The following is a 57,671-nucleotide window of genomic DNA, read 5'->3' on the forward strand; positions in this document are numbered from 1 at the left end:
ATCGGTGGAAAAACAGAAGGGTTGAATTCATATTGATGAGGTAAGCATGCCAAAAATACTGCGTTTAATGTTTCGATTGCTCGCCTGGTTCGTAGGTGCCATACTTTTTATTATTATCGCCACACTTGGATTTTTTGCGTATATCAATTCTGCACCGGCCTGGTCCGCTTATAGGCCAGGTATTGAACGGGGAATTGAACAGCAGGAAGACGGCTCTCTCTTATTCGAAATATTCCAAGGCGAGTCGGCCTACAATGTAGGAAAACGGCTTGCCGCTGCAGGACTTATTCGTTCCCGTTTCGCATGGAACCTGGTGAGCCGCTTTTCCCGTGAGACGGTAAAAACCGGGTTTTATATTATCAACAAACCTGAAACAATGTTGGGGTACTATGATAAATTTACCCGCGGACAGCAATTGCAGATTCGAATTACCATACCCGAAGGGGTAACGCTCTCTAAAATCGCTCAACTATTAGAACGGAGCGGTATTTGCAAAAGCCAAGACTTTATGCTTGCTGCGGTAAACCGGGAATTACTTGCAAACTATCGTATCCCCGGTTCCTCATTCGAAGGATACCTTTTCCCCGACACATATCTCTTTCCTAAGGGCTTTAAACCGGAAAAGATAATAGCTCTTATGGTGGAAACTTTTTTTTCTAAACTTAAAGGAATTGAACCAAATGCAGCAGCTTTGGCCCCCAAGGATTTGCATGAGAAGGTTATCCTTGCTTCGATTATCGAACGGGAATACCGGCAGGATGATGAAGCTCCCCTTATGGCCAGCGTGTTTTATAACCGGCTTAAAATCGGTATGGCTCTGCAATCCTGCGCTACAGTTGAATACATCATTACCGAGATACAGGGGAAGCCCCACCCAGAAGTACTCTATTTTAAGGATATAGCCATACAAAACCCCTTTAACACCTATATCAGGCCCGGTCTTCCTCCAGGTCCAATTTCAAATCCCGGTATGGTAGCACTCCGAGCAACATTTTCCCCTGCACAGACAAATTTTCTCTATTTCCGCCTTATTGATCCCACCGAAGGCCGCCATCATTTTTCAAAAACTTTGGAGGAACACAAAAGCGCTGGTCTTATCTATGTAAAACGGAGTGCGGGTAGCAAATGAGCCGAATTGCTGAAGAAACCATTCAGGAAATACAAAACCATATTAATGCGGTTTCTATTATCGGCGAATATGTTCGTCTGGAAAAAAGAGGGGGCCGATACTGGGGCTTATGCCCATTCCATAATGAAAAGACTCCTTCCTTTACAGTGGATCCGGACAAAAACTTCTTTTATTGTTTTGGCTGTCACAAGGGCGGCGGAGTGATCTCTTTTGTTATGGAGCAGGAAAAGCTTTCCTATCCAGAAACACTGGAGCTATTGGCGAAAAAGCTCAATATATCGGTTAAATATGATTCTTCAGGCGAAGATCCTGCATTAGCACAGCGCAACAGGCAGCTTGAAGATATCGCAGAACTCTACCGCAGGGTCGCGATAAGCTTTCATCATATTCTTACCGCTACCGAGAAAGGTAAGCAGGCTTTGCAATATGTCCATAACCGGGGCATTTCGGATGAGATGATCAACCAGTTCCGGCTTGGCTATGCTCCCCCTGATAGGCAGTGGCTTTTCCAGTTTTTAATGAAAAAAGGATACTCAGAAGAATTTCTTAAAAAAAGCGGTCTTTTTTCCTCACGGTACAATGAGCAATCAGCCTTTTTTGCGGACCGTCTCATGTTTCCCATTTCCGACAAAAAAGGAAGAACCGTTGCATTTGGAGGGCGGCTTTTGCATGGTGAAGGGCCCAAGTACCTCAATTCCGCAGAATCAGAGCTTTATAAAAAGCGGGAAAATCTTTATGCCATCGATATAGCTCTGCCTAAGATCCGGCAATCGGAAGAAGTGCATATCTGTGAAGGCTATATGGATGTCATTGCCCTGCATCAGGCCGGCATTGGAACCGCAGTAGCCCCCTTGGGGACCGCCTTTACCGATGAACAGGCCCGTCTTTTGCGGCAGTGGGTTAAAACAGTGTATCTCGTATTTGACAACGATTCAGCGGGGCAATCTGCTACTATAAAAGGAATCCTTACCTGTCGTCGCAATGGCCTTGTATGTAAGGTTGTATCCATGGGAAAAACGGGAGAAAATGGCACTATTTTCAAGGATCCTGCAGATATTTTAAAAGAAGATGGCCCAGAGGCGTTGCAAAATTATGTAAAATGTTTTATAAATGATTTCGATTATCTTGTGGATCAAGCACGAGCCCTATTCGATACTACTCATACAGAAGGCCTTGCCCAAGCAGTGGCCTTCTTTTTTCCGTATCTAGAAACTTTGGATTCCGAAGTTGCTCGAGACGGATGTATTGGGTCTGTAGCGGATGTATTTGGAATCGACCGTTCGGCGATTCTACGGGACTTTGCCAAGTATTCAAAAGAATATCATGGAGCTCAATCTTATAATAGGGAAGACATAAAGCAAGGGAAATCTGAACAGGCTCGCAGCTATGCTCCGATCCGAATGAACGATGAATTGTTTTTGCTGCTGACGATAATATCAAACCGCAGCCTCTATCCACGGCTGCGTGCATCCTTGTCTATAGAGGAGGTTGAAGATTCACGGGCAAAAGAGCTTTTTATTGCCCTGGAAGAGTGTTATAGAAAGGATATACAAGATATTGATGGTCTCTTGTCCCATATACAGGATGAGGCCCTTCGGTCGTTTGTCCTTGAAAAGGCTTCATCTGAAGCGTTTTCTCAAAAAAGCGAACAGCTTGTTTCTGATGGCATTAAAAGAATTCGTATAAAACGCCTTGAGCGGCGCCGGGCGGAGATTATACTTAAGCTCAGGACCGCACGGACAGGGGGTCTCCATTCAGAACAAAAAATGGAAGAGCTTTTGTCCGAAAAAGTTCACATAGATGCCGAATTAGTTCGGCTTAAGGAAGAGCAGGAATGACGGAATTGCAGCTTGACCCCGCAGTTGCGAAGCTGATCGAATACGCTAAAGAAAAAAAAAGCCTCTCCTACGATGAACTTTCCGATTTTTTACCGGAACATATCGTCAATTCCGAAAAAATCGAAGAAGTTCTGGCATTGTTAGAAGAAAACAATGTACAGCTCATCGAAGAAGAAAATCTTTCAGAAGAAGAGGAAGTCGAAGAACACAAGGAACCGGAGACGGAGAAAAAGAGGCTCGTCTATAGCGATAAAGAGTCCTCTGTTGACGATCCTATTCGCTTGTATCTTCGGGAAATTGGAAAGGAAAGCCTCCTGACCGCAGAGCAGGAAGTGGAACTTTCAAAACAGATGGAAGAAGGGGAAAATATCATTAAACGGGTAGTCAAAAAATCCGGCATGATAATTCCCGAATATTACGCTATAGCCCAGCGGGCCTTTTCAAAAAAAGATCCGCGGGAAATGAATTTGTCTAAAAAAGAAATTACCGAATATATGGCCGAACGGCGCCGGCTCAACCAGTACTATCGGGAAACACTTAAACTTATCGGCCCTGATTTAAAACAGTACATGGACATTAAGCGTCATATTCTGGCCCGGGGCGGTGATATTTTTGAAAACCCTGAGCTCACCGAATTACGGAGCAAAATTATGCCCGTACTTGCGGAAGCGGAAATTCACCCTGAAGAAATCAGTGGTTTTTCAGAAAAATTCGTCCAGGCCGCAAAAAAAATTAAAAAATATAGAAAAGAGCAGGAACGAATAGAAAAACGGCTCAGGGTTGGTTCCGTAAAAGAATTGCGGTCCCTGGGACGGGGTCTTACTATTAAAGAAGAACGGGAGCGAATCGAAGAAGAACTGGGGCTTCCCTCCGATGAAATAAAAGAACTGATACGACACATACAGGTAACCGAGAAAAAGCTTCATCAATTAGAAGCCGAATTCGAAGAACCGATTGAAAACATTAATAAAATGGCCAAGGAAATAAACCGGGGCCGGGTTATGATGAAGAGCGCTAAGGATCGCCTCATAAAGGCCAACCTCAGGCTCGTAGTTTCTATTGCTAAAAAATATACCAACCGAGGGCTTCACTTCTTTGATCTCGTTCAAGAAGGAAATATCGGTCTTATTAAGGCGGTAGAAAAATTTGAATACCGAAAGGGATACAAATTCTCAACCTATGCAACCTGGTGGATCCGGCAGGCTATTACCCGATCCATTTCTGACCAGGCCCGAACTATCCGCGTTCCAGTCCATATGATCGAACAGATAAATAAGGTGGTGCGCGAATCCCGCCAGCTTATGCAGGTCCTGGGCCGTGAACCGACCGATGAAGAGATCGCAGAACGGCTTGGGTGGACAGCGCAACGGGTAAAATCGGTTAAAAATGTTGCTCGTGAACCTATATCTCTTGAAACCCCCATTGGTGAGGAAGAAGATTCACTTCTGGGAGATTTTATCGAAGACAAGGATGTGGAAAATCCAGCAAATCAAACCGCGTTTACCCTGTTGCAAGAACAGCTGCGCACCGTATTGCAAACTCTGCCTCCGCGGGAACAGGAAGTATTAAAGATGCGGTTTGGCCTCGACGATGGATATTCTCTCACTTTGGAAGAAGTGGGGTTATATTTTAATGTTACACGGGAACGAATCAGACAGATAGAAGCAAAAGCATTGCGGAGACTCCGACATCCAAAGAGAAGCCGCAGGCTAAAAGATTATCTGGACCACTGAGCCAATTTCAAAAGTCGGTCATTTTTGAAATTGGCTTTGCGATTGCTTGCGTTTGCGTTGCAACCGCGGCGCTTAATCGCAGATTTCAAGGTAGCTCTTTCAAAACTCCCTGAGTTTTGAAAGAGCTACCATTAATAGAGGGGAAAAGCATGGTAATGGATGAAGTATTTGATAAGCTGCGGACACTGCAGGATATTCTTTCGCAAAAAATCGAACTGGAACAGGCTATCCAGGAAATCCCTAAGATTTTGACCACTCAAGAAGATGTTCTGTCCCGGCTTAAGAAATCGTTTATTGAGAAGAACCAGGAATATGATCGGGTAAAAGCTAATGTTGCGCAATTTAAGACTCTTTTGGCCGAGGCAGAGGCAAGCAGGGAACGGGCAGAGCGCAACATGGATACCATAACAACCCAGAGGGAGTATGAAGCGCTTGATAAAGAAATAAAGGATGCGACTGAAAAGGAACAGCAGTACCGGAAGGATCTGCAGCGGGAAGAAAAAAATCTTTCAGTATTAGCTGAGGAACTTCAGTCCGATGCATCCATGATAGAAGCAGCAGAAAAAGAACTGGCGGAACGCAGAGCAGGGATCGAGTCTGAAATTGCTGAAAAGAAAGCCCAAATCGAAGCCCTTGTTCAGGAAGAGCAGAACCTTACCCCCGGCCTTGATCCTGAAGTGTTTTTCAAATTTGAACGAATTATCCGTAACAAAATGGGCCTCGGCATTGTTCCCATAAAGGGCGGGGTCTGCAACGGATGTCATATGATATTGCCAGCCCAGTTTGCAAACCAGGTTCGAATGGGAGAGGAAATTGTCTTCTGTCCTTATTGCTCGCGAATTCTCTTCTATGAAGAATCTGAACAGGAAGAACAGGACTTCTTTAATGACGAAGATTCTGGCAGCCTTTCAGATCTGGATGATCTGGATATGGACGAAGAAGAGGAAGACGAAGAAGAGGAAGATGAAGAAGATAAAGTAGATATGGATTACGACGAATGATAAGTATTTTAACGATGGATCCGGTTGCCGCTTATGGCTAGGCTATTGAGCTCAGCCATAAGAGGAAAGTCCGGGCTCCGTAGGGCATAATGCCGGGTAACTCCCGGGCTTAGGAAAAACGCCTGTGCATTTTTTCTAAGACAGACAGTGCAACAGAAAGCAAACCGCTAAGCTGAAAAATCGTAAGATTTTTTAGTAAAGTAAGGGTGAAAGGGTGGGGTAAGAGCCCACCGCGCAGCTGGTAACAGTTGTGGCACGGCAAACCTCATTAGGAGCAAAGTTGAGCAGCGGAATGAAGGGCCCCTTCGCAACTCCGCGGGTAGACTGCGTTGACAGTATTGGCGACAATACTGCAAGATAGATGGCAACCTGCGGCTCCGTATTTCGGAACCGTTTGACAGAACCCGGCTTATGGATCCATCGTTTTTTTACGTTGACTTTTTATATAAAAAAGGGTTATATCTTAGCAATCATGTTTTCTCGCTCCCGATCTTCCTATGCTGTTAATATACTCAGAAAGAGAGCCATAAAACTTGTTGTGTTTTTGGCAGCAATCGTATTTGCAGGTGTATCGATTTTTTTATTTGTCCGTCATAACAGAATAGAGAAAGCATCGAGCAGAAGTCATTTGCTCTCATTATGGAATAATGGTCAATATGAACAGGTTTTCCAGGAAGCCAAAAGCGGATTACAAAAAAAGCCCCTTGATACTTTTATGCTTATCATTTATGGCTTTTCAGCTTTCCAGCTTGCAGAAGCACAGCCTGTACCTCAGGATGCACAGGTCTTGTATGATGAGTCTATAGCAGCCTTACGAAAGGCCATGCTCTACGATGGGGCTAACAAAGATGGCCGAATTCCCTATGTTTTAGGCAAAGCATACTTCAGAAGTGGGCCCTCTTTCGCAGATTCTGCAATTATATATCTAGAAAAGGCAAAAAAACTTGGTTACTCTGCACCTGATTTGAATGAGTTTCTCGGCCTTGCATACGCATCTGTAAAAGATTATCGGAATAGTGTTGCAGCCTTTACCCAGGCTTTGCAGCCTGACCAAGAACCATCAGATCTCTTATTACTAGCAATAGCAAAATCTTATTTAGGTCTTGAGGAAAATGATACCGCAAGAGCTTATTTGTATCAGTGTATTGAAAAAACAAAAGATGTTGAACTGAGAGCCCAAGCTCGCATTTTTTTGGCTAAACTTTTTGTATCAGAAGGGAAAAATCAAGAAGCAATGGAACAATACCTTGCAATTGTTGCCGAAAATGATCAAAATGCAGAAGCCCATTATCAGTTAGGCGAGCTTTATGCAAATGCGGGAGACAGTATAAAAGCACGCTCAGAATGGCGTAAGACGCTCAAAATAGATCCAAACCACGGGCCGGCTCGGACTCGGCTCAGTATATAACCGGAGGATATTTATGGCTCGCGGAAGTTTTTTTGATAATCTTTCCTCTGATATTGGAATAGATTTAGGAACCTGCAATACGCTTATTTATGTTCGGGGCAAGGGAATAGTAATTAATGAACCTTCGGTAGTCGCTGTTGAACGGGGCACTAAAAAAGTAGTTGCCGTTGGTTCGGACGCGAAACGCATGCTCTGGAAGACCCCCGGAGACATTATTGCGATACGGCCCTTGCGGGATGGAGTTATTGCTGATCTTGAAACCACGGAAAAAATGATCCGTTATTTTATTTCAAAGGTGCTTCCCCGGCATTGGTTTGTAAAGCCCCGTATGGTTATTGGTGTCCCTTCTTGTATCACTGAGGTAGAACGAAGAGCAGTTGAAGAAAGCGCATATAAAGCAGGCGCACGGGATGTCAAGGTTATCGAAGAAAGCCTTGCGGCCGCAATCGGTGCAGATATCCCTATTTTTGAGCCCGCAGGGCACATGGTTTGTGATATTGGCGGGGGTACTACTGAAATTTCTGTTATATCCCTCGGCGGTATGGTAGTTACCAATGCTATTCGTCTGGGTGGTGATGAGTTTGATGAAGCCATCATTAAACATGTTCGGAGTGTACATAACCTTATTATTGGCGAACAGACAGCAGAACGGTTGAAAATTGAAATCGGTAATGCTTCTCCGGATAAAACAATTGAAAAAGTAGAAATTAAGGGAACCGATGCTATCACGGGCTTACCCCGGCGACTCGAAATAGATTCTGTAGAGGTACGAGAGGCCTTAAAAGATCCGATCACCCAGATAATTGAAGAAATTAAGCGCACCCTAGGACAGACACCTCCAGAGCTTGCTGCGGATATTGTTGAGCGCGGTATCGTCATGACCGGAGGTGGTTCGTTACTTAAAGGCCTGCCAAAGCTTATTTCTAAAGAAACTGGTGTACCAGTCATCCTCGCAGAACGGCCTCTTGACTGTGTTGCTCTCGGCGCAGGAAAATATTTCGAATACGCCAAAGGCTTTGATAACACCAGAAGTATTTATGACAATCTGAACGGATAAAAGGCATGGCCTTGCAAATGAACGGACCTACACCCAGAAGGTCTAACAATACGCTGTATGTCTTTATTGCACTCGTTATCGTTTCTTTTTCATGCCTCTTGTTTTCTACTCGCAGCTTTGTGGTAGATGTCCGGGATGTGGGTTTTTCACTTTTTTCTGGCGTACGTTCTGGAATACATGGGGTTGTATCCGCAGTACAGAAAACGATTATGTCTATAGAGGAATTGCGGCGGCTTAAACAGGAATATGAACAGCTTACCAAACAACTGGAACGGTACGAACAGCTTGAAAGAAATGTAGCTGATATACAACAGGAAAATATTGTATTAAAGCAGCAACTTAATTTCTCTCAGAACCTAAGTTATCGGCATATTCCGGCGCAAATCATCGGAAAAGATCCAGATAATCTCTTTTCTTCCTTTGTGATAGATAAGGGAATTAAAGAAGGCATTAAAAAAAATATGGCGGTTATTGCATTTCAAAATGGTACTCAGGGTTTAGTAGGCTTGGTTGTTCAAGTGGGACGACATGAAAGCATGGTCATGCCTATCTATGATCTCAATTCTTATATATCCGCTCGTCTCGCTCAATCTCAGTATGAAGGTATCGTTTCCGGCCAGGGAGATGTCAATAGCCCCTTAGTCATGAGATATATCAAAAAAAGAGCAAAAGATGAATTGCAATTTGGAGATCGGGTAATTACCAGTGGACTCGGAGGTGTTTTCCCAAAGGGAATAGATATAGGCCGGGTTTCCAAAATAATTTTCCAAGAATATGAAACATCAATAACTGTCGAATTGGAGCCTGCCATAGATTTCTCTCGTTTGGAATATGTATTTGTGATAGAAAAAAGCAATACGGGAGACAACGATGAGTAAAACAGTTGGTTGGGCTACTGTACTCATACTTATTGCCGGTATTATTCAATCTAGCCTGCTTTCTAAGATTACATCTTTTAATGTAATCCCAGATCTTGCCTTAGTTATACTCGTCTATATTTCATATGTAAACGGATCTATGGTTGGGCAAATTACCGGTTTTGCTTCAGGCTTTTTTCTTGACTTTCTTTCGTTCGCGCCATTAGGATTTAATGCATTAACGAGAACCGTTATTGGATATTTAGTAGGTATTATAAAAGGAACCTTTTTTCTTGATATAGTCATTTTCCCATTTTTACTATGTGCAAGTGCGACAATACTAAAAGCTGTCATTATTACGATCGTTCATTTTTTATTCAATGCAAACACACCGGTCTATAGCTTTACTAGTAATCTATTATGGCTAGAAGTGATTTTAAACGGTGTTTCAGCGCCCTTCGTTTTTGCTTTTTTAAAACTTTTTAAGAAAATACTTGAGCCAAAAAAGGAAAATTGATGTCCCTAAAGATTCCTACCGGCGAAGAACGGCCCGCAGAACGTATCAATGTATTGCAGATATTGTACATTATTCTATTTTTAGCCTATGCAATAAAACTATTCAGCATGCAGATTATTTCCGGAAATGTATATCGTTCAAAGGCTGAAAATATATCCCAACGAATCTCCATAATCCCTGCACAACGAGGTGAAATATACGACCGAAATATTAATCAACCTATAGTATTAAATATAGATTCCTTTGCGGTGCAGATTGCCCCTGCTGAAATTCCTAAAGAATCTATCTCTCTTGTGTTTCAAAGTGTAGCAGATATCGTCGGGATATCTAAAAAATCTATCGATGCTAAAATCCCTGCTCAGTATTACTCGATGTACCAGCCAATTGATATTGCAGTAAACGTTCCATTCGAAGTTATTGCAAAACTTGCTGAAAGAAAGAGTGAATTACCCGGTGTTAGCTGGCGGTCTAATCCCGTTCGCAATTATGTTGATACAGGAAGTCTTGCTCATATTATTGGGTATGTTGGTGAGATTACGCGGGATGAACTAAAACTGTTGTATAATAAAGGATATCAGACTGGAGATATTATTGGAAAGGCTGGTATCGAAAAGCAATATGATGAAATACTTCGTGGTAGGAATGGCAGAGAAATTAAAATTGTAGATGTTCGAGGTAAAAAAATAACAAATATCGAAAATACAATTAAAGAAAGCCCTGAAATGGGGAAAAACCTTATATTAACCATCGATAGATCTATGCAAACCCTGGCTGAAAAAGCTCTCGGTGAACGAATGGGATCTGTTGTAATTTTGAGGCCTAGTACCGGTGAAATCCTTGCGATGGTGTCTTATCCCTGGTATGATCCAAACATTTTTAATAAGAATGATGCAGCGCTTGCATATCAGCAACTACTTGAAAATCCTAAAAAACCGCTTCTTAATCGGGCAATACAATCAAGTTATCCTCCCGCATCTACATTTAAAGTAATAATGTCCACCGCAATATTAAATGAAAAAGCATATCCTCCAGAAAAAACAGTTGAATGTAAGGGAGAAATATCCTACGGGAACCGGGTCTGGAAATGTTGGATACATAAACCAGGACATGGTTTTTTAAATTTGCAGCAAGCTCTGGCTCAGTCGTGTGATATTTATTTCTGGTTAGTTGGACGTGATTACCTGGGAGCCGAACGAATTGTTTCCTATGCAAAAGATTTTGGTTTTGGTGATTTAACAGGAATTGATATTCCTGGAGAAGTCCCTGGGTTTATTCCGACACCACAATGGAAAGAACGAAGATTTCATGAAAAATGGCTAGCTGGTGATACAATGAATATGTCAATTGGTCAAGGATATACGCTAGTCACACCATTACAGATGGCCAATACGGTTGCCATGGTAGTTAATAACGGTACTATCTATCAGCCCCATCTGCTTAAAGAAATCCGCGATCCCGTATCCGGTGCAATTATAAAAACAATAAAACCTGCGGTATTACACAAAAGTGATATCGATACTGCGGTTTTTCAGACTGTTCGAGATAATATGCGGTCCGTTATTACAGAAGGAACTGCCAGATTTCCGATGAATATTAAAGCGGTGCAGGTGGCAGGGAAAACTGGTACAGGTGAAGTTGGTCTTACAGATCGCTGGCATTCATGGTTTGCGGCCTATGCCCCGTATAATTCAAACAATCCGGATGAACAAATTGTAGTGTCAATTATTGTAGAAGCGAGTAACTCATGGGAATGGTGGGCACCCTATGCATCAGCAATTATTTTTCAGGGTATTTTTGCTCAACAAACCTATGAAGAAGCGGTGAAAGCCTTGGGACTACAGTATCTTATGCCTCAAAGGGAGCGGCGAGAATGAACTTTAAGCGCCTCATAGAAATAGATTTTACCTTATTTTTTTCATCCCTTATACTTACCTTTTTTGGAATTTTAATGATCTATTCATCTGGCATTAATTCTGCCGGTGTATTGGTGAGTAATGAGTATATCAAGCAGGTAGTATTTGCAGTTATTGGCCTTGTATTCATTGGTCTTCTAGTTATATTTGACTATCGCCGTCTTTATGACTATGCAGAATATTTTTATGCATTTTTTCTCCTCCTGGTTTTATATACCGTGTTTTTTGGAAAACTTGTAAATGGGGCCCGTGCATGGATTGGCTTTGGAAATTTTGGAATTCAACCATCAGAATTTCTTAAAATAGCAACAATCATCTTACTGGCTAAATATCTTGAAAATTCCCAGCGGTCAGAAGAACCTCTGAGACGTTTTATTATTGCAAGCCTTATAGTATTACTGCCAATGCTTTTCATTTTACTGCAACCCGATCTTGGGACTGCCTTGGTGTTTATTCCTATATTGCTTGTGACCTGCTTTGTTGCGGGCATTACAAAACGATATATTGTATATACAATTTTGCTTATTGGTTTTACCGGATTCTTTACCATTTTACCCCTTTGGCAAGTACACATTCTTAAAGGAGCAATGCCTTTTTTAAAGATTTTTCAAAATATCAAAATTGTGATTGTCTTAGAATTATCTATGATATTAATTACCGGTATTGCATGGTATGGTTTTAAAAGATACAGAAAGAATTATTTTTATTGGATCGTATATGTTCTATCAATATTAATTTTATCGCTTTTTGCATCTATGGCAGCACACAAGGTGCTAAAAGACTATCAAATAATGCGACTTATCGTATTCCTCGATCCATATATTGATCCAAAAGGTTCTGGTTGGAATATTATCCAATCTGTCACAGCAATTGGCTCGGGAGGATTTTTAGGAAAAGGTTTCTTACAGGGTACGCAGAGCCACTATCGCTTTTTGCCTCAGCAAAGTACCGATTTTATATTTTCAATTTTTTCCGAAGAAATGGGATTTCTCGGTGGTTTACTTCTGTTTTCATTATTTTTATTAATCCTCTTGAGACTTTTAAACATTATGAAAACCACCTCCGATCCTTTTGGAGCATATATTGCTGCAGGCTTTTCAAGTATGCTTGCCTTTCATTTCATGATTAATGTTGGTATGACCATGGGAATAATGCCCATTACTGGTATTCCGCTCATATTTTTATCCTATGGCGGATCTTCTCTTCTTTCCACATTATTAGGAATTGGTATTTCTTTAAGCATTTACGTTAGAAGGTTTGAACATTGATAGATAATAATAGTTTTATAGACCCTATTTCAGTTTTTGGGAAAGATCTGCTCACCATTGAAAAGCCTGGAAGATATGTAGGCGGTGAATATGGTATATATGAGCATCATAACAAAGTATTGCATATGGCCATAGCATTCCCCGATCTCTATGAAATAGGAATGTCTAACCAGGCAATTAAAATATTGTACAATAATCTAAACAATATAAAAGATGTATCTTGTGATAGAGTCTTTGCACCTGCTCCCGATTTTGAAAAACTATTAACGGATAAAAATATTCCTTTGTACACCCTAGATGTAGGACGCCCTTTGTTTCAGTTAGATATTCTTGGCGTATCTTTGGGCTATGAACTTGGTATTACGGGAATGCTTAGTATTCTTAAAAGTGGATGGATTCCTATAGAAAAAAAAGACAGAATAGAAAAACACCCTATTATCATTATGGGAGGACCAGCAGCCAGTAATCCGTTACCATATCAACGATTTGTTGATGCGTTTTGGATAGGGGAGGCTGAAAATGATTTCTTTAAACTAATTGAAACTGTAAAAGATGCCAAACAAGCAGGAGCAAAACGATCTGAATTATTGGATTTAATTGTTGCTCATCAATCAGTTTGGGTGCCAGGCAAGACTACTAAACGTAATATAGATACTGAGTTTACCGCTTCTCACCGTATTATACCAGCTAATCCTGTGCCATCAATTAAGGTAGTTCAAGATCATGGTTCAGTAGAAATTATGCGCGGCTGTCCTAATGGATGTCGTTTTTGTCATGCTGGAGTGTGGTATAGACCAGCTCGAATGAAAACTATATCAAATATAATAAAGGAAGTAGATTCCTTTGTATTGCAAGCTGGATACAGAGAAATAACGCTTTCCTCTCTCTCTTCTGGAGATTTTGTTGGTATAGAATCATTAATTAATATTTTAAATAATCGATATAAGGGCCGCCATATTTCTTTTCAACTGCCTTCTTTAAAGGTATCAACATTTTCTCTACCTCTTATAGAACAAATTTCAGAAACAAGAAAAAGTGGCCTTACATTTGCTATAGAAACACCTGTTGATGCATGGCAGCTGTCAATTAATAAAGAAGTATCAAGAAACAATGTTATTGAAATTCTTAAAGAAGCAAAAAAACATGGTTGGAAAAGCGCAAAATTTTATTTTATGATTGGTTTACCAGTAGGAGATTTTACAAATGGTTTTGAAAATAACAATGAAGAAAAAGAAATAGTCGATTTCCTTGTTGATGTTTATAAAGCAATTAATATTCATATTAATGTTAATGTTGGAACCTTTGTGCCAAAACCGCACACCCCGTACCAATGGGTAACTCAAATATCTGAAGAATTAGCAAATAAAAAATTAAAATATATACGTGATGCACTAAAGCCGCTTGGTTTCAAGGTCAGTACCCATGATCCTTTTATTTCCGTCATTGAAGGTATTTTATCGAGGGGTGATGAACGGGTAGGGGAGATTATTAAGACCGCCTTCGAAGCCGGTTGTAGACTTGATGCCTGGGATGATTATTTTAAAAGAGATCTCTGGAAACAGATCATTGATGATAATACAGCTATAGTAAGCGATATATTATCTGGTTTTTCTTTAGACAGCTCTTTACCGTGGGATTCAATTTACAGTAAAACCTCAAAAAATTATCTTCGCCGAGAATTTGAAAAGTCGTTATCATCAGAAACAACATCATCATGTATAGATTTGTGCACACATAAATGCGGTGTGTGTACAGAAAAAGAAAAAGTTGTATTTAATAGTATTCAAGATGATGTAGATTATAAGAATGATGAAAATATTTTGCATGTTTCTTTTAAATCTTTAATAGAATCCAATAAAAATAATAAGAAAAGCATGAAAATTGTTTTTTCTTATAAGAAAATAAATAGTTCTATATTTATTCCCCATTTAAGCCTTATAGAAACTTTTTCCAAGGCATTTATTCGAGCTAATCTACCAATACAATTTACAGAGGGGTTTAATCCTTTACCGCGGCTTGATGTAGCAGCTCCCTTATCAATAGGTATTACCGCATTAAATGAAATAGCTACTGTAGAAATATATACTACAGTAGATGAACAAAATTTTATTGACAAAATGAATAAAGTTCTTCCAAAGGATCTTCAAATTAATGATGCAATGATTATTACTATTCTAGAGGGACAAAAAAAACATACAAGTCCATCATTATTATGGGGATATAGATACAAGAATCAAAATAGCTACATAGATATTCCTGCCCATGAAGATAAACAATTTAGAGAATATTTTTTAAAAGATAACACTAAATCTTTGCTTGATATTACAAGAATTTCTGTTCTTGCAAAGGATGATAAAGGCGGTTATACCGATTACTTTACGAGATATAAAGAATTGTACCCAGATACATAAACGCAAATAATAATTTTTTAAGCTTTTAAATATTAAGAATTTTATTTATAATACATAATGGTAGACAGAATATACATTATGTATAGTTAAGAATATTCTTTTTTAACTTCTATTTTTAAACTGACCCTTCGCTATATTTATTACTGCGGTAATTGAAGGACTCCTAAAAAAGCTGGCTTACTAAAAATGGAAGCCCCATACTCGTCGGTCCCATAGGCAAAAATATAAAAAACAACATAACCAGTACTATGATTATCTAAAGTTACTACATCATTCCCTGTTATTCCCAAATAGGCAAATACAGAGCTATTATCGCTAACACTGCGCTGAAGATTATATTCATTGGAACTAATAATTATACTCAAACTACTATTAGTCTTCTGTAATGTAAAAGAATTATTTAACGAAGTTGCGGCAAGTAGGCTTTGTAAATCGTTGTTTGCAACTTTAAGTTGGTAATAAGCGAGCGTATCTTTGAAAAAAGAATCCATATTAATAGAGACTACTGAATCAGTAGAAAGATAGGGAGAGATTTTTGAATAATCGCTATTTAAAATAGTATTCAAAGCCACAAAATCAGACGTAGCAATAACGCTGGTAAAAGTTTGTGTACTTAAATATATTTTATAATAAATCTTATAACCTAAAAAAAAATCCTCAGGCTGATCTGCATTTGGGAGGCTTACCGTAATAGTGTCGATAGATCTATTAATCGAACTAACCGGTGCAAGATAAATATAATTATCTATACCGCAGCTCATAAAGAGTGCAAGACTTGTTGCCGCTATAATAAAAGAACGGAAAAAGAAATGCTTCATGAAAAACAATTCATCCCCTGCCCCGCTTTTTCTTACCGGTTTCTAAAACCGGCGGATCGAGGGAATCTACAGCATCTATAAGCTCGTAAATGAGTACGGGCTTGTTTTTTCCTTTAACACGGATGTTATCAAGTTCCCGGACTATAAAGTGGTCCTTTACAAGACCGTAGGTAAACTCACTAATAATGATACCTGTCCCATATTGTTTGTTAGTCCCCTCAAGTCGTGCCCCGAGGTTAACATTGTCACCCATTAACGTGTAGTTCATGCGGCCCGGAGACCCCATATTTCCAACCGTCATGATACCAGAGTTAAGGCCAATTCCAATATTGATGCGCCTGTTTTCAGGCCACTGTTCATTCAGTTCGCGGAGTTTTTCCATCTGCCGTAAGGCGCATTTACAGGCAAGGATTGCATGGTCTTCCTGTGGGATCGGAGCTCCCCAGAAACACATGATTTCGTCTCCTACATATTTATCCAGGGTTCCCCCGTATTCGAGTATCAGATCAGTCATGGCGGTTAAATAAACGTTCAGATGATTTACCAGTTCCTGGGGGGTCATATTTTCAGATAGGGTGGTAAAACCGCGAATGTCTGAAAATAGTACGGTAAGCTCTTTGTCCACACCGCCTAGTTCAGGAGGATTTTCCAAAATCTGATCAACCACTTTAGGACTCACATATTTTCCAAAGGTGGTTCGAATCATTTTCTTGTCCCGTTCTTCCGTCATAGCTCTATAGGAAACAACGGCGACGAAAGAAAGAATCATGGCAATTGCGGGTTTCGGAAAATCTATAACCAGGTTATTTCGTTCAAAAACAATGGAAATTCCAAGGAACAATACAATGATACCTACTAACACCGAGACAAAACCCCAAAGTGTGGAATAGCGGGAGGTATAAAAACAAATAGCTACGATAAATAAAGCAAGAATTAGATATTCAATCCATTGAGGAATCGGAACAAGAAAGTTATTCATCAAGATGGTATTGAGCGCATTGGCATGGATCTCAATACCGTACATAAGCCCATAGGGTGTCGGCTTTTCATCCTGGGCAATGCCGTCGGCGAAGGGACCTACCATGAGTATTTTGTTATCCACCGCCTTTGTTTTAGGCCAGGTCGCCGGATCAGGGCCCGGGGCCCGTTCGGCATAACTTGCATAGGAACGAACCGGAAAGGTCCTGTAACCATCCAGGGCAGCAGAAGAACGATAGCCCATATAGTTAATAACCATTTCCCCGTTTTCGTTAATGGGTATCACTATTTCCGAAAGAACCTTACGGGGAGCGGCTTTTACAAGATTACCATCTTTATCATAGGTATCCTTTCCGACAGGGATACTATAAGGGAGTCTCCCCCCTGTTTTAGGATCCCGGACTGTAGGATTAGGAATAATAATGTGTTTGCCAATTTCAACCGTAAGTTGCGAAGGATCGACCCCAAAATAATTACAGGCTAAACTCAAGGTAATTGCAGGTACAAAATAATCTTTTACTTTTCTGACAATAAAGTATTGTTCATCCGGATTACCGTCTCCGTCTTTATCAATAATAACGGGAGGAGATGAACTTTCCAAAATTTTACTAAGCTGTTTGAGACTTTCTTGGCTTACTGGCGTTTTAATCGTATGAGCAACACTTTTTTTATCATACCAAACAAGTCGTTCATATTTTGATTCATCTACAGTATAACCTGGCTGCAGATGTGTAAAGGGTATTTGTTCAACCTCTGTAGTGAGCTTAGCAACCAGCGCTTGCCTTCTGTAAATTTGATCCACATCCTGAACATAATTGGCGTGTCCGTATCCTGCAACAACCTTGGCGTAGGGAATAAGCGGCGCCTGCACGCTGCTAAAATCCCTCATTTCCTGCCACGATCCGCTTACTTGTTTAAAACCGGGGAATCGTTCAAAAAGCACTCCCTGGCGTTTGAGCATCATTTCATGGGAGCTGTAATCAGCAATACCGACATCAAGAAGGGTTTCTAAATATACAGTCTGGGCCTGCGCAATGCTGTTTATAAGCCGGGCATCTTCAGATGCCTTTCGATCACTTTCTATAAAAAAAACGTCAATAAAAATAGAGGATTCTCTGGATTGCTGGTCCTTTATACGGGAGAAAGCGTCAATTAAATTCGCATGGGTAGATCGGGGAAACGGCCATTTCCCAAATTTAGCAAGGCTTCTCGAATCAATACCGACAATAACGATATCATCCGAAATCTTAGGATTTTTTTCGGTAACCGTCACCCCTTCCTGAACACTGGTGGCGGTCATTAAACCTTTCAAAAAAAATTGAAGATCCGTTGCCTTAGTATTGAGATTTGTAAAAATAGATGTACTGAGGTCAAGAAGCAATATGGCGAGAAAGACAAACAAACCGATGATGAAACCAAAATACCTGGTCTCAAATATTTTTGCCCGTTTTCTCGCCATAGGTACCTCACTTTTCGTTAGCGGTTATAAAAAGTATACGGCTCTGGGCGAGTTTTGTCCAATTATCATTGGGCCATTTTTCAACAAGTTTCTGATATGCTGAAATTGCAGCGGCGCTGTTCTTTTGGGTCTCTTGGAGCCGTCCTATGGCAAAATAGATCCGTGGAGCGAGGGGAAACTCATCACCATAAGTATCTGCGGCTTTTGTATATAGCTCGATAGCCCGAACAAAGTCGCCCCTTTCTTCCGCGGCAGTGGCAGCGTTATAGAGAGCTACAGGAGCAAGATAGCTTTTAGGAAGCTTATCTGCTATGGCAACCCATGCTTTTTCAGCCTCAGACCATTCTTTTTTATCAGCGTAAATGCCTGCAAGGATATTGAGTGCCCTTGCTCCAGCATAGGATGAATGGGAAGCAGCAAAAGATTTAAGCTCATCTACCAGTTGAGCAACTTCTTTATCCTTCTTTGCTTCATCGCTTTCAAAACGAACTTTGTCGTACCGTTCTGAAAAGGATTCTGCCTGTTCAATAGCCTGTACCTTCATAGAATCGACGACTGTAATTACAATCACCGTTGCGATGATCGCAACTACAATGGCTCCAAGAATACCGAAAAGCAAAACCCGGTTTCTTTGAATAAAATTAATTAGCAAGCCAGATACACCGACCGAATCTTGGTTTGTGGATGCCTTTTCCATGTTGTTGTCCTACTCCTTGGGATTTACAATATCAAGTTCTTTGAGCAGTCTTGATAAATAGGTTCGTTGAATATCAAGGGCACGGGCTGCCTCTGTTTGGTTCCAGTTATTCTCTTCCAGAACCTTTTTTATATAATGCTTTTTAAACACTGTCAGTGCATTTTTTAAATTTCGTTGTTCCGGCATAGGCGGTGTATGCTGCATATTCCGTAATAAAAGGTCTTCCGCCTTGATCCACCGATCCTTGCTGATTACACAGGCCCGTTCAATGCAATTTTCAAGTTCCCGTACATTTCCAGGCCAGCTGTAGGACAGCATGATCTCCATAGCTTCGTCGGAAAAACCGTCAAATTGCTTTTTTGTTTCCCTGCTGAATTTTTTAAGGAAAAAGTTTGCCAATTCGGGAATATCCTCGGGCCGTTGTCGCAGGGGTGGAATATAGATGGGAAGTACATTCAGCCGGTAATATAAATCGCTTCTGAATTCGCCCTTCTCTACCAAGGCCTCTATATCACGGTTGGTAGCAGCAAGAATACGCACATCTACCTTAATGGTTGTATCGGATCCTACCTTTTCAAAGGACTTTTGCTGGATAACCCGAAGGAGCTTTGCCTGCAGTTTCAGCGGAAGATCCCCGATTTCATCGAGAAAGATAGTTCCCCCGTCGGCCATTTCAAAGCGTCCCCGACGGTTTTGCACCGCGTCGGTAAAGGCTCCCTTCACATGGCCGAACAGTTCGCTTTCCAAGAGTCCCTCTGGCAAGGCTGCACAGTTAACCCGTACAAAGGGTCCCTGGTTACGGTTGCTTTTAAGGTGAATCTGTTCTGCGAAAAGCTCTTTCCCTACACCGCTCTCTCCGAGAATAAGCACTGAAGAATCGGTTTTTGCAACCCGGTCAATTATTTCGAGTTTTTCCAGGATAACTGGACTAGATGCAATGAGCGTATGATAGCCCTTGTCGGTCTGTATCTGATCCTGTAGAAAATGGATTTCTTCCTGGGCTTTTTCGAAACTCCGGGCATTAAGTATTGCGAGGGCTGCCTGGTTTGCAAATATTTCAAGCCATTCAAGATCATCCTGGGTAAAATATTTGCCATTTTTTTTGTTGATAAGCTCGATGACCCCAACGCATTCTTCTTTCATGCGCATGGGAACTGCAAGCATGGTACGGGAAGGATATCCAATATTTTTTGAAATTTCCGCCAGGTGACGGCTGTCATTTTCTACATCGTTTACAATGATCGATGTGTTATGCTGGGCCACCCAGCCTGCAATACCCTCCCCCATATTGAGGGAGTACTTTTTAACCGCCGCTCCCTTAGAACCGAGGGCAATTTCAAAATATAGTTTTTGTTCCTGTTTATTGACCAGGAGGAGGCTCGACGCCTCCCCCTCACAAAGCCTTGTGGCAGACTCAAGGATCTGCGTAAGCAAGGATCGAACGTCCCCATAGTTCGAGTTGATAAGAGTGTTAATCTCTATCAGAGTATTGAACTTTTGGACGTCGATCGATGCCAGCATGGCCTTTGGCTCATTACCTTATTTGGAATCCCTGGATTTTAACATATCTCCCAGGGTAAAGGTGGATTCATTGGTCTTCTCTTCGGCCATGTACTGGGAAATCGCTTCCCGCTGCACCTTTTTCTGGTAATCCCGAATGGAGAATGCTACCTTTTGTTTATCAGGCTGCAACTCAAGGACCACAGCCTTAATTTTATCACCAACCTTGTATTTCTTAAGAGCCTCTTCAGGATCCTCTTCCCGATTTTCCGTGAGGTTAGACTTGTGAATAAGTCCTTCGATACCTCCGGGAACCCGTACAAAGATTCCAAAATCGGTGACTGAAGCTATTTCACCTTCGATCGGAGAACCTACCTTATAAGCCTCCGCAAAGGTCTTCCAGGGGTCCTCAGAAAGCTGTTTAATACCCAGCCGGATGCTCCGGTTTTCAGGTTCACAGGCAATGACCATGACTTCTACTTCCTGGCCAACCTGAAGTTCGCTGCCCGGATGCTTGATTTTCTTTGTCCAAGACAGGTCATCCACATGGAGGAATCCGTCGATGCCTTCTTCAAGTTCAACGAAGGCGCCGGCGTTGGTCAATTTTACGACCTTACGGGTAAGACGGGTTCCAACAGGATATTTTTCAGTAATAGTTGTCCAGGGGTTGGCAGTAACCTGCTTGAGTCCCAGCGAGACCCGACCAGCCTGGAGATCGTAACCCAGAATCATACATTCGACTTCATCGCCGATCTTAAGGACCTCTTCTGGCTTCTGAATCTTCTTAACCCAGGAGAATTCAGAAATATGAGCCAAGCCTTCAATACCTTCTTCGAGCTCAATAAAGGCACCAAAATCGGTGAGCTTGGTTACCTTGCCTTTTACGATGTCATTAACATGGTACTTGTCTTCAAAATGCACCCAGGGATCGTCGGTGAAGTGCTTTAGGGACAGGTTAATACGCTTTTCAGCGGGATCAATCCTGATAACCTTGAGCTTAATTTCCTGACCTTTTTTAACAAAGTCCTTAGGCCGGGTAACATGACCCCAGCTCATATCGTTGATATGCAGTAGTCCATCGAAACCGCCCAGATCGATAAAGGCCCCAAAAGAAGTGAAGCTTTTTACCGTTCCGACGACTTCATCGCCAATTTGAGTATTGGCAAAGAAGGCCTGACGGCGGCTTTCTACTTCTTCTTCCATCCATTTGCGGCGGTTAACAACGATATTAACCTTGCCGTCCGAATAGAGCCGTTCCACATAGAACTTAGACTTTATGCCAAGCAGTTTTTCAGGCTTATCAACTTTGTTAGCATCGGACTGGCTGATGGGAAGGAATGCCTTAACACCGGCCCCTAGATTCACATCATAGCCGCCCTTGACTACTTTTTCGATAACCCCTTCCACAGGAACATGATCCTGGAAAGCTTGCCGAAGGTTCTTCCAGAAGACCTTTATATCTGCCTTCTGCTTAGACACAATGACTTCTCCGTGCTTATTTTCTTTCGTGATAAGCACGACCGAAACGGTATCACCAACCTTCGGAACTTCGGTGAACTCCGCTATTGGGATCTTTCCCTCCGACTTGTAGCCTACATCGACAAATACCTGGTCTGGGGTTACCTGAATCACGTACCCGTCGACTAGCTGGCCCTCTTCAAGTTGTTCGAGGGATTTAAGATACTCTTCCTGTAATTGTGTCTGGATGTTGTCCGCGGAGTTTTTAGACTCATCCATTTCCACTTCCATCTGACCCATAATTGATCCTTATAACTGAATTTTCTCTATCAATCTGTCATAAACTTGCTCAATGGTCAAGTCCGATGTATCTAAATAGCTAACTCCATCGGCAATTTTAAGGCTCCCTTCCGCTTTATTCCGGTCAATCTCGTCCCTTTTGCGAATACCTTCGGCAATATCTTCAAGGCTCAGCTTAGAAACCCCCTGGGTGTAGCGTCTCTTTGCCCGGGCTTCGGGGCTGGCGTCGAGGAAGAAACGGTATTCAGCGTCGGGAAATACCACGGTAGTAATGTCCCGGCCCTCAACTACCACATTTTTTCCCGCTGCGATAGTCCGGACCAGGGCATTAACGACATGGCGGATAGGCACGATTGCAGAAAGCTGGGCTACCCAGGCATCTATTTCATCGCTATGGAGCTTGTCATCCACCTGCTCTCCGTCCAGTATTACTTTCTGGCCTTGGTAATCAATACGGGCTTCCTGGGCGCAGGCAAGAGCCTTTTCCGGATTTATGGGGCTGATACCTTTGCGCAAACACCTCAAGGTAATAGCCCGATATAAGTTTCCTGAATTGATGTAGGTAAAACCGAGTCGTTCCGCCAGCAGTCGGGCGATGGTGCTTTTTCCGGATCCTGCGGGCCCATCAATCGCGATAACCATGAGCTTTTCTCCTGTTTTTATAGCCTTCGGTATACTTTTGAAACTGCTTCAATTCTTCAGCTGTCAGCGGTCGGCTCTGCCCTTCAGGAAGTGAACCTAATAAAAGGTGCCCGATACGAACCCGATGCAGCCTTTGGGGATGCAAATGGAAGTATGAAAAAACCCGCCTGATTTCACGGTTTTTTCCTTCTATCAAAACAACCCTGACGGATTTCCTTCCCAGCCGTTCTATGGAAGCGCAGGTATATCGCTCCCCTTCTATTTCTATACCCCTGGAAAAGGCTTCCAGCATGCTGTCCGGAATGGGTACCGTAGAATCCACAAGATATTCCTTTTCAAGTTCCGCCGAAGGGTGACCCAGGGCAGCTGCAAAATCGCCGTCGTTAGTAAAAATAATCAGACCCGAAGAGCGGAAATCAAGCCGGCCTATGGTATAGACCCGTTCGGTTATGTTCTTGGGAAGCAGGTCCTGAGCTAAGGGTCGGCCCTGGGGGTCCCTGGCGCTGCAGATATAACCCGCCGGTTTATGCAAAGCGATATACAGTTTCTGCTGTTCCAGCCGCACCGCTTTGCCATCTACCAATACAGTATCGGCTTCGCTCACCTTGGTCCCTAGTTCCGTAATGGTAGTTCCATTTACCGAGACCCGGCCTGCAAGAATGAGTGCCTCCGATGCACGGCGGCTCGCGATGCCGCAGCGGGCTAAAAAGGCTTGAAGTCGTATTGGTTTATCCATTGAGTTCAAACCTGTCCCGATCGCTTTCATCGAGTTTAGGCAGATCGGCGATACTTTCCAATCTGAAAAATTTGAGGAATTCCTTAGTGGTACCGTATTGAATAGGTTTCCCGGGCACGTTTTTTTTACCGACCTCTTTAATAAGGCCCCGATCAAGGAGCAGACGAATCATGGTATCCGCCGAAACACCCCGTATGGCTTCTATTTCCCCCCTGGTAATGGGCTGAGAATAGGCAATAATGGAAAGGGTTTCCAGAGCGGCCTTTGAAAGTTTTGCATCGTTCTTTTTGCCGTACCGGTCCCGCAGAACATCCCAATACTCTTTTTTGGGAGCGATGAGGATGCCTCCCCCGACTCGGGAAAGCTCTATGCCGCTGTCGCTGCGGGAAAAACGTTCCTGCAAATTCTCCAGGGCCTTTTCAACCACATCTTTAGAGAGCCCAGAAATGCGTATCAGAGCAGCTTCCTCTATTGGTTCATTTTCGAGATAGAGAATTGCCTCTATGAGGGCGGTTTCCTTATCCAACTGCAACTCCATCGCTATTTACCTTCTCGTATGGTTTTATAATGATGTCCCCAAACATTTTATTTTGATATATCGAAACCATTCTGAATTTTACCGCCTCAAGGATTGCGAGGAACGCACAGACAATATCCATGACGGATCCGCTGCGGACCACAAGATCGGTAAAATTGCACTGTCCCTTTGTTTCCAATAGTTCGGTCATAAGGGCCATTTTTTCATTGACCGTGACCTCCTCAAAAAGGTCAATAATCCGTTCGCTGGTCAGGTTTGTCATGAGACTGGAAAAGGTTTTTAATAGGTCCCAGACATCTACCTTTTCCCACAGTTCCACATCCGCAAAAGGAAGAGCCCGTTGCAGTTTTTTACGCTCAATGACCCATTCTGCTTCCCGTTCTTTTTCTTCCATGAGCTCGGTGAGTTTTTTGAGTTTTTGGTATTCAATGAGCTTATCAACCAGCTCCTGACGGGGATCTTCGATTTCATCATCCGCTTCTATTTCAATAGGCAGCAGCATTCTGGATTTGATATACAACAGGTTTGCGGCCATCATATGAAATTCAGTGAGGTTTTCAAGATCAAGTTCTGTAGCATAGGTAAGGTATTCCAGATATTGTTCAGTAATCTGGGCTACGGGTATATCGTAAATATTTACCTCATTCTTTTTAATTAAAAAAAGAAGGAGATCCAGGGGGCCTTCGAATTGTTGTAGTCTGAATCGATATGCAGCGTTTTGGTTAAGTTCTTCCATTAATGCTGATTATAGTCATCAAAATCAGCATAGTAAATACCCTGGCTTTCCAGGTTTTCATAGATTTTCCAATAATAGTCCCCGGTCCGGGGATCCTGCGCTTCTGGTTCAAGATTTAAGAGCGGAAGGAGGGCAAATTTCCGTTCATGGAGCAGGGGATGGGGAATAAGCAATAGAGGCGGTTCGGATACAACAAGACTCCCCATAAGAAGAATATCGATATCCAGAGTACGTTCTCCCTTGGATCGTTCCTTGCTCCTATCCCTTCCATATTGAGCTTCAATTGCCTGAACAGATGCAAGAAGCTGCATCGGGGTACCTGAAAAGTTGCCTGCTACAGCACAGTTAAAAAAATTGGGCTGATCCAGTACATAGCGGGGTTTGCTGATGTATATGGGGGAGCAGCGCAGGTCTTCTAAGAGGGTGCCTAAATCGGCGACAGCCTGTTTTAATATTGTTTTGCTGTCGCCCCTGTTCGATCCCAGCCCAAGAATTACCGGATTAGAAGAGTTCGTCATCTTCTGATGATGCAGGTTTGGTAGGCCCTGCCTTTATCTGGGATGCTCGGGGGGCTGCTGCGGATGCGGCAGAAGCCTTAGGAGCCGCTGCTGAGGGCCGTATTTCAGAACCTGCACCAGCAGTTCCAGCCGCCGCTGAAGCAGGTTTTGCGCCCTGCGTTATTGCGCCCTGCGCAATAGCACCGGGTATTGCAGCGGAGCTTGCCCCAGTCTGTTGAACCACCTCTGGTTCTTTCATCCCGGGAAACATAATAGCCCTGAGTTTTTTCTCGATTTCAGCCGTAAGCGCAGGATTATTTTCCAAAAATTCCCGGGCATTGTCCCTACCCTGGCCTATTTTTTCTTCCCCATAGGCGTACCAGGCACCTTTTTTGTCGATAATTTCATATTTAACCGCCGCATCCAGAATGCTGCTCACGGCGGAAACGCCCTTACCGAACATTATGTCCAGCTCAGCCTTGCGGAAGGGCGGCGCGACTTTATTCTTAACTACCTTAACCCGAACCTTGTTGCCCACCGCGTCGGCTTCGCCCTTTTCGATGGTTTCCATTTTTCGGACCTCCAGCCGCACCGAGGCATAGAATTTAAGGGCGTTTCCGCCGGTCGTAGTTTCGGGATTGCCAAACATAACGCCGATTTTCATGCGGATCTGGTTAATAAAAATAAGGATAGTTTTGGATTTTCCGATGGTTGCGGTCAGCTTGCGCAGGGCCTGGCTCATCAACCGGGCCTGGAGTCCCACATGGGCATCCCCCATTTCACCTTCTATTTCAGCCTGGGGTGTTAAGGCTGCAACCGAGTCTACGACAATTACGTCCACTGCGCCGGAACGTACGAGGCTTTCGGCAATTTCCAGGGCCTGCTCTCCCGTATCAGGCTGGGAGACCCACAGTTCATCAATATTAACACCCAGATTTTTAGCGTATACCGGATCCAGGGCGTGTTCAGCATCGATAAAGGCTGCAATGCCGCCCCGCTTTTGGGCTTCTGCGATAGCATGCAGGGCCAGGGTGGTCTTTCCTGAAGATTCAGGGCCGTAAATTTCTATAATTCTTCCCCGGGGATAACCGCCAATGCCAAGGGCTTCATCGAGCAAAATGGAACCACTGGGTATAATTTCTATGCCTGCTGCATTGACATGGGTGCCGAGCTTCATGAGGGAGCCGGCGCCGAATTGTTTTTCTATCTGCAGCCGGGCCACTTCCAGGGCCTTAAGTTTTTCTTCAGTGCTTGCCCGCTGTTCCTGATTTGAACCATTTGCATCAATAACCTTTGCCACCTTAGCCTCCCCTTTCTGTACGGACCTTTTTCATTATCTGCTTTAACAGTACACAAAATTTGCAATTCTATCAACCAAGGGCTCGACGGATTTTTAAAGTCATCGTAGGATTAGAATATGCAAAATGCCTTTGCCATAGTGGCTACCCGTTCAATGCAGGAATATGCAGATAAAGTGGTACAAAAACTGGTTCATTTTCCGAGTTTTTCTGACCAGGCCGAATGCATCAACAGGGTTGATACACTTAAGGTGTCCATGTTTGCCGATGGAGAACTTGAAGTATCGGTGGCCTCATCTCTGCGGGGGCAGGATGTCTACCTTTTTGCCAATGCGGCCCGAAATATAGCGGGTATTCCTGTAGAAGAAGCGAAAATAGAGCTTTACCATGCGGTGGACGCCCTGAAACGGGCTCAGGCGGAACGGATTATCGTGTTCGAACCCTATGTTTCCTGTTCCCGGTCAGACAGGACCACCCGGCGCAACTCGGTAGGGCTCTGGATACATTTTAAGATCCTGGCGAGCCTTGGCACCCAGCATATTATCACCTACCAGCTCCATTCAGATAAATCTAAAAGTATGGTGGATCCAACGATTTGTGCTATTGATGATGTCCCGGGGCTGACGCTTTTAAAAAGACATCTCTGCGATACCTATATACAGACCTTAGACCAGTTAGAGTCGGTTGTACGGCCCCATTGGGCGTTTTGCAGTGTCGATGCGGGGGGCGAAAAACTTGCTCGGAGCTTTGCCAATGCCTTTGGGGCACCCCTCGTGGTGGCCCACAAGCAGCGGGATTATTCCAAAGTCAATACCGTAGAGTCTATCAACATACTTTCTGCGGAGCCGATCAAGGGCAAGGTACTCTGGATCGTTGATGACATGGTAGATACCGCTGGGTCGGTGTACAGTCTTATAAAAACCCTTGCCAATTTGGAACCAGCGGAGATTAACCTGCTTGCGGTACACGCGGTTTTTTCGCCCCCCGCCATGGACCGGCTCTGCGAATTAAGCAGCCAGGGGCTTTTAAAACATATCATGGTTACCGATACGGTGTTTTGTCCCGAATGTTTTATAGAGGATTTGCCTAACCTTGAAATTGTTCCCTCTACGGAGCTATCCGCAAAAATAATCGCCACCATAGCGGAAGACAAATCCCTGGGGAAGCTGCTCCAGCCCTTTAATGCGGCAGAATACCTGAGTCGTCCCCGGCTTTTGTAACTCGAGAGATCAAAATAGTTTTGTCGAATCTAAAAGTATGGTAACAGGCCCTTCGTTGGTATAGCGAACCTGCATGGATGCCTGAAACATACCGGTGGCCACAGTAAATCCTCGGCTGCGGAGATTTTTAACAAAATATAGATACAGCTGATTTGCCTTTTCCGGTTCGGCCGCATCTGAATAAGAAGGTCGTCTGCCTTTCCGCGCGTCTGCAAGCAATGTAAACTGTGATACCACGAGGATTTCTCCGCCTACATCCTGAACAGATCGGTTCATTTTATCCTGTTCATCGGTAAAAATGCGCAGGTTAGCTACCTTTTCAGCTAAATAATCCGCATCCTGCTCGGTATCTTGGGCGGCAACCCCCAGATATACCAGGAGTCCCATCGATATGGCTCCTACAGTTTTTTCGTCTACCGATACAGATGCATCAGACACCCGCTGAACAACGGCCCTCATCGCGTAGCCTCCGGACTGGGTAACGCGACAGATTGATGAATAGCAATGCCCTTGAGCGCGATTTTCCCTCCCTCTTGAATGACCACAGAACCAAGCACTTCTATGGGGATTTCCTGGTTTATTGCCACCGCGAAGGGAAAAGCCACGGGCACTATCCCCTGCAAAACAGTCTTCATGTCGTAGCCAACCAGTAAATCAAAACTGGTAGCTTTGTTTCCCTGTTGAACATTTGCTGCCATCCCTTTCCAGCGCACTGTCACGTTATGGTACAGATAGGGGTCTTTTTGAACATCAAGGAATGAATAGAGATCCTTCAGGGTATGAAAATCGGGAGTGGTCGTATAAGAAAGCAAGAGCGAAGCCTTAGCTTTTATTGCTTCAGAAGCGTTAGATTCAAGTATTCGGTTAATTTCTATTTTTGCGGCATCGTCCCTAAATTCTGCAAAAAGCGCCTTTGCCTTATCGTAACTTTTTAATACCTGATCCCGAGTCAGCACATAGCGGAATGAACCTGAGGTCTGAACTACGGAGCGGAGGTCATTTTCATTTAAAGTGAGGCTATCCATTCCCTGCCGACCCTGTTTTTGTGAAACAGGAAATGGATTGGGAAGCATACCTGTTGCCATGCCTAAACCAGCTATTCCAACAATAATAACAACTGCCCCAGATGCAAAAAGAAGGCGGCTACGCAGGCTGCGCGGTACTGGCGGCGGAGGGGGGAAAGTTTTTTTAAGAGCACCGGTTTCAAGCCAGGCTGAAAGGGCTTCCTTATCTCCATATTTACGAATAATCTGCAAACCTCGATTGGCAAGTTTCAATGCGATTTTAGATCGATGAGGATTGGCCAATTCCAGATCCTGCACCTCTAAATACAGTTCTACCGCTCTATCGGTTTCTCCCCTCCGTATATGCAGAGATGCAAGTCCGAGCAATGTATAAGAATCCTGCATTTTTAGTTCCCGGCAGCGCCTTAAATAGGTATGGGCCCCGCCAAAATCACCGGAATAGAGGCATGAGATGGCCAGAATATAGTAAAACCGATGAGAGTCATGGTATCGCAGTACTTCAGGCTCAAGAAGACGTATGGCTTTACCATACTGGCCCTGACGTGCATACCGAGCGGCCTTGGTTAGTAAAGGATCAAGTTTCATCCTATGCGTTACCGTGTATTACCGAGACTCGTTTTTAGCCTTAAGCTTAGAAATGATTGACTCGAGAGCTGCCAGGTCATCCTCAGTTACCATACGCTGTTCAGTCAAAATACTGTCTATCCGGTTCATTACATCTCCAACCATAATGAGGTCTGTTCTGAGTGACAATTCATCAACAGATGAATCAGATGGAGTACTTCCGAGCAGCTGCGATATATCACCTTCTACACTTTTGCCAACATTATCAAAACCCTTTTCAGACGCAAGGGCGAACATGATGGAAACGGTACGGCTTGTTCCACGGGGAATTAACACCAGTTCATAATAATAGGCCACCGCTGAATCCCCAATTGAATAGGGAAGCAAATTAAAGTTTCTGCCATTACTTGGATTTACCTTCCAGCTGGCATCATTAAGTCGTTTCCAGTTGGCAAAATGAACCATATCGGGTCTTGTTATACCAGAATATATGATAGATCCCATAAGACCCAGGCTTTCATTTTTAGAAATCCAAAAAGCATCATTATCCTTTGCTGTAAGCAGGATTTCAGACGGGATGTTTTGCAAATCCGTATAAAAGTGATTGGTGCTATTTTCACCCAATGAAGTATCAAGAACGAACCGAATACCAACAGGGATAGTCTTCTCTGCCTTGTTGGTCACCTTGATATTCATTTTTATTCCGTTTGCCAAGGTAGATCCGCCAGTCCGAATAAACTCAAATTCTTGTATTACGTCAAGCATGGAGGATTCAAAAACCAATGCGGGCTTTGAGAGTTCATTCTGAACTCGCAGGCGGAACATGGTACTCTCTCCAAGCCGGTATGCTTTGTCATCTACAAGGATGCTCAAAAAGGAAGTTCTCGGATCCTTATCCACAAAAAGGGCTTGATACCGTTCCTTTTTTATATCCGTCAGATAGTAGAGTGAAAAACGACCGGTAGTTTCATTAAGAACGAGCTTAATCCGTCCTTCTGAAAAATCAGCGGCACCAATCTGGGCTACACAATTAAATAACAACACACTAAGCAGAAGGGACAATAAATACTTTTTCATTATTTTTTTTCTCCCTGATTAGCAGAAGCGGCAAGCCGATCTAACAGCAGCTTTTGCAATTCAAGCGCTTGAGCCTTAAGCGCAAGCAGTTTATTGATTTGTTCCTGGGATAGTTTTTCTGTGCTTGGTATTTCTGTCGCAGGCTGCTCGATCTCTTTTGTCTGCGGCTGGCTTGATCCGGTTTCTGTAGGCGGTACAGCAGCTACTGTTGATTGAACTGGCTGCGATGAAGCGGTAGCCAATGCGGCTTCTACTTCAGCTAATTTTTGTTTGAGCTCCTTATTTTCCTTTTCTAGATCCGCCAAATGTGTGTCTTTAAGCATTTCTGCGATCCGTTTTTGGTAAGCTAATATGGCCTGTTCATAGGATCGTTCACGCCGCTGGTATTCTTCTACGGTCCTCAGTGATTCTTCATGACTCCACTTAAGAAGGTTGAGTAATTCGCTTTCTATTTTTTTCTGGTCCACCAGGGCTATACGGTAACTGGCAGCTTCGAATTTAGAGCTCTGCGGGTATTTCTCCGTTATTATGGAAAAGGTATTTCTGGCATCATCAAGCCGGCCAAGGGCAAAAAGACATTCACCTATCCAGTAATATGCTGAAGCTTTCCGGTTTGCATCCTGCATCACATCAGCATAGGTCTTAAATATCGGTATGGCTCCATCAAACTGGTTAAGATAAAAAAGAATGCGAGCCTTGTTATACATGGCTTCGTAATACTTGCTATCCTTTTGAGCATTTTTTAAGTATGCTTCCACGTCCTGCAGGGCCGCTTCGTAGGAGCCGGCAAAAAGTTCTGAAAGAGAAATCCAATAGAGGGCTTCATTTTTAAGGGCCATATCATCCGCAGTGGTTTGGACACGGCGAAGGGTGAGTACCGCGTCCTGCCATTTTCCGTCACGGTAATATTCAAGCCCCTTTTCCAAAAGTTCCTTGGGAGTCTGGGCAGCAACAATACCGCAGAACACAACAGCGAGGAGCATGAAAAGGGCATTACGTTTTGAAACCATCGATGGCTCTCCTATTTATTGTATAAATTTCGGCGGATTAGCTCTGAAAATCAAGGCCTTCACCCTGCACTCATGATGGCTGTATTAAAAAACTTCTCCCTTTAACGCATGAACTAGGCCGTTTTTGTCCTGGGCTGAAAAAAAAGCAGAACCTGCAATAAGCACATCGCAGCCCGCATTCCGTACAAGGGTGGCTGTCTCTTGATTAATACCTCCATCGGCGGCAATCAGGAATGATAGATCCTTTGCCTTTCGGATAGATACCAACTGCTTGATTTTATTCAGGCAGGTAGTAATGAGGCTTTGTCCGCCAAACCCAGGATTTACGGTCATAATTAAAATTTGGTCCACATAGGGCAGCAATTCTTCTACATGGCTGACCGGAGTCGATGGTACAATACTGATTCCAGGTTTTTTCCCCAGGTTTCGGATCAACTGTACGCTGCGGTGGGCATGAATGACTGCCTCTAGATGAAAGGTAATATAATCGGCGCCTGCCTCTGCAAAGGCCGGTATGAGGCTGTCCGGATTTTGAATCATAAGGTGAACATCGAAGGGTAAACGGGTATAGGGTCTCAAATCGCTTACCATTTTGGGCCCGAAGGTTAAATTGGGCACAAAACTGCCGTCCATTACATCGATATGGACCCAATCGGCGCCAGATCTATCAATCTCTGATACAGCCTCACCCATGCGGGCAAAATTTGCGGATAAAATAGAAGGAGCAATAAGCGGACTATTCATATAGCCCCATGATAGACTGCAAAACGGAGCTTGTAAAGGCAACCATGATTGACTAAGGCGGTGGAAATGGTATAATAAGTGAATTGAGGGACGATGTTTTACCAGATATTACCCTCTTATTCAAGTCATGGATGCAGAAACGTCAATACAGGGGCTCCTTCAGAAAGCCTATGATAACCTGAAAGCCTCTGATGCATCATCGGCCCTGGCCGCTCTGGAACATGCACTCCAGATAGACTTTGAAGATCCGGAAGTTGTCTATGCCCTTAAATGCGTTAACTGGTGGGTTGAACGGACTAAACGGGGCGAAGAAATTCCAGATTTTTTTAACAGGGGCGAATTTTACCTAGCTCAGTGGAAAGCCTTTTACGGTTTCCTTGATCGTATAGGTCCAGCCTTTGATCGGTGCATTTATGCAATCCGGCGCTTTGTGTTCTCTTCTGCCTTGGCCTGCTTTAAGCAGCTGGCAATGGACGGAGGCGAGAAACAGGACCCAGAACTATTGCTCCGGATTGGCCGCTGTTACAAAGGGGTAGGCAACTACGAACAGGCTTTGCAATATTTGGAAGAAGCCGCAGGCGCAAAGAAGGACGATGCGGAAGCAATTTCCGAACTGGCCGATGTGTATGCCTTGGTGGACGAAGTCCGCCTTGCAAAGGCTCTCTTTAGAGAGGCTTTTTTTATCAATCCCCAACGGATTGACCTGCGGTCCATGGAATCGGATCTTATCCTTTTGCTTCAGCAAAAGGTACAAGAACTTGGATATAAAAGCCCCGAACTTGAGGAGTGGATACCGGTATACGGTGTATTGTTTGGAGTTTTCAATATTAAACGGGAACTCCGGGCTATTGAATTGGGAAAATTGAAACAGTCAATTTTTACCATGGAGAACGAATTGCGGGACAGACCTGAACAACAGAATATTCTGATCCCCCGCCTGATTAACCGGTACTTTTGGCTGATAGACCACTATACCCGCAGCGGAGAGGATGCTTCCCGTATCGACGAACTGCTGCTCAAAATCAGGGTGCTTAATAAATCGATCTATGAACGGTATGTCAATTAATTTTCGTCTGATATAGACAGGCGATTAAGATAGATTTCCCTCCGGGGATAGGAGTTAGAGAATGTCAGAAGCCCTCCTCAAGAATGTGCAGGAATTATTAAACGAAGAAAAGTGGACCCGTGCCACTTTAAGCAACTACTCAACGACTCAGTTCAAAGAACTGGACCAGATTCTCAAAGAAGCCAAGGAAAAACGGGCTTATGATGACTTAAAAAAGCTCTGCGATGAGCATCTGAGCCATACCAAAAACAGTATTATTGCCCTGTATCTCTCGGGGATGATTGCCCTATCCCGCCAGCTGATTGACGATGCAGCCCTGGTATCGCTCATCACCATCTTTGTAGATAACCACAAGTGGCCTATTGTAAAATACCTCTGCGAACGCATTTTGGATTACGGCGAGTCCAAATATGCATTAAGAATGCTGGCAGAATGCTACCAAAATGAAGACAACCAAGAAGCGGTATACGGTGTCTGGGAGCGGCTCGTTAAGGTCGATTATGAAGAAGCGGATATCGCAAAGGAACTGGCAGAGTATTTTGAAAAGCAGGGCAAGACGGAAGAAACCATCGACTACTATAAAAAAGCTCTGCATCGGTATGTAAATAAAAAACTCTTTATTAATGTTAGGGAAATTTGGGCTAAACTATTGGAGCTCTGCCCCGAGGATCTTGATTTCTTCCTTCATGTACAGAAAAAAGTAGCTAAAAATATCAGCGAAGATAAAGCAGCCCTCTTATTACAGGAATTGTATCAGTCCTATAGAAAACAGAAAAAAATCGATACGGCCATTGAAATTCTTAAAATCATACTTACCTATGATGAGCGGGATTCCCTGGCCCGTAAAGAACTTGTTGAATGTGTCCGTGAAAAGTATGCAAAACACAGCCAGCTCGAAGAATACATAAAGCTTTCTAACCTTGCCCAAAGCTGGAGAAATGTTCACGAAGCGATTGCGGATTTTGAAAAGCATATTGCATTTGATACGGGCAATTTTGTATTCCACCGGACCTGGGGTGTGGGCCGCATCGCAAAGGTCGTAGGCGACGAAATAACCATCGATTTTGCCAAAAAGCGGGGCCACACCATGTCATTAAAAATGGCGGTCAGCGCCCTGCAAACCTTGGCGAAGGATCACATCTGGGTTCTCAAGGCTACACAGAAAAAAGAAAAATTGCATGAAAAAATTAAGGATGATCCGGCCTGGGCCCTCAAAACAATCATTCGCAGCTTTGACAACTCCTGCGATATGAAGCGTATTAAGGCAGAACTGGTACCCGGAATACTCTCCACCGGCGAATGGACTACCTGGAGTACCAAGGCCCGGGATATTCTGAAATCGGATCCGAACTTTGGAGTAAATCCGGATAAAATTGATGAATTTGTCGTCCGTGAGCGGCCTATCAGCGTGGAAGAAAAGCTGTTCAACCAGTTTAAGGCTGAACGGAATTTCTTTGATCGTCTGCAGACACTCCGGGATTTCCTTAATATTGGGGATACTGAACCTGACTCGGAATATTTCTCCGAAATGTTCAATTATTTTGCCGGTTATCTTAAATCTTATACCCAGGTAAACGAACAAGTCATTGCATCCTATCTCTTTGTAAAAGACCTGGTTGGGAAGTTCCCCTATCTGAATACGGGCTTGCAGTTTAATTTCGTAGAACTCTTCGATGAAATCGAAGACCTGCCGGGATTATTCAATGCCCTTAAGGACACAAAACTCAAGGAAGAATTCCTCCACCATATCAAGCTGTTTGTCCCCAATTGGCCTGATATTTATATCCAGCTGTTCCCCTATGCACTTTCAGCGTCGATAATTAATACCTTAAAAAAAGAAGGCTATGAACAGAAGCTTATCGTAATGGTGCAGAATGTGTTCGAAAAATACCGGGACATCAACAATAGGGAAGCAGCAGTGTGGCTTTTCAAAAATGTGGGAAAAGAAGATTGGTTTGAAAAAACAGGCATTACCTTTGAAAAACAACTCATCACTCTTATCCACATTCTTGACATAACCTACCGGGAAATTGAAAACCATCGGGAAACAACCGAGAACAGAAAGGTAAACAAACAGGTCCATACCATGCTGTTCAAGGACGGGGTACTGGACGAGTTTATTGACCGGGTCGATACGGACACTATTACCCGTATCTATACTCTGATTGATGATGTAAAGGATTTAGATCCGGCCCTTAAAATGAAACTGCGTAACCGGATTCTCGATAAGCACCCGAACTTTAAATTCTTCGGCTCTGAAGAAAAAACAGTTATTACCCGTGGTCTCATTGTTACTTCCAGCAAATACCAGGAAAAACAGCGCCAGCTGCAGCATATTATGGAAGTGGAAGTACCGGCCAACTCAAAAGAAATTGGGTTTGCCCTTTCTCTTGGGGACCTTCGGGAAAACGCAGAATACAAGGCAGCCAAAGAAAAGCAAGAAATCCTTAATGCCACGGTGGCAAAGCTTAAGGATGAAATTGAACGGGCCCAAATTTTTGATCCTTCGACAGTAAATACCAATAGGGTTTCCTTCGGTACTGTGGTGGTTCTGCATAACAATGCAAAGGGAATTGATGAAACCTATACAATTCTGGGTCCATGGGAATCTGATCCGGATAACAATATTATTTCCTATTTATCTCCCTTCGGCGGCAGTATCCTTAATCGTAAGGTAGGGGAGCAATTTGATTTCTCTATTAACGACACAAAAATCACCTATACGGTTAAGTCTATAGAAGCTGCAGAAATAAAGTAGACCTTTTACCGTGCAGGTGTAATACCGAGCCGATTTAGGAAATTTGTAAGATTTCCTAAATCGGTAATAAAATAAAAAGTAGGAAGCGGGCTATGAGAAAACACGTTTTGATTTCCTTATTGTTGACCCTCCTGAGTGGCTTCTCTTTTTCATACGAACAGAAATCTATAGATCTTGTGGTTGTGCTGGATACATCTTCGAGTATGTATGCACATAGTCAGCAGGTTTCAGATTTTGTGATTGGACCCCTGCTCAAGGATTTTCTAAGATATGGGGACAGTTTTCATCTCATATCCTTTTCTTCTTCCGCAAAAATAGAAATATCCCGCAAAATAGAAAACATTGGCGACATAGAAACCATTATGGGCCGACTTCTATTGTTATATCCTTTGGATAAATATTCCGATATAATTGCGGCCCTGCAATATACCTCTCGATACCTTACAGAATTGCCGGAAAATAGAGCAAAAACGGTTATTTTTATTACCGATGGTGATCACAATCCCTCGCCAACAAGTCCGAATAAGCTCGGGACCGGTGAAACCCTCGATACGGCAATTCGGGAAGCGGTGGCAAAACTGAAAGGCAACGGTTGGACCTTTCATTATATACATGTTCCACAGGATTTAAGTTTTAGAGCCGCCACGGTCCGTGCAGCTCCGTCCGGGAAAACAGCAAGCGGCACCGCTCTCGCGGCTCAACCCGCTGCGGGTACTACCGCTCCGAGCAGCAGCAGTACGGCCAATACAAACGCCGCAGGTCAACAAGGCGCTACGCCAAGTGAAACAAAAGCAGGTGAATCGACGGGCTCTACAAAACAGGAAACGGGGGCTCAAGATGTATCTTCCGTGGTAGCTCAGGAATTAAATATTCCTGTAACGGAATTACATCCCGAACAGGGCTCTGAAATTATCAGCACAAGCATTGGTGCTATTTCTGTAGAGTTTCCTATTTCAGTCGGCAAGGTACACCGCAATTTTACATTGCCGCTTAAGGTGAAAAATCCATCACCAAATCCGGTATATTTAGAGACTCAGGCGGTTTTAGTCGAAGGGACTGACCGGATGAGAAAGAAATCTTTTAAGGAAATACCTCCCCGTTCTGACTCAGTTCTGGACTTGTACATTGGGCTTCCTGAAACATATCAAAACGGCGCAACAACGCTCAGAATCGAACCCCAGTTTTCCGGCTCTATCCGTATCAATCCTCCGAGTGCTCCAGTCAGAGCCGATGTGGTAAGCGATACCATGTCGAGCTTGCTATTGAGTCTTCTTCCGATTGTGCTTCTCATAGCAGGCATCCTGCTTGCCGCAGCCTTTGCCGTCCTTATTATTATTGTATTAAGAAGGCTGCAGAAAAATCCCAGCTATGCAATGGCTGAAGCAATACAAACAACAAGGGAAGAATCAAACAAGGTTACCAGGCCCGTTCCTTCCAAGGAAAAAGAGCAACAGGCCCAGCCATTTCTCCCAAAAGATACCAGTATGGTGGACCTTATGGCCGAGTTTGCCCGCAAAAAAGCAGAGGAGAAAAACAAGGGACCTGCCCTTCCCCTCCAGACTGGACCTGCGGCTCCCGCAGTCCAGCAAAATTTGGCATCTTCAGCTCAAGGCGGCTTAGAAGTCACGCAGCCTGAGAATAAAAAGAAAAACAAAACCCCAGTCAAAATACCTTCTTTCTCTGGAGCCTTGTCGGTTTTACAGGAAGATACGGGCTCAACGGCAATCACAAAACCGTCGCTTGCTATTGAGCCTTCCATTTCCGTACGGAGAGCCAATGGCCGAATTATGCTATCCCTTTTCGTTCAAGACCAAAATACGGCTATTGGTAAGCGCAACGTACATCTCATGAAGGCGGGGCATAGGCTTACCTTAGGGGGCCACAATTCAGACTTCTTGATTTTCTTGGTTCCCATACCGCATCGCATCGCGGATGTCCATTTCGACGGAGAAGAATTGACCTTAATTCCCAGAAAGAGCGAATTCTTCCCTGACACCGGGGCCGAACCGATTTACAATTGTGTCGGAAAGACCATTCATCTCAGGTCTGCTAAGGGGTATGACCTTTATATACGGTTTGAGAAGTACCAGAACCCCTTAGATACCCTTAACAATTTCTTGAGATCCATCGAAGTATCCGGAACCAGCCAGAATCAGTCTACTACTAACTAATCTCGAATACCAAAAGTCTCCAAGGTTTCCTTCGCTCGTCGAGCGAGGGAACCGTATTTTTTTTCATCCCGCAGCGGTTTTATCATGTCGGCGAGATCAGTAAAATTATTGTTTTTTGCCAACTGGAGACCATAAGATAGCTCCACAATATCGGTGGATGCAAGTAAATCTCGGGCTAGATTTTTTAGATTGTGAGCTTTAGCTTCTGATAAAACTTTAGCAAGACCAGCCTGGAGGACTTTTTGTTTCTGCTGTTTTGCGTCCTGATAGCTTTTTATTATTTCTTGACCGTATTTTTCTGCATCATGGGTAAGCAGCATTTCAGCAGTTACAATTTTTATTTGATCCTGAATGTTTTTTTGGCGAAACAGGTCTAGCAGAGCTGCAACCGCCTCGGTATTTCCAATCTGCCCGAGAGCTCTAACCGAAGCTTCTTTTACCGCAACAACCTCATCATTAGCGGCACGAAATCGTAAGTACGGCACCGCAGCAGCCAATTTTCGCTCTCCAGCGGCCTTAGCTGCCGCAAGCCGGGTTTTATAGAAAGAATCGCGGAAGGCGCTAATAATTGCCTCATCTACCTTTTCTCCCGTGAAGGGCCCCAAAGCGGCAATAGCGCTGGCTCTCACATTCGGGTCCGTATCTTGTATCCCCTTAAATATTGCATTGAGCCCCTTTTGGTCCTTAATTTGTCCTAGGGCTTCCATGGCTGTCATTTTACGGAAGGGCCGTTCGTCGGGATTTGTGGCAATATCAGCAATAAAATCGATAGTGTCGTCGAGACCGCTTTCTCCCAATGCAAAAATTATCGCATTTTTATCATCATCGACTGGTTCTTTAGTTTTATAAAAATTAATTAAATAATCGGCGATGTCTTTCTTTTCATCCGCAGGAAGGGAACCAATTATTTTACCTAAAGCTCTGATCGCTGAATTAAGAAAACTTTTATCATCCGTATTTAATATATCCTGCAAATATTTAATTGAATCCTTTGCTTTTACTGCACCGACATACTCTATGGCACTCCGTACTGCTTCTTTTTGTTCATCATACCTATTTTGAATTAATTCAATGGCTTTGGATTCTAGGCCGGTCCTGTTTTGTTCAGTAAAAAAAGCCAAGACTCCGGTTATAATTTTTACATTTTTTGTATCCTTCGCTATTTGAGCTAGTTCATCGTTGAGATATGTTGCTTTTTCGTTTTTAAGAGTTGCAATAAGATTTGCAATTTCCGTTTCTGTCCCATAACGTATGATATCCCGCTGTTTTTCTTCCAGCGTTTTTTCTCCCGTTTCTGAATAAAGAAAGAATGCGGTGAATAGCCATAATAATAAAAATACACCTATTTTCTGCATCATTTTGATCCGCCTTCTTTTCCCTGCAGGTAGGAGGATAAAAATTCTTTTTTAAATTGATCGTACCTATCCTCATTAATTGCCTGCCGGGCCTTTTTAACCAAATCATGGAGAAAATACAAATTATGATAAGAGGCCAAAATTGATGAAAGTATCTCACCTGTTCGATATAAATGCCTCATATAGGAACGACTATAGTTGCGGCACACTTTACAAGTACATTCCGGATCTATGGGGTTAAAATCATACTCATATTTTTCTTTTTTAATTGTAATAGGACCGTTTTTGGTAAACAGAAGACCATTGCGGGCTGTTCGTGTGGGAAATACACAATCAAACATATCAATCCCCTCGCCTATGGCCTCAAGGATAAACTCAGGGGTCCCGATTCCCATGACATAGCGGGGCTTATTCTGGGGCAGAAGCGCTGTCGTAAAAGCGAGGTATTCGGCAAATACATCAAAGGGCTCTCCTACAGAAAGTCCGCCGATGGCAATACCAGGCGTATTGGCGGCAATAACCGATTCAGCGCTACGCTCCCTTAGGTCTTTGTAAAAATTACCCTGTACAATAGCGAATAATTTCCCTTGGTACACACCTTCATTGATTATTGAAGTCCAGGTCATTTTTGCCCGCTTAAGCCAATTATCGGTAATTTTAAGGGCCTTTTCGGCTTCTTTATATTCGGTTCCCCAGCTGGTACAAACATCAAGCTGCATTTGTATATCACTGCCAAGGATGCTTTGAATTTCTACAACCCGTTCGGGACTTAAAAGATGATAGGAGCCATCAATATGGGAGCGGAATTTCGCGCCTGCCTCGGTGATTTTCCTAAACGGAGCAAGTGAAAAAACTTGGAATCCACCCGAATCGGTGAGTATGTTTTTATCCCAGTTCATAAAATGGTGTAGACCACCAGCAGCACCAATAACATCAGTTCCAGGTCTCAGATAAAGATGATAGGTATTGGATAAAATGATCTGAAAACCAATTTCATGGAGGTCATTAACAGTAATCGCTTTTACCGTCCCATTGGTTCCTACAGGCATAAATACAGGTGTTTCTACAGAACCATGGGGAAGCTGCATTATGCCAGTCCGAGCTTTGCTTGATGAATCTTGATGCAACAAGGTAAAAATCGAATTATCCATCTATAAATCCTTATTATTAGGTTCGTGCAAACCGTATCATGATTATTCCCGCTAACAAGAAAATAAAAACCGGGGCCCAGGCGCCAGCCATAGGAGGAATATAGGAAAGCTTTGCAAGCATGGTGGCTATCATTTGGGCAACATAATAAATGACCGCAGAGATAAGACTAGAAAGAAGACTCATTAAAAGTACATTTTTCTTAAAATATCCACCTAGAGATAGGGAGAGTAGAATAACTACTAAAGGAGTAACCGCAAAGGCGTACCGTTTATACAAATCGGTAAGGGCCGCAGAAAATGGCAGCCCTGCCCGCTCTAAATCCAAAATATACAGGCGAGCTTGAGAAGCAGGTAGTTCTTCTATGTCAAGAGAACTACGGCGGAACGTTTCTGGTTTTTCTATAAAATGCATCTCTTCTGGCAATACAGAGGCGGTAAAAATGTCTCCATCCCAATGGTACATAAGCGGATTTTCAAGGCCCCATTCACTACCATTCCACACAGCTTTTCTGGATCGGATAAGACGCAGGAGCTCACCTTCCGCATTTCGTTCAATAATAGTAAGTCCATTCAGGCTCTTTTCATCATCATTATAAAAGTCAACAATATACAAAAGGCGACCTTCGTCGGTTTTAAACACCACATCCGAATTGCTTGCACTGGCCTGCTGGTGAAGTAAGATTCGAGAAAGGGCTTTTTTTGCTTTTAGGGTAGGCAAAACAATGGAGTCCTCAAAAAAGAAAGATGCAATGGAGAGAAAGACTCCCAAGATTAAAACCGGAATAGCTGCATTCCAAAGGGGTATTCCGGAAGTAAAAATGATAACTAATTCGTTTTTTGAATATAGGTCTCCGAATGCGTAGGCTATAGAAAACAAAAGGGAAATCGGCAGCGCATAAGAAATACATTTTGGAATATATAAAAGCACAACCATTCCTATCGAGGCGATTGAGGTTTCATAAGACAGATACTTCCAGAGATTGGCAAAAAGGTCGATGAGAGACAGAAGCAGCACAAAGAAAAAAAGAGCCGCAAAAAAAAGTGGTATAACTTGCCGCATAATGTATCGATGGAGAATCATCGTCGTATACGCTCCAGGCCCAACAAGCCGCCAATAGTTATTGCCATAATGTTTGGGAGCCACATGGCCCAAAAGGGAGAATACCCCAAGCGGCTGCCTATCGTTTGGCCACCAATGAGAAGGGCCCAATACAATACCGCAATGAACAAACCAAAACCGAATCCGACGGTTTGACCGCTTTTCCGCGCAAAGAGCCCCAGGGGAATCGCAAGAAATACAAATGACAGAGCTCCAAAAGGAATTGAAAACTTTTTATAAAATTCCAGCTTATACATTTTGAGATTCCGGTCTTCCGCCATATCCCGTAAGCTTTTTACCTCATTACCAAGACCGGAAAGCTGCTGGGTAACCCTATTTTGATCAAACGGATAGCCAGAATACATTCGCAGCGTACTTTCCAACTTTAATGCCTGTTCAAACAGGGCTTGTCTTTTTGCATCAACCCTCATATCCACCGCATTTTGTTTTTTTCGTATTTCCTTCCAGACATCGGCTGAACTCATTTCCCGTGGGCCCAGGGTTCCAAACACCTGACTTATATTGGACTGGGAAATTGAATATTGCAGCACCTTTGAACGGGCATAGTCATAATCCAGACGGTTGCTATCCTTAAAGGTTTGCATAAAAGCGTCGTACAAATTGATAGACAGCACCGTTTGATCCTTATCAGACAAAAGCTCCGTATGTTTAGCGCTTATGATTCTTCGTTCTCCGTCCCCCGTTCTATCTACAATAATGACATTATCTATAGCCTTACCGGAAGCCTGGCCGGTTATTATCATAGTATCCTTATACCGCTTGACCGTGTTGGATTCAAGCTCAAGGGCAGGACTGGCAATCAGAATCTTTCGATATAATTTACCGAATTCAAGTGTTCCCATAGGGAGCAATATGTCATTGGCTACAAAAGACACCAATGAAATTAGTATTCCCAACACAATAATTGGCAAATATATCATTTTGTATGAAAAACCGGATGACAGTAGCACCAGTACCTCATTATCTGAAGAAAGGCGCCCCACGGCCATTAGAATTCCAACGAGAGATGCAAAGGGAGCAGCCATGGCAACGATAGCCGGCAATGAATACAGCAACAGTAACATGACCTGGTTAAAAGGGACCCGTTTAGAAAGTATTTCCTCTGCCATGAGGAGCAACTGATTGATAAAAAAAATAAAAAAGAAAAAGAGAAAGGCTACAAAAAAGGAAAAAGCAGCTTCTGAGAATATGTAGCAAAACAAGGTAAGAGAAAAACCGCGGTCGTTTCGGGTCATAGAATTATCTTAACGCGATTGTATGATCTGCTCAAGCTGGCGGGAAAACCGTTTTTCCGCTTTTTTAGGTCCCGCGCCAAAAAGAATCGGTTCATTCTGTATAAAAAGACCGATACTTTCTTGCACATCAGATACACTGATATCATGTATTTTTTTTATTGATTCTCTGCAGTCTATAATGGTGCTCTTATATAGGGCTTGTCTTGCCAAGCGTCTCATCCGGAATTCTACATCCTGGGCCGCAATGGTAATCATACCTGCCAGATGTGACTTGGCATTATGGATTTCTTCTTCTGAAAAACCCTTGGCGGCTAGTTTTTGCATTTCTTCATGAATTCCTACAAGCAGCTTTTCTGCATGGTTTACCGAACAGGTTCCAAAAATAGAAAAGAGTGAACAATCTCTAAAAAGATTCGGGCTGCTATAGATGGTATAACAGATGCCTAATTCTTCACGGAGCTTTTGGAATAAACGGGATCCCATGGCGTCCCCAATAGCTGCATTTGCTATTTCTAAGGCGTAGTAAGTTTTTTCATCAATATGCCGAGGCCCGGGGAAGGCATAGAAGACCTGAACATACTGGGAGGACAGGGTTTTGTATGTAAGACCATTTTTACTAGGTAATAGCGGTGCTTCGCAAGAAGCAGGGGTATGGGGGTGAATAGTGCTTTTACTCTTTTTCTTTGCATCTATTAAAGGCTCAAAAGCTTTAAGCACCTGGTCAGGATCTATACCGCCCGCAACGGTTATAAGATCAGGCTTACCCATGAACTGTTCAGTATAAAATGTATAAACCTGATCCCGTGTTTTTGTTTTTATATCCTCCAGGGTACCCCCAATAGGGCGAGCGAGTGGATGAGTTCCCCAATATCGGAGAGCAAATGCGTCAGCCGCAAGTTCTTCTACATCATCGAGTGTAGAAGCAATTTCATTCTCGATGACCACCAGTTCCCGGCTAAATTCATCGGGATCAAAACGTGCGGATGTTACAAGATCGGTAAGAATACGGGCCGTTTCTGCAAAACCACTGACTGGAATTGTCGCATGGAGACCCATGGTTTCCCGTTCGGTAAATGCATTGACAAGGCCGCCCATAGAATCAAAACGTCGGGCAATTTGGGAAGCCGTAAGCTCATCGGTTCCCTTAAAAAGCATGTGCTCAATAATATGGGTTGCACCGGACAGGTCTTCATCCTCATCTCGGGAACCGCGGTCGTACCAGACACCAACGGCCGCAACATCCGCTGCGGCCGTTGATTCGACGAGGATCCTAAGACCCCCGTCGAGGCTTGCATCAAAAATCAATTACCCTCTCCGCCCCTGCTTGTCGCTGTCGGAGGATTCAATCGCGTCGATATAGGAAAGGTTGAGCCGGCCCATTTTGTCAATTTCCAATAATTTAACAGGGATATGCTGTCCCTCTTTCACCACATCAGTGACGTTGGCTATTCGCTGACGAGAAAGTTTTGAAATATGACAGAGACCTTCTTTTCCGGGCAGTATTTCTACGAAAGCGCCAAATTCCATGATCCGTTTCACCACACCATCATAGATGCGGCCTACTTCGGGATCCTCTACAATACCAATCACTGCGGCACGGGCATCTTCTGCATTTTTAGCGTTCTTTCCGTAAATAGTAACCGTTCCATCATTTTCAGTATTGATGGTTACCCCGTACTGTTCGCAGAGGGCTTTAATAGTCTTACCGCCCGGACCAATCAGCGCACCGATTTTGTCTGTATCGATTTTCAATGAAACGATTTTTGGTGCAAATTCGCTGATCTGTTCCGTTGGCTTATTAAGGGTCTGGTTCATTATAGAAAGAATATGGAGACGACCCCGTTTAGCCTGGTCTAGAGCCTTTCGCATGATTTCGGGACTAACTCCCGCAATCTTAATATCCATCTGGAATCCGGTAATGCCGTCTTCTGTGCCGGCAACCTTAAAGTCCATGTCTCCCAGATGGTCCTCCTCGCCAAGAATATCGGAGAGAACCGCATAACGGCTTCCATCGGTGATGAGGCCCATGGCTATACCAGCCACTGGTTTTTTCATGGGAACCCCCGCATGAAGCATGGAAAGGGTTCCGCCGCACACGGTAGCCATAGAAGAGGATCCGTTGGATTCGAGTATTTCAGAAACAACTCGGATCGTATAAGGGAATTCCTCTTTTAAGGGGACCATAGCCTCAAGAGAGCGTCGTGCCAGATTGCCATGTCCGATTTCACGGCGTCCCGTACCGAGCCGGCCGACTTCACCTACAGAGAAGGGAGGGAAATTGTAATGGAGGATAAAGCGTTCCCGTTTATCCCCATCGATATCGTCAAATATTTGTTCGTCAAACACGGTTCCCAAGGTTGTAACCGCCAGGGCCTGTGTTTCGCCTCTGGTAAAGAGGGCAGAACCATGGGTGCGGGGCAGAACTCCGATTTCGCAAGTTATGGGCCGAATATCCTCGGTGCCCCGGCCGTCAACCCGAATACCCCGTTCAAGGATGGAACTGCGAAGAATTTCGTATTCCATTTCCTCAAAAAGGGCGTTGAATTGCTTCAACTGTTTTTCATCGGTAAGCTGTTCAGCATATTGGGAAGCAAGTTCTTCCTTTACAGCCTTGATAGCCGCAGAACGTTCATGCTTTCCCTTTACAAAACAGGCTTCCTGCATTTTGGGATATGCCGCTGCGCGGATCGTATCCTTATTCTGAAGAACAGTCTGGGATTCTAAAAGGGGCAGTTTTTCTTTGCCAGCCAACTCCCGCAGTTTTTCCTGCAGGTCGCAGAATTGAATAATTACCTGATGAGCCTTTTCGAGGGCGGCAATCATTAAATCTTCGGAGACTTCTCGTCCGCCGCCTTCTACCATGGTAATGCCATCGCGGGTTCCGGCTACAACAATTTCCAAGTCAGCTTTATCAATCTGGTCATAGGTAGGATTGACAATGAGCTCATCCCCAATCGCACAAACCCGTACACCCGCAATAGGGCCGTTAAAGGGAATGTCCGACACATGGACCGCCGCTGAGGAGGCTAGAATTGCCAAAATATCAGGGGGGTTCACCTGATCCGCTGAAACGGTGGTGGGTACAACCTGAATGTCCCGGCCGAACCGCTTGTCAAAAAGGGGCCGCATGGGCCGGTCAATAAGCCGGGAGACGAGAATCTCCTTATCCTTCGGTCGGCCTTCCCTCTTAATAAAACCGCCGGGGATTTTACCCGCCGCATAGTATTTTTCGTTGTAATCTACGGTAAGGGGAACATAATCGAGGTCTTCCTCGCCGCTGCTGGATGCGCAGACCGTGGCAATAACCGCAGCCCCCGCATATTGTGCAAAAACCGCGCCATTCGCCTGTTTTGCCATTCTTCCGGTTTCAAGGATTAACTCCTCTCCGCCAATCTGCATTGTAACTCTTTGTACCATACACATCCTGACTTACATATATAGGGTATAAAAATAAGCAGAAATACTTATTTTTATACCCTATGGGTTCGGGAACATTTGAAGTGCTGATGGCCCTTCAAAGTCCTATTAAAAAAGCCCGGCGTCGGGAGAGCACCACGCCATGCCGACAAAACCGGGCTTTTTGCAGCGTTATTTGCGGATTCCCAATTCCTTGATTAAGGAACGGTATCCTTCCAGGTTGGTGCGCTGCATATATTTGAGCATGCGTCGGCGCTGTCCTACCAGGACCAACAGGCCCCGCTGACCTGATTTATCTTTTTTGAATTTTTTACAGTGCTCAGTCAGCTGATTGATCCGTTCGGTCAAAAGAGCAATCTGAACTTCAGTGGCTCCCGTATCTTTTTCTGATTTACCAAACTTGTTGATAATCGATACGGTATCCTGTTTTGTCAATGCCATATACCATTCTCCTTATACAGGGATACTGTCTTTTCCTACACGGTTTACCGGTTTTAAGGCGACACTATCCAAGCATCCGAAGACCCATGTAATAATACAGGCAACCTTTCCGGGGTTAAAGAAAAAGTTCCTTGTGTTACTAAATGTTTCGCCCTTTCAGCGTTGCTGCCTCGACGAGGACACACAACCGTGAAACGGTGCAGTTTGTAAAAAAACTGCAGCGAAATAGCATCAGTATTGCCAGATAGTGCAGATTTCCGTAATTAACAGAAAACCGACAGATTCTTTCCCGTCTAGTTTACTGAATTTTCACGAAAAGTCAATGCGGATACACATGTTTGTTAAACAACCAGATACACATGTTTGTAAGACCAGCTGTATTTACCCTTTTCTACTAAGGCCCGCAGGGTATTGTTTTTATCAAACAAACCCAAAAGACGGGTTCCTTTTGGTAATTGATAACCCTTAAGCAGAGGATTGAGGGGCTTCCCATGCAAAATATACGCCACATCAAAATCATCCAATTGCAGGGCTGGGTACCCCATTGTATGAAATAAATCCATATTTACCGGCTTAAGAGCATCCTTTATGGCAGAAAAGCCAGCCGTTCCTCCTTCAGCCATGACGGCTGATTCGACGCTAAATGGCCCGACTCCAATACGACGAAGTTTTTCAAGGTAGGCACAGGATCCGGTCATTATTCCAATGTCCCTTGCAAGGGATCTTATATAGGTGCCCTTAGAACAATGAACCGCCACTGTTAACCTGTTGTCTTCAAATGACAGTGCTTCTATTGAATGAATAGTAATGGTCCGGGGTTCCATTTTAACATCTTCGCCCGCGCGAACCCGTTCGTATGCCCGTTTTCCATCTACATGAATAGCAGAATAAGCTGGCGGTAATTGAGATTGTATTCCAACAAAAGACTGCAAACTTTCCATAATTCGCTCTCTTGTCGGTACCGGCTCGGTTCTTATCACATTTCCTTCAGGATCAAGGGTGTCTGTTTCCACTCCGAAGTGAATTGTCCCAATATAGGTTTTATCAAGATCATCAAAAAGGGGGACCAGCGAAGTATATTTACCGGTCAGCAAGACCAAAAGCCCTTCGGCAAACTTGTCTAAGGTGCCGGTATGGCCTACTTTGCCAGTACCGAGGGCTTTTTTCACCTGATAGAGGGACTCAAACGAAGTAACACCACTTTTTTTATAAAACAGAAGGTAACCATCTAAATTATTGGTCACTTTCGGCATTCAGATCCTCAATCTTTTTTACAATCTCAAAACCTTCTTTAAGACTATGATCCGCGTGGAAACGCAGCTTAGGGGTCTGTCTGATATGCATGGATAGATTCAGCTGGGACTGTATAAAGCCAGCCGCACTTTGGAGCCCCTCAACACCTTTTTGTAATTTTTTCTCGCTTTCAAAGCTGGAAACATATACATCCGCATAGGCTAAATCTCTCGATACGGATACCCTCGTTATGGAAAGGAAAGGACCAACCCGTGGGTCTTTAATCTTTCCTTCCACGATAGAGGCACCAATTTTTTCTTGTATAAGATGATTAAGCCGCTCTAATCTAAATTCGGACATTATTTATCCTTTGAATCCTGCTGGTTGCTGCTTAGCTTACGGGCGACTTCAACCATTTCAAATACTTCAAACTGGTCTCCAACTTTGATGTCATCAAAACCGTCGAGGCCAATACCACATTCATAGCCAGCCGAAACCTCACGGGCATCATCTTTAAAGCGTTTAAGAGAGGCAATCTTGCCAGTATGAACTACAATGCCTTCCCGGATTACGTTGACGCTGGCACTCCGCTTTACAACACCGGTAAGCACATAACAGCCGGCAATAGTTCCAACCTTTGGAACCTTAAAGGTATCTCTTACCTCGACGGTACCGATAACCTCTTCCTTCATGTCAGGTTTGAGCATACCTTCCATGGCCTGCTGTATTTCTTCCACCGCCTTGTAAATGATGTTGTATTTTCGGATTTCAACCTTTTCCTGGTCTGCCAGGGCCTTAGCCTGCGGTGTGGGCCGCACGTTAAAGCCGATGATAATAGCATTAGAAGCCGCAGCTAAGTCCACGTCCCCTTCGTTAATCGCACCAGGCAGGGCCTGAATAACGTTAAGGCGCACCTCTTTGGTAGAAAGTTTTTCGAGGCTGGATCTCAGGGCTTCGACAGATCCCTGAACATCGCCCTTAATAATAACCTTGAGTTCCTGTATTTCACCGTCGCTGATGGTATCATAGAGGTTATCCAGGGTAATTTTCTTAAGGTTTTTAGCATCCTCAAAACGCTTTAATTCCTGCCGTTTTGTAGATATTGCCCGGGCAACCTTTTCATCTTCTACAACCTGGAGGGGATCTCCCGCATTCGGAATACCTTCGAATCCAAGAACTTCAACGGGCATGGAAGGTGTCGCCTCTTCGATACGGTTTCCCTTGTCATTAAAGAGGGCCCGAACCTTTCCCGGCCAAATACCGGCTACAAAGGAATCGCCGATGCGTAACGTACCCCGCTGAACAATGACGGTAGAAACTACACCTCGGCCATGATCAATCCGGGATTCAAGGATCTTGCCTTCTGCCCGGCAAGCATAATTAGCCTTGAGTTCAAGAATTTCTGCCTGTAAAAGAATAGCATCGATAAGTTTATCGATACCAAGTTTTTTAAGAGCAGAAATTTCCACATACATGGTCTGCCCGCCCCAATCTTCGGGCATTAAACCAAGTTCAGAAAGCTGGGTCTTAACCCGATCGGGATTGGCTTCCGGTTTATCAATCTTGTTGATGGCAACAATAATCGGAACCTTAGCCTCTTTTGCATGGTTTAAGGCTTCTATAGTCTGGGGCATGACGCCATCGTCGGCGGCAACCACAAGAACTACAATATCCGTAACCTGGGCTCCCCGGGCCCGCATCCGGGTAAAGGCCTCATGACCGGGCGTATCCAGGAATGTAATAGCCCCATGGGGTGTTTCGACCATATAGGCCCCAATGTGCTGGGTTATACCGCCGAACTCACCGGATGCCACATCGGCACTGCGGATTGCATCGAGTAATTTTGTCTTACCATGGTCTACGTGACCCATGACAGTAACGACCGGCGGACGAGGATTAAGTTCTTCGTTTTCATCCTTTTGGCTTTCAATGACAGTCTCATCATAGAGACTGACAATATTAACATCACAGCCAAACTCTGCGGCGAGTATAGTCGCTGTTTCTGCGTCTATCTGCTGATTTATCGTTACCATCATACCCATGGACATGAGTTTTTGAATCAGGTCCGAGGCTTTAAGATTCATCTTTTTAGCCAGCTCAGAGACAGAAATAACTTCCATGATGTCGATCGACTTGGGTACTGGATTCGTCATCCGAGTAGTCTTTTTCTTCATCTGGAGGAGCTTTTCTTCCATCTCCTCTTCTTTTCGCTGATATACTGGCTTTTTAGCCTTGAAGGCTTTCTTGGCAAGACCCTTGCCCTCCGGCAGTGGTGGAGGCGGCGCCATGCTTGGACGGCCTGCTCCGCCGGGACGGGGACCAAAACCGGGCCGGCCTGGTGCACCCTGGGGTCGTGGCTGTCCAGCAAAACCCTGAGGCCGCGGACCGCGATTAGCAGGAGGCCTTTGACCTGCACCTGCTGAACCAGCAGTCCCTTCCCTGTTTTGCGGTCCCATAGGTCGGGGAACCTGGGGCCGATTACCCTGATAGCCCTGGGATGCAGAACCGCCTTGGGATGCACCTGCGGGGCCTCGGTTAGTATTCCCGACAGGCCGTCCGCCGACACGGCCGGCAGCAGACGCAGGCCGCTGGGGGAATGGTGAAGCCCCCTGGCGATTGGCACTTACATTAGCATCCCGGTTTCCCTGGGTCTGTGGTCCAACGGGCTTTCCGCCGACACGGCCTGCGGCTACTGCCGGCCGCTGGGTATTCGGCATGGAAGCAGCGGGCTTTTCAGCTGCCTTTTTAGAAGCCTCTCCAGCTTCTGGCCCTTTTTCAGAGCTAGCCCCAGGGCTCGCCCCAGAACTAGCCGCATGGCTTGCCGTAGGACTTGCTATATGGCTTGCCATAGGGCTTTGATCCGCCTGAGGTTTCTGTTCTGCTGGTATCTTTTCGGCTTCCTGTTTGGAAGCGTGATCAGCATGGGGAACAGCAGATGGAACTACTACAACTTTGGGCTGAGGTTTTTTGGGAGCATTCGCAGCGCTATCGTTCGCCCCACCTTGACCTGCTCCCGTTTGTCCAGCCGGAGCGATTTGGGGCTTCTTCTTTACGACAACCACTTTTTTCTTTTCACCATGATCCCCAGCCGCACCTGGCTGTACCGCTCCAGTAGCAGCAGCTTGAGGCTTTTCCTGATCCTGGTCAGATTGGGATTTGGGATTTTTCTGGTGTTTAATTAATTCTACCTTTGGTTTCTGCGTTCCGTCCAATTCCTCAGCCATATTCCACCTTTACTCTTGATCCTCGTATTCGAAGCTCAGCCCAATACCACAGTTAGGACAACTGGTCATATCCAGGGTGATTTTAGCTCCGCATTCGGGACATTGATACTCTTCTTCTATTTCCTCAGAAACAGCCTCTTGGGCTTCTTCCTGAACCATTTCTTCGCCGTATTCTTCATCATCTTCTTCGATGATTTCTACGTTTTCTTCAATAATTTTTCGCAGATCCGCTAAATCTTGTTCGCTGATTCCCTTAATTCTGGACAAATCTTCTTCAGTCAAGGCAAGGAAATCTTCGATATATTCAATATCATTTTCAAGGAGGGCCTCAACAATTTCAGGCTTTACATTGGGCAGATCAGTGATTCGGCTGAATTCCTCTTCGTAGGAGCCTTCTTCTCCAAAGAGCTGAGATACAGCCCTGCGGGATTCGGAAGAAATATCCATCTCTTCATACTGGGACTCGGTCTTTACATCGATATTCCAGTCCACAAGCCGATTTGCAAGTCGGACATTCTGGCCAGTCTTTCCAATGGCGAGAGAGAACTGGGAGTCAGCAACGATAGCCAAGGCCTGACGTTTCGCTTCATCCAGAATGATAACATCCTTAACCTCCGCAGGAGACAGGGCATTCTTGATAAAGCGCCGCGGATCCGGATCGTATTTAAGAATATCGATTTTTTCGCCCTCAAGCTCCTTAATAATTGCTTGAATGCGCACACCTTTGAGACCCACACAGGCACCAACAGGATCCACATCATCTCGATTCGAATAAACCGCAATTTTAGTCCTATAGCCCGGTTCGCGGACGATTTTGTGAATCTCTACGGTTTTATCATAAATCTCTGGAACTTCGAGTTCAAAAATGGCTTTGACAAAATCGGTATGGGTCCGGGACAACACGACTTGCAAACCAGTGGGCCCCTTGGTCACTTCGACAATGAGCGCTTTGATACGATCATTAACCCGGTAAACTTCCCGGGGGGACTGGTATTTCCGGGGTAGAATACCTTCTACTTTGCCAAGATCCACATAAATGGTGCCATTTCGTTCCCGCTGATAGTAGCCGATAATAATCTCGCCTACTTTGTCTTTAAACTCAGAATAGAGGCTATCCTTTTGAATTTCCCGTATGGATTGATGGGCGGTTTGTTTTGCACTTTGCACTGCAATACGGTCAAATTCCTTGGGATCAATTTCTATAAGCAGTTCATCCCCAATTTCAGCTTCCGGATCGAGTTCCCGAGCTTCTTCCAAATCGATTTCAGAAACCGGATCGTAGACGCCGTCCACTATCTTTTTCTTTGCAAAAATCGAAACCTTTGTATTATCGTCATCAAACCGAACAACCGCATTGTCAGCAGTGCCAAACCGTCGTTTGTAAGCTGCCAGGAGAGTGTTCTCGATGGTTTTAAGGACCAACTCCTCTGAAATACCACGATCCTGAACCAGTTGGTGGATCGCTTCGGACATATCCGATGCCATCAGTCTTCAACCTCCTGAGAATAATCTAATTTTGCCTTTGCAATACTTTCGTAGGATAATTCCACAGTACCCTTCGCTCCTCGTAATACCAGGTGATGATCGTCCGCCTTTTCAATTATACCCGCGGTCCAATCCGATATATCTGTACGATAACACCGTACGCCCCGACCAATATACAATTGGAATTCGGAGGCATCCTTTATAGTCCGATCAATTCCGGGAGATGCCACTTCGATATAAAGCTCTTCCCCGGGAAAGGCGAGTTCCAGCCTGGGTACAATTGCGTGATGAACCCGAGAGCAATCGCCTACACCAACCGTGCCTTTTTTGGTAACCGTGAGACGAACCTGGGTTGATCCCCGTTGTTTCGAGACTGAAAGCTCCACGATAGACATACCAAGCCCGGAAACAATAGGATTCAAGGCATCATATAATGGATCTTCTTTCCTCGGGTTATAATTCACAGCTCCACCTACAAAAAAGGAGTCGTTCGAACGACTCCTTTTTTTCTATTCAATTGGTCGACTTACATTAGTACTCTACCGTTTCCAATATTCTTTGTCAACCATAAGACTTATGAGCAAGATTTATAAGTTTTGCACTAGTCATAGAACAAGGCAACTGCACCGATGAACTCTGCTCCGCCGGACCTCAAGGCCTGCGAACAGGAACGGAGGGTAGCTCCGGTGGTCATAACATCATCAAAAAGAAGCACCCTTTTTGGGACCTTGCGGATACAGAGGAATTTTCCCTTAAGGTTTTCTTCCCGTTCAATTCTATGAAGCTTTTTCTGGGTCAGTGAGGGAAGCCGCTTAAGGCAGCTTTGCACCGGCATTGAGATCCTTTTATGACCTCTCAAAAAACTCGAAAGCGTTGCAAGTTGGTCCCAGCCTTTTTCTTTAAGCTTTCCAGGCCGCGGTGGAACGGGCACCCAGACATCAAAATGAAAGCCAAGACTGGCAAGATATTCCGCGGATTGCAGTAATTTTTGTGCCAGGAATCGGCCGGCCGCTCGATTTTTTTGAAATTTGTACGCCTCAAGGAGCTGGGCGTGAACGCCCCGATAGGGATAGAGGTCAAGGGCAATATCATAGGGCGGCACATCCTGCTGCCGGCAGGCCATACAGAGCCCTTGTTCTGAGATGAGCGGCCGGCCGCAGCGGGGGCAGCGAGGTTCTGCGGCAAAATCCAGGTCAAATTGTTTTTGGCAATCCCCGCAGAGTCCGATTGTATACTCGCCAATATCGGTGAGCAGGGTGCCGCAGAGGGCGCAGGCACTCCCAAAGCACCAGGCCCTGAGGAGCCCTCCCAATCTTGCAGCAGCTATTTCAGTATTCATAGCCACAGTACATCGTAAAAAAGGGATGCCGCTTTGTTTTAATCTTCAAATAAGGAAGGGCCAGAGGCTGTAGGTTTCTTTGGTTTATGGCGGATTTCCTGGGTCATTTCTTTCCATGCGTAGAGCCTCGTCAGGGCTTCCAGGGGTGTAAGGCGATCCAAGTCCAGGTTTGCAAGTTCTTTTACTATTCGCTGCATGACCCCCTGCGGGAAAGTATCCAGCGCTTCAGGGGCTGCCGTCTCAGCGTTTTTTTCTTGCAAGCCCGTAATCCTATCCTTGAGTTCGTTTTCTGTTCGCCGCAGATTTTCAAGGATTTGGGCTGCCCGGGCTAAAACAGACGATGGGAGCCCCGCGAGTTGGGCTACAAACAGGCCGTATGATTCTTCGGTAGCCCCTTCACGGAGTTTCCTGAGAAATACAATTTTTCCATCCTGTTCGAGCACTTCCATGGATCGGTTTGCCAGCCGGGGATGTTCAATCCGGGAAAGTTCGTGGTAATGGGTGGCAAAAAGGGTCCTGCAGCGTATGTGGTCCAGCAGTTCCTCACAAACCGCCCAGGCTATCGAAAGGCCATCATTGGTACCGGTACCGCGGCCAACTTCATCCATAATAACAAGACTCTGACCTGTGGCGGCGTGAAGTATGTTGGCGGTTTCGTTCATCTCTACAAGGAACGTGGATTCCCCCCGGGCTACATTGTCCGAGGCCCCTACCCGGCAAAAAATGCGGTCAACAATACCGATTTCGGCTTCCCGGGCAGGCACAAAGCTTCCCATTTGGGCCATCAGGGTGATGAGGGCAGTCTGCCTGAGATAGGTTGATTTACCGGCCATATTGGGGCCTGTTATCAGTGCAAAGGCAATATCTTGAGTATCAAGTATTATATCATTGGGAATGAACTCGCCCCGGGGAAGATGGGCCTCTACTACCGGATGGCGGCCTTCGATAATCTTGAGTTTCTGTTCAGGAGACACGACCGGGCGGGTCCAGCCGTTAACCGTAGCAGCCCGGGCCAGGGCCTGGCATACATCAATCTCTGCCATTCTTCGGCCTGCGGCCCCCAACTCTCCGATCAGTAGTTTTGCCCTTTGGCGCAATTCTAAAAAGAGCTTTTTTTCTAATTCAATAATTTTATCTGAAGCGCCGTTTATATCCGACTCAAGGGCAGCAAGCCTGTCGGTGGTAAACCGCTCACCCCCCACCACCCCCTGGCGGCGGATAAAATGGGGAGGCACTAGGGACAGGTTTGATTTAGTTACCTCAAAGTAGTAACCAATAAGCCGGTTGTATTTTATTTTGAGGCTGCTGATGCCGGTTAATTTTCGTTCCTCTTCCAGATAGGTTTCCAGGAGCTGGCGGCCATTGTTTTTCAGGGCCTGCAGTTCATCAAGCTCCTTACTGTACCCAGGCCGGATCAGATTTCCTTCGGTAAGTAAAATAGAGGGCTCATCGAGCAGGGCCCGGTCGAGCTCGGCCTTGAGCTCCATGAGTTTTTCACGACTCTGGCTGTCCGGTGTGTCTTCGTACTCGCTGGGGATCTGACAGTCCTCGATAATGCGGGATAGGCTATCAAAAACACCGAGGCTGTTGCGGAGAGCTACCATGTCTTTACCATGGGCTTTGTCCATGGCAAGCCGGGAAGAAAGCCGCTCCAGGTCTGATGCACGACCGAGAATGTCTCTTATTTTTGCAAGACTTTCCTGCCGGTGGTACAGAATCTCCACCATGGAAAGCCGCTTGTTAATGACATCAATATCCCGCACCGGATGCAAAATACGCCAATAAAGAAGCCGCCTCCCCATGGCGGTTTTTGTGTGGTCCATAACTTCCAGGAGGGAAAAATGGACATCCCCGTCCCGAAGGTTCCGTACAAGCTCAAGATTTTTTTGAGACGCCTCATCAATGCCGACAAATTCTTCATCTCCATAGCGATGCAGGGTTTTAAGATGAGGCAGTACGCTGCGGGCCGTATCATCCACATATTCAAGAAGGACACCGGCAGCGAGGATCTCCGGCGAAGTATCATCAAGGCCAAAGGGCTTAAGATTTGCAGTTCCGAACTGGGCGGTAAGCCTGGAACGGCTTTGGTCCATATCGAAAAGCCAGTCGGCCCAGCGGTTAACCACAAGACCTGAACGATCCAGAATTGAATCCTGAAGGTATGAATAGCTTTCCAGAAGGGATTCCTGGATTATGATTTCCTTAGGCTGGAGCCGTTCAATTTCCCTGCGAAGCCGCTCTTCGCCGTCTTCGCGAAGAAAAGCGGTAGTCCAGAAGTCACCGGTAGATATGTCAATATACGCAAATGAAAAATGCTGCCTGTAAGATCCAAGGGCTGCTAGATAATTGGCGCTCCCCTTTTCCAAAAAGTCGTCATCCACCGTGGTGCCGGGAGTAATGACCTCCATAACCTGACGCTCGATAATGCCCCTGCCCCGGCCTGGTTCGGTAAGCTGTTCGCAAATAGCAACCTTTTTTCCCAGTTTAAGAAGCCGGCTGATATAACTCCGGGATGCATGATAGGGAACACCGCACATGGGGAGTCCATTGCGGCTTGTAAGGGTTAAATTGAGGAGGGAGGAAACCTCCAGGGCATCCTCCGCAAACATTTCATAAAAATCGCCTAGTCTGAAAAAAAGAACGGTCTCCCGATAGTCATTTTTAATACGGCGATACTGTTCAATCATGGGGCTCGAATCTGCCATGGGAGTTGCATTATAGAGCACTATGCTTTAAAGTACAACATAGAGATACATGAAGGAGCATACTGTGCCTGAAGCTTTGTATTACAAAGAAGAAAACAACTGCCTTTACCTTAAAGGAGAAGGACATATAACAGCCATACTTTGTGCTGACCTCCGAGAACTTGTGTTTAAGCGGTTCGAAGAGGAAAATCCAATAGAAGCTTTTTATGTAGACCTTTCGTCCTGCGACTATATGGATTCTACGTTTATGGGGCTCTTGGTAGGATTTAATAAGCGGATGCAAAAATTGATGAAGAAACGTATCACCATTGTCCGCCCCTCTCCTACTGCGAAGGACCTTTTGGATGGTTTAGGTCTTACATCCCTGGTTGCTATATCCGATGAAATGGTTCCTTTCCCTGCAAATATGGAGAATATTAACCAAACGATGAATGCCAGCGTGGATTTGCTGCTCCATAGCCATGAAAACCTCATGGAACTATCGGAAGAAAACAAAAAGAAATTTTCCGCCCTCCATTCGGTTCTAAAGAGCCAAAAAGATC

45 protein-coding genes, 1 other RNA gene and 1 pseudogene (2 of these 47 cut by a window edge) are annotated in these 57,671 nt (G+C 44.4%); 18 read left to right on the top strand and 29 right to left on the bottom strand.

What is annotated here, in order from left to right; all coding sequences use genetic code 11:
* From Q7P68_RS03145 to Q7P68_RS03205, 13 genes are all read left to right on the top strand, one after another.
* Positions 1–44, top strand: partial view of a FlgD immunoglobulin-like domain containing protein gene (locus tag Q7P68_RS03145; protein WP_304222681.1) — the final stretch only. 3,847 nt of this gene lie to the left of the window's left edge; the window shows 44 of its 3,891 coding nt (coding positions 3,848–3,891); its start codon lies beyond the left edge, outside the window; its stop codon occupies positions 42–44.
* Positions 45–46: 2 nt separating this feature from the next.
* The gene (gene mltG / locus Q7P68_RS03150) at positions 47–1,129 is read left to right on the top strand and encodes an endolytic transglycosylase MltG (RefSeq protein WP_304222682.1); all 1,083 of its coding nucleotides are present in this window, start codon (positions 47–49) and stop codon (positions 1,127–1,129) included.
* Positions 1,126–2,967, top strand: coding sequence for a DNA primase (gene dnaG / locus Q7P68_RS03155; protein ID WP_304222683.1), 1,842 nt, complete (start codon positions 1,126–1,128; stop codon positions 2,965–2,967). Before mltG ends, dnaG begins: the two co-directional genes overlap by 4 nt.
* Entirely contained in the window at positions 2,964–4,700 is a 1,737-nt protein-coding gene (gene rpoD / locus Q7P68_RS03160; protein ID WP_304222685.1) for an RNA polymerase sigma factor RpoD, read from the top strand. Before dnaG ends, rpoD begins: the two co-directional genes overlap by 4 nt.
* 149 nt (positions 4,701–4,849) lie before the next feature.
* Complete coding sequence (locus Q7P68_RS03165; protein WP_304222688.1) at positions 4,850–5,701, top strand: zinc ribbon domain-containing protein; 852 nt, start codon at positions 4,850–4,852, stop codon at positions 5,699–5,701.
* A gap of 11 nt (positions 5,702–5,712) precedes the next feature.
* Positions 5,713–6,129, top strand: an RNA gene (rnpB, locus tag Q7P68_RS03170) — RNase P RNA component class A.
* Between the two features lie 359 nt (positions 6,130–6,488).
* Positions 6,489–7,109, top strand: coding sequence for a tetratricopeptide repeat protein (locus tag Q7P68_RS03175; protein ID WP_304222690.1), 621 nt, complete (start codon positions 6,489–6,491; stop codon positions 7,107–7,109).
* Between the two features lie 13 nt (positions 7,110–7,122).
* Complete coding sequence (locus tag Q7P68_RS03180) at positions 7,123–8,166, top strand: rod shape-determining protein (protein ID WP_304222692.1); 1,044 nt, start codon at positions 7,123–7,125, stop codon at positions 8,164–8,166.
* 5 nt (positions 8,167–8,171) lie between these two features.
* Positions 8,172–9,044 (top strand): rod shape-determining protein MreC, encoded by an 873-nt coding sequence (gene mreC / locus Q7P68_RS03185; protein ID WP_304222694.1) that lies wholly within the window; start codon positions 8,172–8,174, stop codon positions 9,042–9,044.
* Positions 9,037–9,540 (top strand): rod shape-determining protein MreD, encoded by a 504-nt coding sequence (mreD, locus tag Q7P68_RS03190; protein ID WP_304222697.1) that lies wholly within the window; start codon positions 9,037–9,039, stop codon positions 9,538–9,540. The genes mreC and mreD overlap by 8 nt, the downstream gene beginning before the upstream one ends.
* Positions 9,540–11,414, top strand: a complete 1,875-nt coding sequence (gene mrdA / locus Q7P68_RS03195; RefSeq protein WP_304222699.1) for a penicillin-binding protein 2 — start codon at positions 9,540–9,542, stop codon at positions 11,412–11,414. The genes mreD and mrdA overlap by 1 nt, the downstream gene beginning before the upstream one ends.
* On the top strand, positions 11,411–12,721 hold the full coding sequence (rodA, locus tag Q7P68_RS03200) for a rod shape-determining protein RodA (protein ID WP_304222701.1): 1,311 nt from the start codon (positions 11,411–11,413) through the stop codon (positions 12,719–12,721). The genes mrdA and rodA overlap by 4 nt, the downstream gene beginning before the upstream one ends.
* On the top strand, positions 12,718–15,132 hold the full coding sequence (locus Q7P68_RS03205) for a TIGR03936 family radical SAM-associated protein (protein WP_304222705.1): 2,415 nt from the start codon (positions 12,718–12,720) through the stop codon (positions 15,130–15,132). The genes rodA and Q7P68_RS03205 overlap by 4 nt, the downstream gene beginning before the upstream one ends.
* A gap of 140 nt (positions 15,133–15,272) precedes the next feature.
* On the opposite strand, the gene Q7P68_RS03210 is transcribed toward Q7P68_RS03205, so the two are convergent.
* The 10 genes and pseudogenes from Q7P68_RS03210 to recA form a co-directional block, all read right to left on the bottom strand.
* Positions 15,273–15,950, bottom strand: a complete 678-nt coding sequence (locus Q7P68_RS03210; protein ID WP_304222708.1) for a hypothetical protein — start codon at positions 15,948–15,950, stop codon at positions 15,273–15,275.
* Positions 15,951–15,960: 10 nt separating this feature from the next.
* Entirely contained in the window at positions 15,961–18,387 is a 2,427-nt protein-coding gene (locus Q7P68_RS03215; RefSeq protein ID WP_304222711.1) for an adenylate/guanylate cyclase domain-containing protein, read from the bottom strand.
* A gap of 7 nt (positions 18,388–18,394) precedes the next feature.
* Positions 18,395–19,084: a tetratricopeptide repeat protein gene (locus Q7P68_RS03220; RefSeq protein ID WP_304222714.1), complete on the bottom strand. Its 690-nt coding sequence runs from the start codon at positions 19,082–19,084 to the stop codon at positions 18,395–18,397.
* 9 nt (positions 19,085–19,093) lie between these two features.
* On the bottom strand, positions 19,094–20,605 hold the full coding sequence (locus Q7P68_RS03225) for a sigma-54-dependent Fis family transcriptional regulator (RefSeq protein ID WP_304222717.1): 1,512 nt from the start codon (positions 20,603–20,605) through the stop codon (positions 19,094–19,096).
* Positions 20,606–20,623: 18 nt separating this feature from the next.
* A pseudogene (gene rpsA, locus Q7P68_RS03230) lies at positions 20,624–22,984 on the bottom strand (30S ribosomal protein S1).
* A complete protein-coding gene (locus tag Q7P68_RS03240; RefSeq protein ID WP_304222726.1) occupies positions 22,968–23,720 on the bottom strand; it encodes a pseudouridine synthase in 753 nt (250 codons plus the stop codon). Before Q7P68_RS03240 ends, rpsA begins: the two are co-directional and overlap by 17 nt.
* The gene (gene scpB, locus Q7P68_RS03245; RefSeq protein WP_304222729.1) at positions 23,713–24,258 is read right to left on the bottom strand and encodes an SMC-Scp complex subunit ScpB; all 546 of its coding nucleotides are present in this window, start codon (positions 24,256–24,258) and stop codon (positions 23,713–23,715) included. Before scpB ends, Q7P68_RS03240 begins: the two co-directional genes overlap by 8 nt.
* Positions 24,239–24,994 (bottom strand): segregation and condensation protein A, encoded by a 756-nt coding sequence (locus Q7P68_RS03250; RefSeq protein WP_304222732.1) that lies wholly within the window; start codon positions 24,992–24,994, stop codon positions 24,239–24,241. Before Q7P68_RS03250 ends, scpB begins: the two co-directional genes overlap by 20 nt.
* A complete protein-coding gene (gene folK / locus Q7P68_RS03255) occupies positions 24,994–25,512 on the bottom strand; it encodes a 2-amino-4-hydroxy-6-hydroxymethyldihydropteridine diphosphokinase (RefSeq protein ID WP_304222734.1) in 519 nt (172 codons plus the stop codon). Before folK ends, Q7P68_RS03250 begins: the two co-directional genes overlap by 1 nt.
* Positions 25,496–26,791: a recombinase RecA gene (gene recA, locus Q7P68_RS03260; RefSeq protein ID WP_304222737.1), complete on the bottom strand. Its 1,296-nt coding sequence runs from the start codon at positions 26,789–26,791 to the stop codon at positions 25,496–25,498. The genes folK and recA overlap by 17 nt, the downstream gene beginning before the upstream one ends.
* A 117-nt stretch (positions 26,792–26,908) precedes the next feature.
* Here recA and prs point away from each other — a divergent pair, with 117 nt between their 5' ends.
* Positions 26,909–28,009 (top strand): ribose-phosphate diphosphokinase, encoded by a 1,101-nt coding sequence (gene prs / locus Q7P68_RS03265; RefSeq protein ID WP_304222739.1) that lies wholly within the window; start codon positions 26,909–26,911, stop codon positions 28,007–28,009.
* A gap of 9 nt (positions 28,010–28,018) precedes the next feature.
* Here the strand turns inward: prs and dtd are convergent, their stop codons facing one another.
* The 5 genes from dtd to rpe form a co-directional block, all read right to left on the bottom strand.
* The gene (gene dtd, locus Q7P68_RS03270) at positions 28,019–28,468 is read right to left on the bottom strand and encodes a D-aminoacyl-tRNA deacylase (RefSeq protein WP_304222741.1); all 450 of its coding nucleotides are present in this window, start codon (positions 28,466–28,468) and stop codon (positions 28,019–28,021) included.
* The gene (locus Q7P68_RS03275) at positions 28,465–29,619 is read right to left on the bottom strand and encodes a tetratricopeptide repeat protein (protein ID WP_304222744.1); all 1,155 of its coding nucleotides are present in this window, start codon (positions 29,617–29,619) and stop codon (positions 28,465–28,467) included. The genes dtd and Q7P68_RS03275 overlap by 4 nt, the downstream gene beginning before the upstream one ends.
* A gap of 18 nt (positions 29,620–29,637) precedes the next feature.
* Positions 29,638–30,675: a hypothetical protein gene (locus Q7P68_RS03280; RefSeq protein WP_304222747.1), complete on the bottom strand. Its 1,038-nt coding sequence runs from the start codon at positions 30,673–30,675 to the stop codon at positions 29,638–29,640.
* Positions 30,675–31,685 (bottom strand): tetratricopeptide repeat protein, encoded by a 1,011-nt coding sequence (locus tag Q7P68_RS03285; RefSeq protein ID WP_304222750.1) that lies wholly within the window; start codon positions 31,683–31,685, stop codon positions 30,675–30,677. Before Q7P68_RS03285 ends, Q7P68_RS03280 begins: the two co-directional genes overlap by 1 nt.
* An 84-nt stretch (positions 31,686–31,769) precedes the next feature.
* Positions 31,770–32,429 (bottom strand): ribulose-phosphate 3-epimerase, encoded by a 660-nt coding sequence (rpe, locus tag Q7P68_RS03290; RefSeq protein ID WP_304222752.1) that lies wholly within the window; start codon positions 32,427–32,429, stop codon positions 31,770–31,772.
* Between the two features lie 127 nt (positions 32,430–32,556).
* On the opposite strand from rpe, the gene Q7P68_RS03295 reads away from it, so the two are divergent.
* The 3 genes from Q7P68_RS03295 to Q7P68_RS03305 all read left to right on the top strand — a co-directional run bounded on the left by Q7P68_RS03295 (position 32,557) and on the right by Q7P68_RS03305 (position 38,424).
* Complete coding sequence (locus tag Q7P68_RS03295; RefSeq protein WP_304222755.1) at positions 32,557–33,495, top strand: tetratricopeptide repeat protein; 939 nt, start codon at positions 32,557–32,559, stop codon at positions 33,493–33,495.
* Between the two features lie 61 nt (positions 33,496–33,556).
* Entirely contained in the window at positions 33,557–36,253 is a 2,697-nt protein-coding gene (gene greA, locus Q7P68_RS03300) for a transcription elongation factor GreA (RefSeq protein ID WP_304222758.1), read from the top strand.
* A 92-nt stretch (positions 36,254–36,345) separates the two neighbouring features.
* The gene (locus tag Q7P68_RS03305; protein ID WP_304222759.1) at positions 36,346–38,424 is read left to right on the top strand and encodes a VWA domain-containing protein; all 2,079 of its coding nucleotides are present in this window, start codon (positions 36,346–36,348) and stop codon (positions 38,422–38,424) included.
* Here the strand turns inward: Q7P68_RS03305 and Q7P68_RS03310 are convergent.
* From Q7P68_RS03310 to mutS, 14 genes are all read right to left on the bottom strand, one after another.
* On the bottom strand, positions 38,421–39,782 hold the full coding sequence (locus Q7P68_RS03310) for a HEAT repeat domain-containing protein (protein WP_304222762.1): 1,362 nt from the start codon (positions 39,780–39,782) through the stop codon (positions 38,421–38,423). The two genes, Q7P68_RS03305 and Q7P68_RS03310, sit on opposite strands and share 4 nt — an antisense overlap.
* Positions 39,779–40,930 (bottom strand): tRNA guanosine(34) transglycosylase Tgt, encoded by a 1,152-nt coding sequence (tgt, locus tag Q7P68_RS03315; protein WP_304222764.1) that lies wholly within the window; start codon positions 40,928–40,930, stop codon positions 39,779–39,781. The genes Q7P68_RS03310 and tgt overlap by 4 nt, the downstream gene beginning before the upstream one ends.
* Before the next feature lie 16 nt (positions 40,931–40,946).
* On the bottom strand, positions 40,947–41,990 hold the full coding sequence (locus Q7P68_RS03320; protein ID WP_304222766.1) for an LptF/LptG family permease: 1,044 nt from the start codon (positions 41,988–41,990) through the stop codon (positions 40,947–40,949).
* 17 nt (positions 41,991–42,007) lie between these two features.
* Positions 42,008–43,285, bottom strand: coding sequence for an LptF/LptG family permease (locus Q7P68_RS03325; protein WP_304222768.1), 1,278 nt, complete (start codon positions 43,283–43,285; stop codon positions 42,008–42,010).
* A gap of 9 nt (positions 43,286–43,294) precedes the next feature.
* Positions 43,295–44,590 (bottom strand): M16 family metallopeptidase, encoded by a 1,296-nt coding sequence (locus Q7P68_RS03330; RefSeq protein ID WP_304222772.1) that lies wholly within the window; start codon positions 44,588–44,590, stop codon positions 43,295–43,297.
* Positions 44,591–46,702, bottom strand: coding sequence for a polyribonucleotide nucleotidyltransferase (gene pnp, locus Q7P68_RS03335; RefSeq protein WP_304222775.1), 2,112 nt, complete (start codon positions 46,700–46,702; stop codon positions 44,591–44,593).
* A 171-nt stretch (positions 46,703–46,873) separates the two neighbouring features.
* A complete protein-coding gene (gene rpsO, locus Q7P68_RS03340; RefSeq protein ID WP_304222777.1) occupies positions 46,874–47,143 on the bottom strand; it encodes a 30S ribosomal protein S15 in 270 nt (89 codons plus the stop codon).
* A gap of 341 nt (positions 47,144–47,484) precedes the next feature.
* On the bottom strand, positions 47,485–48,396 hold the full coding sequence (truB, locus tag Q7P68_RS03345) for a tRNA pseudouridine(55) synthase TruB (protein ID WP_304222780.1): 912 nt from the start codon (positions 48,394–48,396) through the stop codon (positions 47,485–47,487).
* Positions 48,377–48,736, bottom strand: coding sequence for a 30S ribosome-binding factor RbfA (gene rbfA / locus Q7P68_RS03350; protein WP_304222783.1), 360 nt, complete (start codon positions 48,734–48,736; stop codon positions 48,377–48,379). The genes truB and rbfA overlap by 20 nt, the downstream gene beginning before the upstream one ends.
* Positions 48,736–51,600, bottom strand: a complete 2,865-nt coding sequence (gene infB, locus Q7P68_RS03355) for a translation initiation factor IF-2 (RefSeq protein ID WP_304222786.1) — start codon at positions 51,598–51,600, stop codon at positions 48,736–48,738. The genes rbfA and infB overlap by 1 nt, the downstream gene beginning before the upstream one ends.
* A gap of 9 nt (positions 51,601–51,609) precedes the next feature.
* Complete coding sequence (gene nusA / locus Q7P68_RS03360; RefSeq protein WP_304222788.1) at positions 51,610–53,085, bottom strand: transcription termination factor NusA; 1,476 nt, start codon at positions 53,083–53,085, stop codon at positions 51,610–51,612.
* Positions 53,085–53,549 (bottom strand): LSm family protein, encoded by a 465-nt coding sequence (locus tag Q7P68_RS03365; protein WP_304222790.1) that lies wholly within the window; start codon positions 53,547–53,549, stop codon positions 53,085–53,087. Before Q7P68_RS03365 ends, nusA begins: the two co-directional genes overlap by 1 nt.
* Before the next feature lie 137 nt (positions 53,550–53,686).
* Entirely contained in the window at positions 53,687–54,424 is a 738-nt protein-coding gene (locus tag Q7P68_RS03370; protein ID WP_304222793.1) for a ComF family protein, read from the bottom strand.
* 38 nt (positions 54,425–54,462) lie between these two features.
* On the bottom strand, positions 54,463–57,129 hold the full coding sequence (gene mutS / locus Q7P68_RS03375; RefSeq protein ID WP_304222796.1) for a DNA mismatch repair protein MutS: 2,667 nt from the start codon (positions 57,127–57,129) through the stop codon (positions 54,463–54,465).
* Positions 57,130–57,193: 64 nt separating this feature from the next.
* Here mutS and Q7P68_RS03380 point away from each other — a divergent pair, with 64 nt between their 5' ends.
* Positions 57,194–57,671: the 5' portion of an STAS domain-containing protein gene (locus Q7P68_RS03380; protein ID WP_304222799.1), read on the top strand. It continues 11 nt past the right edge of the window; 478 of the gene's 489 nt are visible here — the first part of the coding sequence; it begins with the start codon at positions 57,194–57,196; the stop codon falls past the right edge of the window.

The organism is Gracilinema caldarium (assembly GCF_029265695.1).
Lineage (GTDB): Bacteria > Spirochaetota > Spirochaetia > Treponematales > Breznakiellaceae > Gracilinema > Gracilinema caldarium_A.

Excerpts from the sequence above, each read along its gene's own strand:
- mltG (WP_304222682.1), top strand. The coding sequence starts at position 47 with ATGCCAAAAATACTGCGTTTAATGTTTCGATTGCTCGCCTGGTTCGTA.
- dnaG (WP_304222683.1), top strand. The coding sequence starts at position 1,126 with ATGAGCCGAATTGCTGAAGAAACCATTCAGGAAATACAAAACCATATT.
- rpoD (WP_304222685.1), top strand. The coding sequence starts at position 2,964 with ATGACGGAATTGCAGCTTGACCCCGCAGTTGCGAAGCTGATCGAATAC.
- Q7P68_RS03165 (WP_304222688.1), top strand. The coding sequence starts at position 4,850 with ATGGTAATGGATGAAGTATTTGATAAGCTGCGGACACTGCAGGATATT.
- Q7P68_RS03180 (WP_304222692.1), top strand. The coding sequence starts at position 7,123 with ATGGCTCGCGGAAGTTTTTTTGATAATCTTTCCTCTGATATTGGAATA.
- mreC (WP_304222694.1), top strand. The coding sequence starts at position 8,172 with ATGGCCTTGCAAATGAACGGACCTACACCCAGAAGGTCTAACAATACG.
- mreD (WP_304222697.1), top strand. The coding sequence starts at position 9,037 with ATGAGTAAAACAGTTGGTTGGGCTACTGTACTCATACTTATTGCCGGT.
- mrdA (WP_304222699.1), top strand. The coding sequence starts at position 9,540 with ATGTCCCTAAAGATTCCTACCGGCGAAGAACGGCCCGCAGAACGTATC.
- rodA (WP_304222701.1), top strand. The coding sequence starts at position 11,411 with ATGAACTTTAAGCGCCTCATAGAAATAGATTTTACCTTATTTTTTTCA.
- Q7P68_RS03210 (WP_304222708.1), bottom strand. The coding sequence starts at position 15,950 with ATGAAGCATTTCTTTTTCCGTTCTTTTATTATAGCGGCAACAAGTCTT.
- Q7P68_RS03215 (WP_304222711.1), bottom strand. The coding sequence starts at position 18,387 with ATGGCGAGAAAACGGGCAAAAATATTTGAGACCAGGTATTTTGGTTTC.
- Q7P68_RS03220 (WP_304222714.1), bottom strand. The coding sequence starts at position 19,084 with ATGGAAAAGGCATCCACAAACCAAGATTCGGTCGGTGTATCTGGCTTG.
- Q7P68_RS03225 (WP_304222717.1), bottom strand. The coding sequence starts at position 20,605 with ATGCTGGCATCGATCGACGTCCAAAAGTTCAATACTCTGATAGAGATT.
- Q7P68_RS03240 (WP_304222726.1), bottom strand. The coding sequence starts at position 23,720 with ATGGATAAACCAATACGACTTCAAGCCTTTTTAGCCCGCTGCGGCATC.
- scpB (WP_304222729.1), bottom strand. The coding sequence starts at position 24,258 with ATGGAGTTGCAGTTGGATAAGGAAACCGCCCTCATAGAGGCAATTCTC.
- Q7P68_RS03250 (WP_304222732.1), bottom strand. The coding sequence starts at position 24,994 with ATGGAAGAACTTAACCAAAACGCTGCATATCGATTCAGACTACAACAA.
- folK (WP_304222734.1), bottom strand. The coding sequence starts at position 25,512 with ATGACGAACTCTTCTAATCCGGTAATTCTTGGGCTGGGATCGAACAGG.
- prs (WP_304222739.1), top strand. The coding sequence starts at position 26,909 with ATGCAAAATGCCTTTGCCATAGTGGCTACCCGTTCAATGCAGGAATAT.
- dtd (WP_304222741.1), bottom strand. The coding sequence starts at position 28,468 with ATGAGGGCCGTTGTTCAGCGGGTGTCTGATGCATCTGTATCGGTAGAC.
- Q7P68_RS03275 (WP_304222744.1), bottom strand. The coding sequence starts at position 29,619 with ATGAAACTTGATCCTTTACTAACCAAGGCCGCTCGGTATGCACGTCAG.
- Q7P68_RS03280 (WP_304222747.1), bottom strand. The coding sequence starts at position 30,675 with ATGAAAAAGTATTTATTGTCCCTTCTGCTTAGTGTGTTGTTATTTAAT.
- Q7P68_RS03285 (WP_304222750.1), bottom strand. The coding sequence starts at position 31,685 with ATGGTTTCAAAACGTAATGCCCTTTTCATGCTCCTCGCTGTTGTGTTC.
- rpe (WP_304222752.1), bottom strand. The coding sequence starts at position 32,429 with ATGAATAGTCCGCTTATTGCTCCTTCTATTTTATCCGCAAATTTTGCC.
- Q7P68_RS03295 (WP_304222755.1), top strand. The coding sequence starts at position 32,557 with ATGGATGCAGAAACGTCAATACAGGGGCTCCTTCAGAAAGCCTATGAT.
- greA (WP_304222758.1), top strand. The coding sequence starts at position 33,557 with ATGTCAGAAGCCCTCCTCAAGAATGTGCAGGAATTATTAAACGAAGAA.
- Q7P68_RS03305 (WP_304222759.1), top strand. The coding sequence starts at position 36,346 with ATGAGAAAACACGTTTTGATTTCCTTATTGTTGACCCTCCTGAGTGGC.
- Q7P68_RS03310 (WP_304222762.1), bottom strand. The coding sequence starts at position 39,782 with ATGATGCAGAAAATAGGTGTATTTTTATTATTATGGCTATTCACCGCA.
- tgt (WP_304222764.1), bottom strand. The coding sequence starts at position 40,930 with ATGGATAATTCGATTTTTACCTTGTTGCATCAAGATTCATCAAGCAAA.
- Q7P68_RS03320 (WP_304222766.1), bottom strand. The coding sequence starts at position 41,990 with ATGCGGCAAGTTATACCACTTTTTTTTGCGGCTCTTTTTTTCTTTGTG.
- Q7P68_RS03325 (WP_304222768.1), bottom strand. The coding sequence starts at position 43,285 with ATGACCCGAAACGACCGCGGTTTTTCTCTTACCTTGTTTTGCTACATA.
- pnp (WP_304222775.1), bottom strand. The coding sequence starts at position 46,702 with ATGGTACAAAGAGTTACAATGCAGATTGGCGGAGAGGAGTTAATCCTT.
- rpsO (WP_304222777.1), bottom strand. The coding sequence starts at position 47,143 with ATGGCATTGACAAAACAGGATACCGTATCGATTATCAACAAGTTTGGT.
- truB (WP_304222780.1), bottom strand. The coding sequence starts at position 48,396 with ATGCCGAAAGTGACCAATAATTTAGATGGTTACCTTCTGTTTTATAAA.
- rbfA (WP_304222783.1), bottom strand. The coding sequence starts at position 48,736 with ATGTCCGAATTTAGATTAGAGCGGCTTAATCATCTTATACAAGAAAAA.
- infB (WP_304222786.1), bottom strand. The coding sequence starts at position 51,600 with ATGGCTGAGGAATTGGACGGAACGCAGAAACCAAAGGTAGAATTAATT.
- nusA (WP_304222788.1), bottom strand. The coding sequence starts at position 53,085 with ATGGCATCGGATATGTCCGAAGCGATCCACCAACTGGTTCAGGATCGT.
- Q7P68_RS03370 (WP_304222793.1), bottom strand. The coding sequence starts at position 54,424 with ATGAATACTGAAATAGCTGCTGCAAGATTGGGAGGGCTCCTCAGGGCC.
- mutS (WP_304222796.1), bottom strand. The coding sequence starts at position 57,129 with ATGGCAGATTCGAGCCCCATGATTGAACAGTATCGCCGTATTAAAAAT.